This window comes from Candidatus Krumholzibacteriia bacterium, from assembly GCA_029865265.1.
Classification (GTDB): domain Bacteria; phylum Krumholzibacteriota; class Krumholzibacteriia; order WVZY01; family JAKEHA01; genus JAKEHA01.
In genome coordinates this window covers 1-44,430 of the sequence record JAOUHG010000026.1, presented here as the reverse complement: position 1 = coordinate 44,430, position 44,430 = coordinate 1, and the positions used below count along the sequence as shown (strand labels likewise).

Annotated in this window: 42 protein-coding genes; 27 read left to right on the top strand and 15 right to left on the bottom strand. The window is 66.3% G+C overall.

Going from position 1 to position 44,430, the window contains the following annotated elements:
• The 5 genes from OEX18_11445 to OEX18_11425 form a co-directional block, all read left to right on the top strand.
• Window positions 1-1,861: amidohydrolase family protein (locus OEX18_11445; protein MDH4337875.1), on the top strand; the 1,861-nt coding region annotated here is incomplete at its 5' end.
• 9 nt (window positions 1,862-1,870) lie between these two features.
• Window positions 1,871-2,131: a GIY-YIG nuclease family protein gene (locus tag OEX18_11440; protein MDH4337874.1), complete on the top strand. Its 261-nt coding sequence runs from the start codon at window positions 1,871-1,873 to the stop codon at window positions 2,129-2,131.
• Window positions 2,128-2,499, top strand: a complete 372-nt coding sequence (locus OEX18_11435) for a YccF domain-containing protein (protein ID MDH4337873.1) — start codon at window positions 2,128-2,130, stop codon at window positions 2,497-2,499. The genes OEX18_11440 and OEX18_11435 overlap by 4 nt, the downstream gene beginning before the upstream one ends.
• Before the next feature lie 102 nt (window positions 2,500-2,601).
• Window positions 2,602-3,990 carry a DEAD/DEAH box helicase gene (locus OEX18_11430; GenBank protein ID MDH4337872.1) on the top strand — a complete coding sequence of 463 codons (1,389 nt, stop codon included), beginning with the start codon at window positions 2,602-2,604 and terminating at the stop codon, window positions 3,988-3,990.
• Between the two features lie 90 nt (window positions 3,991-4,080).
• Window positions 4,081-4,917: a methyltransferase domain-containing protein gene (locus tag OEX18_11425; protein ID MDH4337871.1), complete on the top strand. Its 837-nt coding sequence runs from the start codon at window positions 4,081-4,083 to the stop codon at window positions 4,915-4,917.
• Here OEX18_11425 and OEX18_11420 read toward each other — a convergent pair.
• Window positions 4,914-5,369 carry a hypothetical protein gene (locus tag OEX18_11420; GenBank protein MDH4337870.1) on the bottom strand — a complete coding sequence of 152 codons (456 nt, stop codon included), beginning with the start codon at window positions 5,367-5,369 and terminating at the stop codon, window positions 4,914-4,916. The two genes, OEX18_11425 and OEX18_11420, sit on opposite strands and share 4 nt — an antisense overlap.
• Window positions 5,370-5,547: 178 nt before the next feature.
• Here OEX18_11420 and OEX18_11415 point away from each other — a divergent pair, with 178 nt between their 5' ends.
• The 4 genes from OEX18_11415 (at window position 5,548) to OEX18_11400 (ending at window position 7,879) form a co-directional block, all read left to right on the top strand.
• Window positions 5,548-6,075 carry a GNAT family N-acetyltransferase gene (locus OEX18_11415; protein MDH4337869.1) on the top strand — a complete coding sequence of 176 codons (528 nt, stop codon included), beginning with the start codon at window positions 5,548-5,550 and terminating at the stop codon, window positions 6,073-6,075.
• 4 nt (window positions 6,076-6,079) lie between these two features.
• Window positions 6,080-6,649: a DUF4126 domain-containing protein gene (locus tag OEX18_11410; GenBank protein MDH4337868.1), complete on the top strand. Its 570-nt coding sequence runs from the start codon at window positions 6,080-6,082 to the stop codon at window positions 6,647-6,649.
• Between the two features lie 14 nt (window positions 6,650-6,663).
• Window positions 6,664-6,858: a PspC domain-containing protein gene (locus tag OEX18_11405; GenBank protein MDH4337867.1), complete on the top strand. Its 195-nt coding sequence runs from the start codon at window positions 6,664-6,666 to the stop codon at window positions 6,856-6,858.
• Window positions 6,859-6,991: 133 nt separating this feature from the next.
• Entirely contained in the window at window positions 6,992-7,879 is an 888-nt protein-coding gene (locus tag OEX18_11400; GenBank protein ID MDH4337866.1) for a VOC family protein, read from the top strand.
• 97 nt (window positions 7,880-7,976) lie between these two features.
• Here OEX18_11400 and OEX18_11395 read toward each other — a convergent pair whose 3' ends face one another.
• The gene (locus tag OEX18_11395; protein MDH4337865.1) at window positions 7,977-9,005 is read right to left on the bottom strand and encodes a hypothetical protein; all 1,029 of its coding nucleotides are present in this window, start codon (window positions 9,003-9,005) and stop codon (window positions 7,977-7,979) included.
• A 200-nt stretch (window positions 9,006-9,205) separates the two neighbouring features.
• Here OEX18_11395 and OEX18_11390 point away from each other — a divergent pair, with 200 nt between their 5' ends.
• The 6 genes from OEX18_11390 to OEX18_11365 are packed head-to-tail and all read left to right on the top strand — an operon-like array spanning window position 9,206 to window position 14,099.
• A complete protein-coding gene (locus OEX18_11390) occupies window positions 9,206-11,311 on the top strand; it encodes a S9 family peptidase (GenBank protein MDH4337864.1) in 2,106 nt (701 codons plus the stop codon).
• Window positions 11,312-11,320: 9 nt separating this feature from the next.
• The gene (locus tag OEX18_11385) at window positions 11,321-12,130 is read left to right on the top strand and encodes a histidinol-phosphatase (GenBank protein ID MDH4337863.1); all 810 of its coding nucleotides are present in this window, start codon (window positions 11,321-11,323) and stop codon (window positions 12,128-12,130) included.
• Window positions 12,131-12,137: 7 nt separating this feature from the next.
• A complete protein-coding gene (locus tag OEX18_11380; GenBank protein ID MDH4337862.1) occupies window positions 12,138-12,593 on the top strand; it encodes a phosphatidylethanolamine N-methyltransferase family protein in 456 nt (151 codons plus the stop codon).
• Window positions 12,594-12,631: 38 nt separating this feature from the next.
• Window positions 12,632-13,069, top strand: a complete 438-nt coding sequence (locus OEX18_11375) for a hypothetical protein (GenBank protein ID MDH4337861.1) — start codon at window positions 12,632-12,634, stop codon at window positions 13,067-13,069.
• Window positions 13,070-13,109: 40 nt separating this feature from the next.
• Window positions 13,110-13,427 (top strand): multidrug efflux SMR transporter, encoded by a 318-nt coding sequence (locus OEX18_11370; protein MDH4337860.1) that lies wholly within the window; start codon window positions 13,110-13,112, stop codon window positions 13,425-13,427.
• An 18-nt stretch (window positions 13,428-13,445) separates the two neighbouring features.
• On the top strand, window positions 13,446-14,099 hold the full coding sequence (locus OEX18_11365) for a hypothetical protein (protein ID MDH4337859.1): 654 nt from the start codon (window positions 13,446-13,448) through the stop codon (window positions 14,097-14,099).
• An 11-nt stretch (window positions 14,100-14,110) separates the two neighbouring features.
• On the opposite strand, the gene typA is transcribed toward OEX18_11365, so the two are convergent.
• Window positions 14,111-15,946, bottom strand: coding sequence for a translational GTPase TypA (gene typA, locus OEX18_11360; GenBank protein MDH4337858.1), 1,836 nt, complete (start codon window positions 15,944-15,946; stop codon window positions 14,111-14,113).
• A gap of 241 nt (window positions 15,947-16,187) precedes the next feature.
• On the opposite strand from typA, the gene OEX18_11355 reads away from it, so the two are divergent.
• From OEX18_11355 to OEX18_11345, 3 genes are read left to right on the top strand one after another with little or no spacing between them, the layout of a single operon-like run.
• Complete coding sequence (locus OEX18_11355) at window positions 16,188-17,039, top strand: FkbM family methyltransferase (GenBank protein MDH4337857.1); 852 nt, start codon at window positions 16,188-16,190, stop codon at window positions 17,037-17,039.
• A 20-nt stretch (window positions 17,040-17,059) separates the two neighbouring features.
• Window positions 17,060-17,785, top strand: a complete 726-nt coding sequence (gene mtgA / locus OEX18_11350) for a monofunctional biosynthetic peptidoglycan transglycosylase (GenBank protein ID MDH4337856.1) — start codon at window positions 17,060-17,062, stop codon at window positions 17,783-17,785.
• Complete coding sequence (locus OEX18_11345; GenBank protein ID MDH4337855.1) at window positions 17,782-18,204, top strand: hypothetical protein; 423 nt, start codon at window positions 17,782-17,784, stop codon at window positions 18,202-18,204. Before mtgA ends, OEX18_11345 begins: the two co-directional genes overlap by 4 nt.
• Here OEX18_11345 and OEX18_11340 read toward each other — a convergent pair.
• The 3 genes from OEX18_11340 to OEX18_11330 form a co-directional block, all read right to left on the bottom strand.
• Complete coding sequence (locus OEX18_11340) at window positions 18,190-19,440, bottom strand: ATP-grasp domain-containing protein (GenBank protein ID MDH4337854.1); 1,251 nt, start codon at window positions 19,438-19,440, stop codon at window positions 18,190-18,192. The genes OEX18_11345 and OEX18_11340 overlap by 15 nt on opposite strands.
• Window positions 19,441-19,450: 10 nt before the next feature.
• On the bottom strand, window positions 19,451-20,086 hold the full coding sequence (locus tag OEX18_11335) for a NifU family protein (protein MDH4337853.1): 636 nt from the start codon (window positions 20,084-20,086) through the stop codon (window positions 19,451-19,453).
• Window positions 20,087-20,317: 231 nt separating this feature from the next.
• On the bottom strand, window positions 20,318-21,712 hold the full coding sequence (locus OEX18_11330) for a CUAEP/CCAEP-tail radical SAM protein (GenBank protein ID MDH4337852.1): 1,395 nt from the start codon (window positions 21,710-21,712) through the stop codon (window positions 20,318-20,320).
• Between the two features lie 126 nt (window positions 21,713-21,838).
• On the opposite strand from OEX18_11330, the gene OEX18_11325 reads away from it, so the two are divergent.
• Window positions 21,839-23,866, top strand: coding sequence for an aconitase family protein (locus OEX18_11325; protein MDH4337851.1), 2,028 nt, complete (start codon window positions 21,839-21,841; stop codon window positions 23,864-23,866).
• A 10-nt stretch (window positions 23,867-23,876) separates the two neighbouring features.
• Here the strand turns inward: OEX18_11325 and OEX18_11320 are convergent, their stop codons facing one another.
• On the bottom strand, window positions 23,877-24,458 hold the full coding sequence (locus OEX18_11320) for an NAD(P)H-dependent oxidoreductase (GenBank protein MDH4337850.1): 582 nt from the start codon (window positions 24,456-24,458) through the stop codon (window positions 23,877-23,879).
• A gap of 97 nt (window positions 24,459-24,555) precedes the next feature.
• Between OEX18_11320 and OEX18_11315 the strand changes: the two genes are divergently transcribed.
• The 3 genes from OEX18_11315 (at window position 24,556) to OEX18_11305 (ending at window position 30,250) form a co-directional block, all read left to right on the top strand.
• Window positions 24,556-25,521 carry an aldo/keto reductase gene (locus OEX18_11315; GenBank protein MDH4337849.1) on the top strand — a complete coding sequence of 322 codons (966 nt, stop codon included), beginning with the start codon at window positions 24,556-24,558 and terminating at the stop codon, window positions 25,519-25,521.
• 392 nt (window positions 25,522-25,913) lie between these two features.
• The gene (locus OEX18_11310; GenBank protein ID MDH4337848.1) at window positions 25,914-28,403 is read left to right on the top strand and encodes a 2-oxoglutarate dehydrogenase E1 component; all 2,490 of its coding nucleotides are present in this window, start codon (window positions 25,914-25,916) and stop codon (window positions 28,401-28,403) included.
• A gap of 173 nt (window positions 28,404-28,576) precedes the next feature.
• Complete coding sequence (locus OEX18_11305) at window positions 28,577-30,250, top strand: diguanylate cyclase (protein ID MDH4337847.1); 1,674 nt, start codon at window positions 28,577-28,579, stop codon at window positions 30,248-30,250.
• A gap of 92 nt (window positions 30,251-30,342) precedes the next feature.
• Here OEX18_11305 and OEX18_11300 read toward each other — a convergent pair whose 3' ends face one another.
• The 3 genes from OEX18_11300 to OEX18_11290 all read right to left on the bottom strand — a co-directional run bounded on the left by OEX18_11300 (window position 30,343) and on the right by OEX18_11290 (window position 32,924).
• The gene (locus tag OEX18_11300) at window positions 30,343-31,062 is read right to left on the bottom strand and encodes an SH3 domain-containing protein (protein MDH4337846.1); all 720 of its coding nucleotides are present in this window, start codon (window positions 31,060-31,062) and stop codon (window positions 30,343-30,345) included.
• A 55-nt stretch (window positions 31,063-31,117) separates the two neighbouring features.
• Window positions 31,118-31,729, bottom strand: a complete 612-nt coding sequence (locus tag OEX18_11295; protein ID MDH4337845.1) for a biotin transporter BioY — start codon at window positions 31,727-31,729, stop codon at window positions 31,118-31,120.
• A 64-nt stretch (window positions 31,730-31,793) separates the two neighbouring features.
• Window positions 31,794-32,924 carry an HAD hydrolase-like protein gene (locus OEX18_11290; protein MDH4337844.1) on the bottom strand — a complete coding sequence of 377 codons (1,131 nt, stop codon included), beginning with the start codon at window positions 32,922-32,924 and terminating at the stop codon, window positions 31,794-31,796.
• Window positions 32,925-33,234: 310 nt separating this feature from the next.
• On the opposite strand from OEX18_11290, the gene OEX18_11285 reads away from it, so the two are divergent.
• Window positions 33,235-33,660 (top strand): DUF2203 domain-containing protein, encoded by a 426-nt coding sequence (locus OEX18_11285; protein MDH4337843.1) that lies wholly within the window; start codon window positions 33,235-33,237, stop codon window positions 33,658-33,660.
• A gap of 65 nt (window positions 33,661-33,725) precedes the next feature.
• On the opposite strand, the gene OEX18_11280 is transcribed toward OEX18_11285, so the two are convergent.
• Window positions 33,726-35,765 carry a (Fe-S)-binding protein gene (locus tag OEX18_11280; protein MDH4337842.1) on the bottom strand — a complete coding sequence of 680 codons (2,040 nt, stop codon included), beginning with the start codon at window positions 35,763-35,765 and terminating at the stop codon, window positions 33,726-33,728.
• A gap of 161 nt (window positions 35,766-35,926) precedes the next feature.
• Between OEX18_11280 and OEX18_11275 the strand changes: the two genes are divergently transcribed.
• Window positions 35,927-36,460 carry an NADH-quinone oxidoreductase subunit I gene (locus OEX18_11275; protein ID MDH4337841.1) on the top strand — a complete coding sequence of 178 codons (534 nt, stop codon included), beginning with the start codon at window positions 35,927-35,929 and terminating at the stop codon, window positions 36,458-36,460.
• Here the strand turns inward: OEX18_11275 and OEX18_11270 are convergent.
• Complete coding sequence (locus OEX18_11270) at window positions 36,457-37,881, bottom strand: FAD-binding protein (protein MDH4337840.1); 1,425 nt, start codon at window positions 37,879-37,881, stop codon at window positions 36,457-36,459. The genes OEX18_11275 and OEX18_11270 overlap by 4 nt on opposite strands.
• A 184-nt stretch (window positions 37,882-38,065) precedes the next feature.
• Here OEX18_11270 and OEX18_11265 point away from each other — a divergent pair, with 184 nt between their 5' ends.
• Window positions 38,066-39,754, top strand: a complete 1,689-nt coding sequence (locus tag OEX18_11265; protein MDH4337839.1) for a T9SS type A sorting domain-containing protein — start codon at window positions 38,066-38,068, stop codon at window positions 39,752-39,754.
• Window positions 39,755-39,844: 90 nt separating this feature from the next.
• Here OEX18_11265 and OEX18_11260 read toward each other — a convergent pair whose 3' ends face one another.
• From OEX18_11260 to OEX18_11250, 3 genes are all read right to left on the bottom strand, one after another.
• A complete protein-coding gene (locus OEX18_11260; protein ID MDH4337838.1) occupies window positions 39,845-41,095 on the bottom strand; it encodes a hypothetical protein in 1,251 nt (416 codons plus the stop codon).
• Window positions 41,096-41,104: 9 nt separating this feature from the next.
• Window positions 41,105-42,334 carry a hypothetical protein gene (locus OEX18_11255; protein MDH4337837.1) on the bottom strand — a complete coding sequence of 410 codons (1,230 nt, stop codon included), beginning with the start codon at window positions 42,332-42,334 and terminating at the stop codon, window positions 41,105-41,107.
• Window positions 42,335-42,509: 175 nt separating this feature from the next.
• Window positions 42,510-42,890, bottom strand: coding sequence for a plastocyanin/azurin family copper-binding protein (locus tag OEX18_11250; GenBank protein MDH4337836.1), 381 nt, complete (start codon window positions 42,888-42,890; stop codon window positions 42,510-42,512).
• 230 nt (window positions 42,891-43,120) lie between these two features.
• On the opposite strand from OEX18_11250, the gene mdh reads away from it, so the two are divergent.
• Window positions 43,121-44,050 carry a malate dehydrogenase gene (mdh, locus tag OEX18_11245; protein MDH4337835.1) on the top strand — a complete coding sequence of 310 codons (930 nt, stop codon included), beginning with the start codon at window positions 43,121-43,123 and terminating at the stop codon, window positions 44,048-44,050.
• Between the two features lie 33 nt (window positions 44,051-44,083).
• The coding region (locus OEX18_11240; protein MDH4337834.1) for a hypothetical protein at window positions 44,084-44,430 on the top strand (347 nt) is incomplete at its 3' end.

Sequence of the window (44,430 nt, the reverse complement as noted above, 5' to 3'; positions counted from 1 at the left end):
GCGCGGCAACGCAATCCTCGGCTTCACCCACGGCACCGACCCGGGGTTGTACTGGATGCCCGCCGAGGGCGGCGAGGCCACCCTGATCCGCGAGAGCGGCGAGAGCCCCCGCTTCAGCCGTGACGGCAAGCGCGTGTACTTCATGGAAGGCATCGAGGACAACAAGAGCGCGTACAAGAGCGTGCGCCTGGACGGTGGTGACGAGCGCACCCTGTTCTCGTCCAAGTACGCCAACCAGTACGTGCCAAGTCCGGACGAGGAGTGGCTGGCGTTCACCGAACTCTTCCAGGCCTACATCATCCCCTTCCCGAAGACCGGCAAGGAGGTGGACCTCTCCGGCAAGGAGAAGGCGATCCCCATCAAGCGGGTCACCCGCGACGCGGGGAGTTTCCTGCACTGGTCGTCCGACAGCAGCAAGCTGCACTGGACCATCGGGCCGCAGTACTTCACCCGCGCCATCGCCGAGAGCTTCGAGTTCGTGCCCGGGGCGCCGGATTCCATTGCGCCGCCCGACACCACCGGTATCGGGGTCGGCCTGGTGCTCGACGCCGACGTGCCCACCGGGGTGGTTGCGCTGACCAACGCGCGCATCATCACCATGAAGGGCGACGAGGTGATCGAGAAGGGAACCATCGTGGTGGACAGGAACCGCATCACGGCTGTGGGTGCGTCGGTGGAGGTGCCGAAGGGCGCGAAGGTCATCGACTGCTCCGGCAAGACCATCATGCCCGGCCTCATAGACGTGCACGCGCACATGTGGCACTCCGACATCACCCCCGCGCAGAGCTGGCTGTACCTGGCCAACCTCGCCTTCGGCGTCACCACCACCCACGACCCCTCCAACCCGACCGAGACGGTGTTTACCAACGCCGAGATGGTGCGCATGGGCGAACTGGTGGGCCCGCGCGTCTTCTCCACCGGGACCATCCTGTACGGCGCCGACGGTGACTTCAAGGCGGTCGTCAATTCGCTCGACGACGCACGTTCGCACCTGCGGCGCATGAAGGCGGTGGGCGCCTTCTCGGTGAAGAGCTACAACCAGCCGCGCCGCAATCAGCGCCAGCAGGTCATCAAGGCCGCGCGCGAACTGGAGATGATGGTGGTGCCGGAGGGCGGGTCGTTCTTCTTCCACAACATGACCATGATCCTCGACGGACACACCGGCATCGAGCACACCATTCCGGTGGCACCCATCTACAAGGATGTGACCACGCTGTGGGGCGCGAGCAAGACCGGTTCGACGCCGACGCTGGTCGTGGGGTACGGCGGGCTGTGGGGCGAGAACTACTGGTACCAGAAGAGCAACGTGTGGGAGAACGAGCGCCTGCTCACCTTCACGCCGCGGCCGGTGGTGGACGAACGTTCGCGCCGGCGCACCATGGTGCCCGACGACGAGTTCAACCACGTGGCGCTGGCCCGAAACTGCAAGGACCTGATCGACGCGGGTGCCAGCGTGCAACTGGGTGCGCACGGGCAGCTGCAGGGCCTGGGCGCGCACTGGGAGCTGTGGATGTTCACCCAGGGCGGCATGAGCAACATGGAGGCGCTGCACTGCGCCACCTCGCGCGGCGCGTGGTACATCGGCATGGACCACGACCTCGGCTCGCTGGAGACGGGCAAGCTGGCGGACCTCATCGTGCTGGACAAGAACCCGCTGGATGACATCCACAACAGCGAGACCGTGCGCTACACCATGATCAACGGCCGCATCTACGACGCCCACACCATGAACGAGATCGGCAATCATGCCAGAGAGCGTCTGCCGTTCTACTGGGAGATGCCGGGGGCCAGCGACGCGTTCGTGTGGCAGGGCGACGCGCACGGCTACATGCACGTCGAGTGCGGGTGCTTCGCGCGCTAGCGTGATGCGATGCCGGGGCCGTGGTTCGTCTACATTCTGCGCTGTTCTGACCGCACGCTCTACACCGGTGTGACCAACGACACCGACAAGCGGGTGGCCGACCATAACGCGGGGCGCGGTGCCCGCTACACCCGCGCCCGGCTTCCGGTACGCCTGGTGTACGTGGAGCAGGTTGAGGATCGCGGCGCGGCACTGCGGCGCGAGAACGAGATCAAACGACTGCGCGCGGCGGACAAGCGCGCGCTGGTCGGCAGGGAGAAGCGACGATGAGCGTGTTCGGCAACATCCTCTGGATCTTCCTCGGCGGAGGGCTGCTGCTCTTCATCGAGTACATCATCGGTGGCGTGCTCCTGTGCCTGACCATCATCGGCATCCCGTTTGGCATCCAGTGCTTCAAGCTCGGGATGCTGGCGCTCTTGCCGTTTGGGCGACGCGTGGAGGACGGGCCCGCCGCCTCCGGGTGCCTGACCGTCATCATGAACGTGCTGTGGTTTCTGTGCGGCGGAGTGGAGGTGGTCCTGACGCACCTGCTGTTCGGGCTCCTGTGCGCCATCACCATCGTGGGCATCCCTTTCGCGAAGCAGCACGGCAAGCTGGCCGCCCTGGCCCTGACCCCCTTCGGGCACACCATTCGCTAGTTCCTGAGCGGGGGCGTCGCGTGGGCCTGCCCCGCGGATGTGCTACTATGGTCCCGACCTCAACAGACTCTTCTCCATTACCACACGTGAAAGGCGGGCACCGTGCCCTTTTCCGGTTTCAAGTTGCATGCGAATCTCCTCCGTGGCGTAAAGGAACTCGGTTTCCAGCGCCCCACCCCCATCCAGGCGGACGCCATTCCGCCCGCGCTCGAAGGGCGCGATGTGCTGGCGTGCGCGATGACGGGCAGCGGCAAGACGGTGGCCTTCCTGCTGCCGATCCTGAACGATCTCATCGAGAAGCCGCGCGGCACCACGCGCGCGCTCATTCTCACCCCCACGCGCGAACTCGCCGCGCAGATCCTCGAGGACTTGAACGACCTCGCGGTGCATACCCCCATCACCGGGGCGACGGTCTACGGCGGCGTGGGCATGGGCCCCCAGGAACACGCGTTCCGCAGCGGCGCGGACGTCATCATCGCCACCCCGGGGCGGCTGCTGGATCACTTCGACTACCCGTACGCGAAGCTGCGCGGGCTGGAACTGATCGTCCTGGATGAGGCGGACCGCATGCTCGACATGGGGTTTTTGCCCGACATCCAGCGCGTGTTGCGCCACGTGCCCAAGCCCCGGCAGACGCTGTTCTTCAGCGCGACCATGCCGGCGCCCATCGGCAACCTCGCGCAGCGCATGCTCAAGAATCCGGTGGAGATCAACCTGGCGCGGCAGAGCGCACCCGCCGTGGGGATCACCCAGGCGGTGTACCCGGTGGCGCAGGAGCTCAAGGCGCACCTGTTGCTCGCGCTGCTGCAGCGCGGCGACCTCGAAGACGCGCTGGTCTTTACCCGCACCAAACACCGCGCGGATCGCGTGGCCGACTTCCTGATCAAGAAGGGCGTGTCCGCCGAACGCATACACGGCAACCGCTCGCAGAACCAGCGCACGCAGGCGCTGGCCGGTTTCAAGAGCGGCCGGCACCAGGTGCTGGTTGCCACCGACATCGCGGCGCGCGGTATCGACGTGGAGGAACTCGGGCACGTGATCAACTTCGACGTACCCAAGATGGCCGAGGACTACATCCACCGCGTGGGCCGCACCGCCCGGGCCGAGATGACGGGCGACGCGTTCACCTTCGTGTCCCCGCAGGAGGAGGCGGACCTGCGGCGCATCGAACGGGAGCTGGGCAAGAGACTGCCGCGCGTCATCGTACCGGACTTCGACTACACCGCCCGGCCGGAGCGCAAACTCGAGCTGTCCAACAGCGAGCGTCGCGCCGAGCGGAGCGCGCGCCCGAGTTCACGGCGGCCATCGCGCGGCACCGGTTCCGGCTCGGGACGTGGGGGCTCCGGATCCGGCTCGGGGTCGGGCTCCGGATCGCGCAAGCGCAAGACGCCGTCGCGGCCCTCCGCCCCGGCGTCGGGCCCGTCGCGTTCCGGTGGCTCCAGGCCGCCCGCGCGCAGCGGCCGCTCGAAACGCAGGGGCCGCAGCTGGTAGCCGGGACGCGCGCGTGAGCCAGGAAGACAACCGCTCCACCGAGTTTGATCCGCGGTGGCGGTCGCGTGTCCCCACGCATAGAGTAATTGCATGACCCAATCCAACGAATACGTTCTTGGCACCAACGACGCGGAACTCGTGCGCCTGGGTCTTCAGCACCGTCTGTGGAGCCGTGAGGCGTTCGATCTGTGGGAACGCGCGGGCATAGGCCCGGGTGCGCGCGTGCTTGATGTGGGCTGCGGTCCCGGTCACGCGACGTTCGACCTCGCCCAGCTCGTCACCCACGCCGGCCGGGTGGTTGCGGTGGACGAGTCCGACCGCTTCATTCGCTATCTCACCGCGCAGGCCGAGGTGCGGGGCGTGATCAACGTCGAGGCGAGTGTGCAGGACGTGCAGGGGTTGCAGGTTCCCGAGCGAAGCGTGGATTTTGCCTATGCGCGCTGGTTGCTGTGCTTCACACCGCGGCCGGACGACGTGGTTGCGGGTGTGGCGCGCGCGCTCAAGCCGGGGGGGCGCTTCCTGGTGCAGGACTACACCCACTGGCAGGCGCTGTTTCTGTCGCCGCCGGGCGAGGCCTTCCATGAGGTCATGCGCGCAACCGACCGCGCGTGGCGTGAGTCGGGGGGCGACTCGGAAATCGGCCGGCGTCTGCCGGCGATGTTCGAGAGAAACGGCCTGCGCGTGGAGTCCATCCGCCCGTTGCAGCGTATCGCTCGCCCCGACGAGCCACTGTGGCAGTGGCCGACGTCTTTCTTTTCCAACTGGGTGCCGGCGCTGGTGGCACGCGGGCTGTTGACACCCGGCGTGCACGAGGCCTTCATGAAGGAGTGGGACGTGCGGTCGCGCGACGAGAACGCGTTCTTCTGGACGCCGTCGATGCTGGAGATCATCGGCCGCCGCGAAACCGGCGACCCGCACGCGGCCTAACGCCCGTCGTCTTCGCCCACCGACCACTGCAGCCTCACCTTCGGCTGCGGTTCGTATTTCACGCCTGCGTACGCGGCGCCGACCGCCGCCAGCGAGCCCGTCATCCACCACGTCGTCTCCTCGTCGAACCATCCCAGCGTGTTGCCGACGGCACCGAGGAACATTCCCAGCGTGGCGGCGGTGCCGGCACCGTGGAGGACCGCATCGAAGCGGGTGGGCGGTTCGTACCACGCCATCGCCGACATGCTGAGGGATAGATTGAGGTGCCCGCTCGACGTGGGGTCCATGCCGTCGCGCAACGGATAGCCGGGGCGCGTCAGTCCGTCGAACGAGGGGGCGGGGATGGAGATCGGTTGCGCGGCCGCGCTGTCGGCGCTGGCCTCGCCGGCGGGCGACGCCTGGGGGAGGAGGGTGGCGATGGCCGCCGTGGCGATGATTCGGGCGAGCTTCACGAGACGATCTCCCATTCGGGGTGGAATTGTACCACAGGACGCGCCGGGTGACACCCCGCCTGGGCCGGAAGCGCTGGACGGCACGGTGCGTGATTGGCTACCGTCTGTTCGAATAGTCCACGGCACACCCGGGTAACGGGTGGAGCGACGTTCAGATGACATACCAGCGGGGGATACCGTGAAGAAGAAGAAAGCCAGTGCCGCCGGCGGCAAGAAGAAAGCGTCTCCGGCGTTCAAGCTGCAGCCGGCCACCGCGAAAGATCGCGTGGTGTGGAAGGCCATGCGTGCCGATATGTATGCGGGGCTCGACGATTCCTTCCACGACCGTGAGATCAAGCTGATTCTCGCGTCGCGGGACCGCAAGTGCCTCTTCGTGCGCGCGCCCAACCGCGACATCGTGGGCTTCCTGGAGGTGTCCCTGCGCAATCTCGTGGATGGGTGCCTGGGCGGCCCGGTCGGCTACATCGAGGGCGTCTACCTGGTGCCGGAGTACCGTGGTCTCGGACTGGGCGGGGCCCTCACCGACGCGGCCGCGGCGTGGTTCGCCTCCAGGGGCTGCCGCGACATGGCCACCGACACCGAAATCGACAACGAGGACGCCCAGAAGTTCTGGAGCGAGCTGGGCTTCGAGGAGACCTGGCGCGTGGTTCAGTACCGCAAACCGATCGCGGCGGCGCCAGGGAAGAAGTCGCGCCCGAGGCGCTGATCGCGTGCCGGACACCATCGTCAGCATCATGATCGGGGCGGGCCTCGCGGCGGCGTGCGGATTCCGTGTTTTCGTTCCCTTCCTCGTGCTCAGCATTGCCGCCCGGTTCGGACACGTACCGCTATCGTCGGGTTTCGAGTGGATCGCGTCCACGCCGGCACTGGTGGCCTTCGCCAGCGCGACCGTGCTCGAGGTGGGCGCGTACTACGTCCCCTGGCTGGACAATGCGCTCGACACCCTCGCCACGCCGGCCGCGATTCTGGCCGGGGTCGCGGTGACCGCCGCGGTGGTCACGGATCTACCCCCCGTCGTGCGCTGGGGGGTGGCGATCATCGCCGGCGCGGGGATGGCGGGAACGGTGCAGAGCGCCACCGTGCTCACCCGCCTCAAGTCCAGCGTCGTCACCGGTGGCGTTGCGAATCCGGCCGTTTCCACCGGCGAAACGGCAGGGTCCGTCACCGCGTCGGTGCTCGCGGTGCTGGTGCCGGTGATCGGTTTCATCCTGATCACCGGTTTGCTGGTGTTTCTGTTCTCGGCGGCGCGGCGCATGGCACGCGCGCGTCTGGATCGGTGATGAAAGGAGCCGTCATGCCCCAGGGAACCCTCCGCAAATCGAACGACCGCGTCATCGCCGGGGTGTGCGGCGGCCTCGCCGAGTGGCTCGGCTGGCCCGCCAACCGAACGCGTCTCGCGTACGTGGTTCTCTCCGTTTTGAGCGCGGCGTTTCCCGGCGCGCTGGTCTACGTGATCCTCTGGATCGCGATGCCCGACGCCGACGCGTAGGCGCTGTGCCGGCCGTCTCTGGCACGGACGTTGCGGTGTTGCTTCGGGTGCTTCCGGGCCGGGCCGTGCGCCCGGTGCTGGACTCCAGCGCAATCTCAGACAAACGTTGTAATATATTGTGTTATAGTTAGTTATGGATATTGCCAACGACCCTTCCGAATTCCGGCTGGCGACAAGCGCGAGCGTCGGGTACGTGCACCTTCGCGTGAGTGATCTGGACCGATCGCTGGCGTTCTACCTGGACGTGCTGGGCCTGCGCATGGTGAGCGGGGGGCCGAGCACCGCGACGCTGTCTGCCAATGGGCGCGGGCCGGGGTTGATCGTGCTCACCGAAAAGAAGGACGCTCCGCCGCGGGAGCCGCACAGCACCGGTCTCTACCACGTGGCCATCCGGGTGCCGTCGCGGCGTTCTCTCGCCATGGTGATCCGCCACCTCGGCGATGTGAAGTGGCGCATCGACGGATTCGCGGACCACGACGTCAGCGAGGCGGTCTACCTGGCCGACCCGGACGGGAATGGTCTCGAGGTCTACGCCGATCGGCCCGCGGAGTTGTGGCCGTTTCGCAACGGCCAGGTGGAGATGATCACGGTTCCGCTGGATCTCGATTCGGTGCTGGCCGAGCTCTCGGACTGGCCGGGCGATTGGGGTGGAATCGATAGCGCCGCGCGCATCGGCCACGTCCACCTGCGGGTATCGGATCTTGCCCGGACGGAGGCGTTCTATCACGCGGTTCTGGGCATGAGCGTCACCCAGCGCTCCATCGAGGGCGCGCTCTTCCTGGCGGCCGGTGGTTACCATCACCACGTGGGCGCCAACGTGTGGTCGAGCAGCGGGGGCCCGCGCCCGCCGGCCGACGCGCTGGGATTGATCTCCTACAGTATCCTACTGCCCGACGCCGCGTCACTGGACCTGCTCGCGGCCCGTCTGGCCGCGGCCGCCGCGCCTGCCCGCTCGCAGGACTCCGGCCGCATCCGCACCGCGGATCCGGACGGAAACTTCGTGGAACTCGTCATCGCCTGAGCGCGCTGCGCACCACCGCCCGCGGTTTCCTTTTGGTTGTGGCTGGGAGATTGTCCCTAGACGGGGCACGATCATGCCCGACTGCCCGGAGCCGTCGTTAGAAGGCGTAGGTCAGTTCGTGGGCCCGGTTGACCCGCAGCGCCCGGGTCTCAACGTGTCGTCGATAGTACTGTTGCCAGCGCTCCGACAACGCCACCTTCTCAAAGAACAACCGCTCTCTCAGCAGATCCCGAAGCCGCCACGGCCGGCTCGCCAGCCCCACAAGCATCGCCGAGGTCACCCGGCCTCCCTTCTCACGCCGCCGCTTCACGTAGTTGCGCCACACCTGGAAGATCGAGAGCTTCTCGATCGACGCCTGCCGCCGCTTCGCCCACGCAATCGTCTCCCGCTTGTGCGCCGCCGTGCTGTGCCGGATCAAGAGGTCGAGCACGTTGATCTCCCAGAGCGGATTGCGTTCGTCCCTGCGCTGCCTTGATGAAGTGACCTGGTGATCGATCTTCCGGACAACGGCGGCAATGGCGCGAGGATAGGCCCGGTGATCGTCGCTGCGGATCGTTACCGCGTGTCCCCCGCGCACGACGCCTGCCAGCAACTCCCGAACACCCGTCTCCACAGCCCGGGGATGCGCCCGCCCCAGCTCGGCCTCGAGAACCGCACGGTGCGCCCGCTGGTGCGCCGTCATGCGCCCCTTGCGGCGTAACGGACTGTCCGTGTGGTAGAGGAAGTAGCCTGAGGCAACGTCCACCGCCACGTTATGGTGAAACGGAAAGTACTGGCTCCACTCGAAACTCTCGAACCCGTCGATCGCGATCTCGTCAAGGTGCTCGATCCGCGCGAGCTCGTCCGCTTGCAGGAGCAGACAGTGCCGCCCCAGGCGGGCAATGTGATGGGCGATGCTGGTGGGGCTGACACCCAGTGCGCGGGCCATCTGGCGGTTGCCCATGCAGCCGACTACCATCATGACGATACGGGCGATGAGATCAGGGCGCTTCTGCCAGTAGGACGTCGAGAAGGTCTGGGTACTGAAGTGACGCTTGCAGCAGAGACATGTAAACCGCTGGATACGCTGGGGGGAGGTCTGACGCAGGTAGTAGCCCTTGCGCTTGAAGGGCCAGTCATCCGTCAAGGTGTTGAAGTATGTGCAGTTGGGGTTGGGGCAATGGGGAGGAGCCCATCCCGCCGATCCCGGTCCCATGTCCCGGCACTGGCATTCCCCGTGCCAGGGACATTCTCGTGGCCACAACCTTTCCTTTTGAACACGCGGCGCGCGGGGTGTAGCATCCCGGGGTCTGAACGGCCGATACACCTGTCACCCCCGGAGCATCCATGACCACGCACAGGATTCCCGCCGCAGGCGTTCTTCTCCTCCTGGTTCTACTCCCCTCCATTGTGGCGACTGCCGCGGAGCCGCCGGTTGCGGCGCGCCGGCCGCACGAAACCGTCACCCATGGCGATACTCTTCGCGACAACTACTATTGGTTGCGCGAGAAGGAGAGTCCCGAGGTGCGCGCGTACCTCGAGGCGGAGAATGGCTATGCGGCGGAGAAGATGGCGCCTACCGCGGCACTGCAGGCGGAGCTGTACGACGAGATGCTCGCGCGGCTACAGGAGACGGACGTCGACGTGCCCTACCGTTTCGGAGATTTCCTGTACTACTCCCGCACCGAGGAGGGGAAGCAGTACCCCATCCACTGCCGCAGGGGCAGCCGCGCGAATTCGCCGGAAGAGGTCCTGCTGGACGTCAACACGATGGCGGAGGGGCTGGCGTTCTTCCGCATTGGCGACCGCGAAGCCACCGACGACGGCGCCCTGCTCGCGTACACCACCGACACCACCGGCTTTCGCCAGTACGTGCTGCACATCAAGGACCTCCGCACCGGCGAACTGATTGCCGACATCGCCCAGCGTGTATCCGCGGTGGTATGGGCGGCGGACAACCAGACGCTGTTCTTCATCCAGGAGGATCCCCAGACCAAGCGCTGGCACAAGCTCTACCGTTACGTGGCCGGGTCCGCGCCGCCGGAACTCGTCTATGAGGAGACCGACGAACTCTACGACCTCTACCTGCAGCGCTCGCGCAGCGGCGCGTATGTTTTTCTGGTCGCGGCCAGCTCGACCACCAGCGAGGTCTGGTACATGGCGGCGTCGGCGCCCGACGCGGCTCCGATGTCCCTCGCCGGCCGCCGCGAGGGGCACGAGTATTACGTGGACCATTCCGGCGAGCGATTCTTCATCCGCACCAACGACAGCGGACCGAACTTCCGCCTGGTCACGGCACGGGTGTCATCGCCGGACGAGGCCGGATGGGAGCAGGTGTGGGGGGAGCGCGAGGACGTGATGATCGAAGACGTGGACTGCTTCGACCGCTACTACGTGATCACCGAGCGCGCGGACGGCCTGCCTAGGATCCGGGTGGCGGACATCCGGTCGGGGCGTTCCTACGATGTGGCGTTTCCAGAGCCGGTCTACTACGTGGAACTCGGTGACAACCGGGTGTTCAAGACCGAGAAGCTGCGTCTGGTGTACGAGTCCTTCGTTACGCCGGCGTCGGTGTATGACTACGACATGAAGGCACGCAGCTTCGAGCTGCTCAAGGAGAAGCCGGTGCTCGGTTACGACCGCGACAAGTACCGGTCGGAGCGGGTCCACGCGCGCGCCCCCGACGGCACCCTTGTTCCGGTGTCCCTGGTGTACCGGAGCGACAGGAAGCCCCGCAACCGCCCCCTGTTGCTGCTGGGGTACGGGTCGTACGGCTATTCGCTGGACATCTGGTTTTCCTCGGACCGGCTGAGCCTGCTGGACCGCGGCGTCATCTTCGCGATCGCACATGTACGCGGCGGTGGCGAAATGGGGAAGCGCTGGCACGAGGAAGGCCGGCTGATGAGCAAGCACAACACGTTCACGGATTTCATCGCGTGTGCCGAGTACCTGATCGAGAAGGGGTACACGTCGCCTGAGCAACTGGCGATAACAGGCCGCAGCGCGGGCGGGCTGCTGGTGGGTGCGGTGGTCAACATGCGGCCGGAACTCTTCAAGGTGGTTCTTACCGCCGTGCCCTTCGTGGACGTGATGAACACCATGCTGGATCCCACGCTCCCGCTGACCACCGGGGAGTACCTGGAATGGGGCAACCCCAATGAGAAGGCCGCTTACGACTACATGAAGAGCTACTCGCCCTACGACAACGTGGGTCGTCACCCATATCCGGTCATGATGGTGCGCACCTCGTTCAACGACAGCCAGGTGATGTACTGGGAACCGGCCAAGTGGGTGGCGAAGCTGCGCGCCAGCAAGACGGGCGGGAATCTGCTGCTGTTTCGCACCAAGCTGGAGCCCGGCGGCCACGGTGGAGCGTCGGGGCGCTACGATCGCCTGCACGACACCGCCTACGAGTATGCATTCATACTCAGCCAACTGGGCATACCCAACTGAGGAGGACCGATGTCCAAGGTACCTGACACCGATATCGCCCGCTGGGCCGGGTTGCTGGACGATCTGGCCGACCGCGCGGACGCGATTGCGTTGCGCTGGTTCGGTGAGCCGCGCCTGCAGGTGGACGACAAGTCCGACGGTTCGCCGGTGAGTGAGGCCGACCGCGCCATCGAGGCCATGGCGCGCGACGTGGTCGCGTCCGGCTGGCCGGGGCTCGGCGTGCTGGGCGAGGAGCAGGAAGACACCCCCTCGACCAGCGGTGCGCGCCTGATCATCGATCCCATCGACGGCACGCGCAACTTCGTGCGCGGCATTCCGGTGTTTGCGTCGCTGCTCGCCGTGGAACAGGACGGCACGGTGGTCGCGGGCGTGGTTTCGGCGCCGGCACTGGGCGCGCGCTGGCGGGCAGCCCGGGGCGTGGGCGCGTTTCGTGACGGGAAGCGTCTGCACGTCTCTGCGATCAAGGACCTGTCCCGCGCACACCTCTTTCACGCGGATCTGAGTGGCCGCGCCGAGGCGGCGCCGCCGGAACGCCTGCAACCGATCTTCCGGCGCGTGTTGCGCACGCGCGGTTTCGGCGATTTCTACCAGCACATGCTGGTGGCGGAGGGAGCGGGCGAGATCGCCATCGATCCCAAGATGCAACCCTGGGACATCGCCGCGGTGAAGATCATCGTGGAGGAGGCGGGCGGGCGCTCCACCTCCTTCCGGGGTGAGGACACCCTTCATGGCGGGGCGTTGCTCTCGAGTAACGGCCTCCTGCACGACGCCGTCATCGCCGCGCTGTCCGAAGAGGGTGTGCGGGCGGGCCGGGCGTAGGGGGGCCATGCGACCACGGCCGACCCGTCTGGTTCCCCCGGTGTACTTTGCCATTGCCCTCTGTCTCATCGTGCTCGTGGAGCGTCTCGTTCCGGACGTGGTGCGGCTGCCGGCGTTCGCCCGCGTTCTGGGCTGGGCGTCCATGGGGGCGGGACTGGTTCTGTTTGTAACCACCGTGACCGCGTTTCACCGCACCGGAACGCCGCTCAAGCCGTTCAAGGGACCTGGAACCCTGATGACCGGCGGGATGTTCCGCGTCAGCCGCAATCCGATCTACCTGGGTATGACGCTCATGCTGCTGGGTGTGGGCCTGCGCGGGGGCGAGGCGTTGCCGCTCGTGGTGCCGTTCCTGTTTGCGGCGATCATCGAGAAGCGCTTCATCCTGTCGGAGGAGGAGTTCCTCACCGACCACTTCGGCGACGCGTACCGGTCCTACCGTTCCCGGGTTCGCCGCTGGCTCTAGCGGGTGTATGATAGGCGCAGGGTGACAAGGAGGTCGTCATGGGCAGGATCATCGGCGGCGTTGTTCTGGGTTACGCCGTGATGGCGGTGGCCGTCATGGCCACATTCACGGTTGCATACTTTGCGATGGGTGCAGAGCGCGCGTTTCAGGCCGGTTCCTACAACGTATCCGGCGTCTGGCTGGTGGTGAGCACCGTGCTGAGCGCGGTCGCGGCGATGGCGGGGGGTTGGGTGGCGGTTGCATTCGGCCGTTCGCGGCGCGCGCCGTTCATCCTGGCCATCGTGGTGGTCGTGGCCGGCGTGGTGCTGGCGCTCCCCACCCTGAACGCACCCCCGTCGGACGAGGTGCGCACGGGCGAGGTCGGCAACACCGAGGCCATGATGAAGGCGCAGCAACCGCCGGTCGTGACCATTCTCAACCCGATCATCGGCGGAATCGGCGTCATGCTGGGCGCGCGCCTGCGCAAGCCCGATTGACCGTCCCGACTACCCGCAGGTTTCCTGCAAGGAGTGCCGCATGGCCTGGGTGTATCTCGTGATTGCCGGAGTCATGGAGTGGGGATGGCCCATGGGACTCAAGCTCGCCGCCAATCCCGCGCACCGGGTGTGGGCCATCGTGCTGGCGGTGGTGTGCATCCTCCTGAGCGGCTGGTTTCTGTTCCTGGCGCAGCGGGTGCTGCCCATCGGGACGGCGTACGCGGTGTGGACGGGCATCGGGGCGGTGGGGACGTTCGTGCTGGGAATCCTGGTGTTTGGCGAACCCGCGCAACTGGCGCGCTTCCTCTTCGTGGGACTCATCCTCGCCGGCATCCTCGGGTTGAAACTGGCCTCCTGAAAACGAAAGGGGATTCTGATGAAACGCGTGCTTCAGGCCATCGTGGTCGCGCTGGCCGTGGTCGCGCTGGCTGTCAGCGGTGCCGCCGCCCAGCGCGCCAACTCACTCGAGGACGGCGCCTGGGCGCTGCAGTTTGGCATCGAGGGGCAGTTCATCTCGGTGAATTCCTACTCTGGAGGCGTGTCGCTGAAGCGGCACTTCAGCCAGAAGTCCGCCTTCAGAGCGGGGATCAGTGCCAGCGCCGGGGATAGCGAGCGGGACCACAGCGATATTGACCAGGTGGATGGCGCCAACAGCTGGAGTACGGGACTGATCCTCGCCTACCAGCGCTACATCAATCCGCATGCCGACGCCGTGCTTTACTGGGGTATTGGACCGGCGTTCAACTACTCCCACTCCTCCTACAACACAAGCCGGGGGGACAGCCTGTCATCGGAGATAACCAGCAAGCGGTGGAGTGTGGGCGCCGATGCCATGCTGGGTGCAGAGTGGTTTGCGACCCGCGTCATCAGTCTGCATGCCGAGTACTTTGCGGGCTTCGACTACTTCTCGGAGACGGAGAGCATGGAGTCAAACGTCAACGGGTCCCTCGTCTCACGTCAATCCAACCGCGAGGGCTGGTCGACCAGTCTGACCTCGGCGGTGCGATTCGGTCTGAGCGTCTACTTCTGACGGCCGCCGGCTCACACCGTGGCCGGCCGTTTGGACGCGACCTTGCGCACCTGCTCGTTGAGGATCTTCTTGCGCAGGCGGATGGACTTGGGTGTGATCTCCACCAGCTCGTCGTCGGCAATGAACTCCAGCGCGAACTCCAGCGTCATCTCGCGCGGCGGGGTGAGCTGGATGGCGTCGTCTGCACCCGATGAGCGCATGTTGGAGAGCTTCTTCTCCTTGATGGCGTTGACCACCAGGTCGGAACCCTTGTTGTTGGCGCCGATGATCATTCCCTCGTAGACGGTGTCGCCGGGGTGGATGAAGATCTCACCGCGCTCCTCCAGGCTCCACAGCGCAAACGCGACCGCTTTGCCCGGATGCAGCGCGATCTGCACGCCGTTGTTGCGGTGCGGCATCTCACCCTTGTACTCCTGGTACTCGCGGAAGTTCTGGTACATGACGCCGGTGCCGCGCGTCATGGTGAGGAACTCGTTGCGGAAACCGATGAGCGCGCGCGTGGCCACGATGAACTCCATGCGGATGGTGCCCACCGCGCTGTTGATCATCGAGCGCATCTCCGCCTTGCGGCGCCCGAGTGCGTCGATGACGGACCCCTCGTAGCCGGGGTCCACCTCCACCACGACCTCCTCCACCGGTTCCAGCAGCCCCGCGTCGGTCTCCTTGAGGATCACGCGCGGGCGCGAGACCTCCATTTCGTAGCCTTCGCGGCGCATGGTCTCGATGAGAATGGCGAGGTGAAGCTCGCCGCGGCCCGCCACCCGGAAGCGCTCGCCGCCGTCGGCGTCCTCCACCTTGATACCCACGTTGATCATGGCCTCGTGCGCCAGGCGCTCGCGGATGTGGCGCGAGGTGAGGAAACGCCCGCCGTCCTGGCCCGACAGCGGGCTGGTGTTGTGCGAGAAGAACATGGAGATGGTGGGCTCGTCGATCTTGATGAGAGGCAGCGCCTCGGGGCGCTCCGGCGAGGCGAGCGTCTCGCCCACGTGGACGTCGTCGATGCCCGCGATGGAGACGATGTCACCCGCCAGTGCCTCCTTGACCTCGATGCGGTGCAGGCCCTGGTAGCGCAGGATGCGCGTCACCTTGGAGCGTACGATGGTGCCGTCGCGCTTGATGAGCGCGATGGGCGCGCCCATCTTGATCATGCCGTGGGCGATGCGCCCGTTGGCGATACGCCCCACGTACGAATCGTAGTCGAGCATGGTGACCAGCATCTGGAAGGGCTGGTCGAAGTCGGCCACCGGCGGCAGCACGCGGTGCACGATGGTCTCGAGCAGCGGCTTCATGTCGCTGGACGGCTCGTCCAGGTCGAGGGTGGCGTATCCCTGGCGCCCCGACGCGTACACGATGGGGAAGTCGAGCTGCTCGTCGGTGGCGTTCAGTTCGCAGAACAGGTCGAAGGTGAGGCTCGCGACCTCGTCCGGGCGCGCGTGGGGCCGGTCGAGCTTGTTGATGACCACGATGGGCTTGAGGTGCAGCTCCAGCGACTTCTTGAGCACGAACTTGGTCTGCGGCATGGGGCCTTCGAAGGCATCCACCAGCAGGAGCACGCCGTCCACCATGCGCAGGATGCGCTCCACCTCGCTGCCGAAATCGGCGTGCCCCGGGGTGTCGACGATGTTGATGGTGAGGTCCTTGTACTTGAAGGACGCGTTCTTCGAGAAGATGGTGATGCCGCGCTCCTTCTCGAGCGGATTGGAGTCCAGGATGGTGACCTCGCCCTCCTTGAAAAGGTGCGCGCCGCTCTGCCTGAGGAGCGCGTCGACCAGCGTCGTCTTGCCGTGATCGACGTGGGCGATGATGGCGATGTTGCGGACGTCCTTGCGACGCTTCTGGTTGACCATGGTCCTGGTTCCGATCCGCCCCTGGGGGCGCGTGCCGTTCGCCGGCGTTGGCGAGCGCGGGTTGTGGAGTATTGTACTAAAAAGAAGGGCCGACCGACGGCCCTGATTGCACCCCGGGCGGGGAGCACCGTAATATAGGCCAAAGGTGGACCGGTGGCAACGCCGGAAACGAGGCAAAACGCGGGCCCGGGTACGGGGTTGCGCCGGCCGTTGCAGGACGGACAGGAGGGTGATCGGCGGAATGCTGGGATACGTCGCAAGGCGCCTGAAGCGGCACCGCGACCGGCGGACGTTTCGCGAGTACGGGTTCGAGGTCCGGGGGTTCGACCTGGGCCGCTACGGGACCGTGGAATACGCCCAGTGGCTCCACCCCTTCGAGCGACCCAAGTCGTTCGCGCCCGCCGACGTGGACGGGCTCAGGCGCTTCATCCGCGAGGGGGACACCGCCATCGATGTGGGGGCCCACACCGGCGACACCGCGCTGCCCATGGCGCTCGCCTGCGGCGCCGGCGGCCTGGTGATCGCGTGCGAGCCCAACCCGTACGTCTTCAAGGTGCTGGAGGCGAACGCGGCCCTCAACCCGGGCCGCACCCGCATCGCCCCGCTCAATTTTGCGGCCACCGAGTCCGACGGCCGCTATGTGTTCCACTACTGGGACGCGTCGTTCGGCAACGGCGGCAACCTCTCGCGGCTGCACAACCAGCGCCACGGGCATCGCTACCCGCTGGAAGTCGAAGGGCGCGACATGGAGCGCTACCTGCGCGCGCACTTCGCGGAGCGCCTGCCGAGGCTGTCCTTCATCAAGACCGACGCCGAGGGCTACGACAAGGACGTGCTGCGTTCCATGCGCGGGCTGCTGGCGGAATTCCGCCCGGTGGTGGTGTGTGAGGTTCACAAGAAGCTCGACGCCGCAGAGCGAGGGGAACTCTACGACGTGCTGGCCGGCGCCGGCTACGTGATGCGCCGATTTCTCGGCGGAGCGGACCCGGTGGGGGAGGCGGTGGCGGCCGCGGATGTGTCGCGCCGGGCCGGTTTCGACATGCTGGCGCTGCCGTCGGAGCGCGCGGCCGACCTCGTGGACGACACGCCGTGAGCAGCGGCCGCCGGCGCTGGATCCCGCGCGTGAATGCGAGACGTGTTGTGCGGCTTGTCGCCGTCGCCGCCGTGGTGTTCGTGGCGGCCACGCTGCTGCCGGTCGTCATGCTGCGCTGGGTCGACCCGCCGACCAGCGCGTTCATGCTGGAGCGGCGCGCGGCCGGTGTGATGTTTCCGTCGCGCCGCGTTCCCATTGTCTACCAGTGGACGGACTGGAACGCGATTGCGCCGAGCATGGGGCTCGCCGCCATCGCCGCCGAGGATCAGAACTTCCTCGCGCACGCCGGTTTCGACTACGAATCCATTCGCAAGGCCATGGAGCAGAAGCGGCGTCGCGGCGGCATGCGCGGGGCCAGCACCATCACCCAGCAGGTGGCCAAGAACCTGTTCCTGTGGCCGGGCCGGAACTTCGCGCGCAAGGGATTGGAGGCGTGGTTCACGGTTCTCATCGAACTGGCCTGGCCCAAGCAGCGCATTCTCGAGGTGTATCTCAACGTGGCCGAGTTCGGTGACGGTGTGTACGGGGTGGGGGCGGCGTCGCGCCGCTACTTCGACAAGAAGCCGTCGCGGCTGACCCGGCACGAGTCGGCGCTGCTGGCCGCGGTGCTTCCCAGCCCGCGCCGCTTCCATGTCGATCGTCCCACCACGTACGTGCAGCGCCGCTCCTGGTGGATCGAGCGCCAGATGGCGCACCTCGGCAGCGGCCACCTGGCGGTGCTGGATACCCGGGGACGCGGGCGATGAGGGCCTGGCACGTAGCGGGACGCGCCGGCGCCTATCTGTGGGCGCTGCCGGTGACGCTCGCCGGCCTGCTGCTCACCACCCTCGCCCTGCTCAGCGGCGGGCGCGCGCGGGGGGTGGCGGGCGTGATCGAAGCGCACGGCGGCGCGGCCACACTCATTCTCAAGTACATGGTGCCCCTGCGCGGCGGCGCCGCGGCCATGACGCTGGGTCACGTGGTGCTGGGGCGGGATCCGGGCTGCCTGGAGCGAACGCGCGCGCACGAGCGCGCCCACGTGCGCCAATGCGAACGCTGGGGGCTGTTCTTCATTCCGGCGTATGCAATCGCGTCGCTCGCCGCGGCGTCACGCGGACGCCACTACTACCGGGAGAACGTGTTCGAGCGGGACGCGGTGGCCGCGGCGCGCTCAGACCGCCACTGATTCGGCGTCGTCGACGAGGGGATCGAGGCGGGCGTGGGCCGCGCGCAGGGCGGATTCCACCGCGTGTGGATCTGCCGCGCGCGCAAAAATGAAACCCATGTAGAGGAAGCCTTCGGGGAGGGGCTCGAGGCGCTGGCCGGGCCGTACGCTCACGACGATCTCTTCGATGCCGGGGATCTCGGACGCGGCGGCGGTCCCGCGCATGTCGACGAAGACGCCCCGCCGCGGCGACTGCATCATCCACACGCCAGCGGCGTGGCCGGGCGGGGGCGGCGGCGTGCCGAGGATGCCGATTGCGTGCTGCAGGATCACGTCCTCCAGCGTGCGCCCGTCGTCGAAGCGCAGCACACGCGAGCACAGCCCGCCGATGGAACGCGCGTGCACTTCGATGGGAACCACCGTGTCGCCGTGGCCGCGCAGTTCGACGTGTACGGGCCCGTGGGTGATTCCGATGGCGGCCACCGCGCGTTGCGTCATCTCCACGATACCTGCCTGGACCGCTTGCGGGTGACGCGACGGCGTCACGTACATCGTCTCCGGAAAGAACGGCCCCTCCAGGGGATCGGGCTTGTCGAAGATCGCCATCACGTGAACCACACCGTCGGTGACGAGGGCTTCCACCGCAACCTCCCATCCCGGCACAAACGATTCCACCAGCAGGTTCTCGCGCGCCACCGCGTCGTACGCGGGCGACTCTGCCGCCACCATGGGTGCCAGGCGGCGGCACGTGTCCAGCAACGCGGCCGGGTGGTCCACCCGAACCACGCCCCGGCTCGCCGCCATGGCCAGCGGCTTCAGCACCGACGGAAAGGTGAGTCCCGGCAGCGCGTCCTCCGGTGACGCGACCGGAACCAGGCGGAAGTCCGGCACCGGCAACCCGGCCGCGCGCATGCGCAGGCGTCCCAGGTGCTTGTTGAGCGCGGCACGGACCGCGTCGGGCGTGTTGTGCGGGAGCCCCAGGGCCTCGGCGATCACCGCCGCCGCCAGGGTGGCGCGGTCGTCCACCGCCACCACCGCGTCCACCGGGTGCGCGGCGGCAAACGCGCGCGCGTGATAGGCGGCCCGGGACGGATTGGCAAAGTCGAGCACCGGGAGGCTCACCGGGTCGAGGTGCTCAAGCGAACTGGGCGTTTCCGACGCGATGCTGAGTTCGACGGGAAGGCGCTTTGCCGCGCGCACGAAGGCCTCGGCGCGGTAGGTCGAGGTCGGGACCAGCAGCAGCAGACGGGGTTTCATTGCGCGTCGTTCACTTGGACGACGGCGCGTAGTACGGATTGCGTCCCGACGCGTGATCGGTGGTGTCGAGGATCTCGCCCACTTCGGGAACCTCGTCGCGGATGGCGCGCTCCACGCCATATTTGAGGGTGACGCTCACCATGCCGCAGCCCTGACAGCCGCCGCCAAATTCTAGAAACACGGTGTTGTTGTTGACGTCGAGAAGCGATACCACCCCGCCGTGAGACGCCACCGCGGGATTGATCATGGTGTCGAGAACCTGTTGCACACGCCGGCGCAGTTCCTCTGGAGCCAGCTGTCCCGCGCGGACCTCCTCGGCGATGAGCGGCGCCCCGGAGGCGAGCACGTCGCGGATGGCCATGCCGACCTCGGGGATGCGCGTGTCCCAGTCGGCGTCTCCCACCAGCGACAGGCGCACGACGTCGTTGTTGACCAGGATCTCGTTGACCCCCTCGATGTCGAACAGGCGGTCGACGAGCGCGGAGCCGCGGGAATGCTCGCGTTCGCCGAAGAACGCCGACGCGTCGGGGTAGAGGGGCTCACTCGCGCGAAAGGTGCACTGCTCGGGGTGCATGGCGGACTGCGATGCGTCGATGCGCAGGGTACGGCCGCCGGGGAGCTCGAAGTTCAAACTGATGTCTTCCATGGTGGGCTCATGATAGGCAATGGGGCGCGATCCGGCAAGGGCGCACGTTGTGGGCCGGGGAGGCACGGGCGATGCCGGTCCGACGCGATTTCCGCAGCGCGATTGCAAATGTTTCGCGCGAGGACCATGAGCGGAGGACCGGCGTCGCCCGTGCCAGTTGCACCGCGCGCCCCGCAAAGGCGTCCAGAGTCAGAACGGCAGGGAGTCCAACTGACCCCCGGTGGGCTCCGCTCAGCAGAACCAGTCCTCGGTGAGGCGCGGCGCCGGACCGGCGGCGTGGACCATCACCGCCCCCGCGCCGGGTGTGATCAGGTCGCGGATCAGGCGGAAGGTGTCCGCTATGGGCGCGCCGGTGCGCGACGCCTCCTCGGCCAGGCGCGCGATTTCGCGCTGCAGCGCGTCCATGGCCGCGTCGGGGTGGCGCCAGCGCCACGCCGGAATCGCGGGGTCGAAGCCGTCGATACAGGCGGACATGCTCTCGTCGTCGAGCAGCAGCGACCCCTCCGGCAGCAGCAGACGGATGGCGTACTGCACCGGATCAATGTTGGCCACCATGTCCTCGGCGTCCACCATGTCCATCAGGTCGGCCAGGGAGGCGCGTGTTTCCCACGGCGTAAACGGAACCAGCGAGGGGCGCAGGGTAAGCCGGCGGGAGCGGAAGCGGCGAATCACAGCGAGCGCGTCGTCGCGCGTGTGACCCTTGCGCAGGTGCGCGAGGACCGTGTCGTTCAATGATTCGAGCGCCGACACCACGAACATGCAACCCAGCTCCTGCAGTTCGTCGACCACGCGCTCGTGGTTGAGCAGGTGCTCGATCTTGGCGGTGTAGTCGAAGGTCACGCCCGGGAAGCGCCCGGCCATGGCGCGCGCGATGCGCAGCGCGTGGCCGGGACCATTGAGAAAGTCCGGGTCGGCGAAGGTGATGTGGCGCGCACCGCGCGCAACCAGCGCGCCGATATCCGCCAGCACGTCGTCGGGCGGGAGCGCGTAGAACGAACCGCCGTAGGCCGGGGGCAGCGGACAGTGGCGGCACAGGTGCTTGCAACCGCGGGTGGTCTGCGTGTATCCCACCTCGTACCGGTCCTCGCCCACGGCGAGTCGCGCGTAGTGATCGCGGTGGGCGATGGCGTCGCGCGCCGGGCGCTGCACGAGGGTGCGCCCGGGGGAGCGCATGCCGGCATCCGCGTCAGGCACAGGTTCTACCGCGCGCGGGTTCGCGGCCGGCACAATGGCGAGTGCGAGTTCGCACAGGGACGCCTCGTACTCCGCGCCGAGACAGCTGTCGGCAAGGTCCGGCACCAGGTGGCGGCGGTTCAGGCCGGCGTAGAGTCCGTAGAAGCAGATGTGGACGTCCGGGTTGAGGGCGCGCACGCGCCTGGCGACGCGCACACCCAGACGCAGCGCGGTGTGCATGGGCACCGATATCGCCACCAGCCGTGCGCCCGCGAAGGCCGACTCATCGAATGGCTGCACGGCGAGATCCACCAGGCGGGCCTCGATTCCCGCGCGCGCAAGGACCGCGCCCGGCACCACCAGGCCGAGAGGCTCATGACCGAGCTCGTAACACGAGACCAGGACCACGCCTCCGGCGCCAGGCGGGCGAATGTCGGCGGGAGCGCGAGTCATGCGTCGGAGTATAATGACAGCGACGCCGCGGCTCAATGGCGGCAATACCAATTTGACGGGTGTTTGTGTATACTGCGGGCGGGCCGTAACGCGGGAGGGATGATGGCCACACAGGATGTTCACCGCATGCGGCCGGCGAAACTGAAGCCCGGGGTTTCGCTGGACCAGATTCCATCGGTCGATTCGACCGCTCCGGGCAACGATACCGAACGCCACACCATCCGTGGCAAGGCGCTCATCTTATGGGATCCGCGCCGTCCCGGCCAGAAACTCGACGCCATAGACACCGACCAGATCACACCGGCCAAGGACTGCGTGTCCGAGAGCCTGGATGCCCTCGACAAGAACTGGAAGGAAGGCACGTTCCGTTTCCTCATGCCGGACTTTCGCGCGCGGGTACACCGCGGCGAGACGTTCGTTGTCGCGGGAGACCGCTTCGCCATCGGGTCATCGCGCGAGATGAGCCCGGCGGGGCTGCGTGCCATCGCCGACGAAGCCGGCCTGGAGATGGTGATCGTCTGTGGCGAGAACATGGGCGACATCTTCCGCCGCAATTCCTTCAACCTGGGTCTCGAAGTCGTGCAATCGCCCGAGGCGGTGCGCGACGCGCAGGACGGCGACGAATTTTCCTACGACACCCAGACCCGCGCGCTGGTCAACGAAACCCAGTGCAAGGCCTACACGCCGGTGGCATTGGCGGCCAAGGAGGACGAGATCCGGCGCACGGGGGGGATCTTTGCGATCGGCCGCCGCGAGTTCGCCGAATCGGCCCGCAACACACCGGCCATCGAGTGGCCCGACGAGGCGACCGCCCGCCGGCTCACCACGACCGAGCAAATCGCCTGGGCGCACCGTGTGGACAAGTCGGCGCGGGTTGAGCCCGGCAGGACGCTGCGCGTGTACGCAGACCTGCTGCCCTCGTCCGATGGCACCGCGCCGTTCGCGATCCATACCTTCAACGAGATTACCGGCGGCAACACCATCTATCCGCGCCAGGCGGCGATTGCCAACGACCACTTCGTGTTCACCGGTGTCGAGTCCGATCAGAAGCAGACCAACATCGGCCGCGAGTTCGCACGCAAGCACAGCATCGAGAAGCCCTACTACGCAACGCCCGGCGACGGCATCTTTCACTTTTACTTTCCGGAGCAGGGGCTGGTGTACCCGGGGATGTTCATCCCCGGCGCCGACTCGCACAGCCGCGCCTACGGCGCCTATGGTGCGCTGGGCATCGGTGTGGGGTCGACCACGCTCGGCTTCGGCTGGTCCACCGGATACATATTCTTCACGCCGGCGAAGGCGCGGCGCGTGGTGTTCACGGGCCGGCTGCAGCCCTGGGTGAGCGGCAAGGACGTGGTGCTCAAGTTGCTGGAGCGCTGGGGCGCGAAGCAATCGCAGGGCATGTCGGTGGAGCTCGTGGATGCCAACGGCCAGTTGCCCATTGCGTACCGCAACACCATCGCCAACATGATGGCGGAGGCGGAGGCGCTCAACGGCATTTTTGCAGCCGACGATATCACCGAGGCCTGGTTCGCAACCAGGGGCGTGGCGCAACTGCCGTATCCGCGCGTGCGCCCCGGGGAGGATGCGCACTACGAAATCGATGAGACGCTCGACCTCTCCGACGTGGTGCCCATGGTGGCGCGCCCGTTCAGCCCCGGCAACGCGATTCCCGCCGAGGAGATCGCCGTCGACCGCATCAAGTTCGACAAGGCGTTCATCGGTTCCTGCACGAACGGAAGCTACGACGACCTGCTGCAGGCAGCACTGGTTGTGCGGCTCGCACGCGAGGCGGGATACGAACGGTCGCTGGTTCCGCTTATCGTGTTTCCCGGTTCGGGCGGCGTGAAGCGGCTCATCGAGGCGGGCGACCGGCGACTGGGTGGAGAGTCGGTGGCCGATGTGCTGCGTTCGGTGGGAGCGGAGATCCGCGAATCGTGGTGCGGACCGTGCTTCGGTCAGGGTCCGGATGCGCTCAAGCGCGGCGAGCGCGCCATCACGTCCTTCAACCGGAACTGGCAGAACCGCATGGGTGTGGGGGGCGAGGGCTACCTCGCCAGTCCAACGGTGGTGGCGTCATCCGCGCTGGTTGGTTACATGGCACCGCCCAGCGAACTGGGCATCGCCTGGAGCGCCGAGTCGTTCGCGGTCTGACGCGCCCGCGTCAGCTGGAAAGCCGGCGCGCGATATCCACCAGCGGGGCGACGACCGCCAGGACGCCCTCGCGTTCCTTCACATCCACCAGCGCGCCGTCTGCGTCGAAAGCCGTCGCGGCGCGTGCGAGCGCCTTCTGGCCGGGAAGGACGATCATTCCGATGGTTTGCAGAACCCAGCGCGCGTGATACAACCCGCGCAGCCCGCCCAGGGCGCCGTTGGAGGCGGACAGCAGCGCCACCGGCCTTCCCCTGGCCCAGCCCAGGCCCGGCTTTCCGTCCACCGGCCGCGATGCCCAGTCGATGGTGTTCTTGAACAACGGCGTGACGCTGCCGTTGTATTCGGGCAGCGAGAAGAGGAAGCCGTCGTGTGCGGCAAGGATCTCCTTGAGGCGCAGCGCGTTTTCCGGCAGGCCCTCGCGCTTCTCGAGGTCGCCGTCGTAGATGGGGAGCGGGAACTCCCGCAGGTCCAGCAGTGTTACGCTGCTTCCGGATTCGCGCGCCGCGTCGGCGGCAACGGCGATCAGGCTGCGGTTGAACGATCCCGTTCGCAGGCTGCCTGCGAAGGCGGCAATTGAAGGTGTTTCTGGCATGCGGGTTTTTCCTTCCGGTTCGCATTTCGTATAATACCCCCGCTATAATGCTTCCATCCGCGGCCGCGGTCAAATTTCAGGAGGATGTTTCGTGGACATGGAGTATCGAAAACTCGGCCGCTCGGGCCTTAGGATTTCCGCGATCTCGCTGGGTGCGTGGGTCACCTACGGGTCGCAGGTGGGGGAGGACGTGGCCTGGGAGTGCATGACTGCCGCCTACGATGCCGGCGTGAACTTCTTCGACAACGCCGAAGCATACGCCTCCGGAAAGGCCGAAACCGTCATGGGCAACGTGCTGGGCCGCGCCGGCTGGAAGCGTTCCGACCTGGTCATCTCCACCAAGATCTTCTGGGGCGGGCAGGGTCCCAACGATCGCGGCCTTTCGCGCAAGCACATCATCGAGGGAACCGATGCCAGCCTAGGCCGGCTGCAGCTCGACTACGTCGACCTGCTCTTCTGCCACCGGCCGGACCCCGACACGCCCATCGAGGAAACCGTGCGCGCGATGAATCACGTGATCAACCAGGGCAAGGCGTTGTACTGGGGTACCAGCGAGTGGAGTGCCGCCGATATCGAGGCGGCGGTGAAGATCGCTCGGCAGGAGCGCCTCGCCGCGCCGGCGATGGAGCAGCCGCAGTACAACCTGCTGCACCGCGAGCGCGTCGAGAAGGAATACGCGCCGCTCTACGACGACCCGGGTATCGGCACCACCATATGGAGCCCGCTCGCAAGCGGACTGCTGACCGGCAAGTACGACGCGGGCGAACCGGCCGGAACGCGCACCAGTCATCCGGGGATGGAATGGCTCAGGGAAGAAATCCTGGGAGCGGCGGCGCGGCCGAAGATCGAGAAGGTGAAGCGCCTCAAGCGGGTGGCCGACGAAATCGGGTGTACACGCGCGCAGCTCTCCATTGCGTGGTGTCTGAAGAATCCAAACGTGAGCAGCGTGATCACCGGCGCGACACGGCGATCGCAAATGATTGAAAACCTGGGCGCGCTCGAGGTGGTTCCCAGGCTGACGCCGGATGTGATGCGCGGGATCGAAGAGGTATTTGCGTCCTGACGTTGGGAGTGCGACAAAAAAAGATCCCGGGCGAAACCCGGGATCTCTTTCAAGCGCTCAAGAATTGAACGCCATAGTGCAGGGAGATGAACTTTAGCACCCGGCCCCGGGCCGATCAAGCGGGAAAATGGTTCGGCGAGTTATCCCGTTGTGCTAAAACAGGTTGCGCGTTTGTTTTTCTTCCGGTGGCGACGGTATGCGTACTTCCCCCCGCGACGCCCCGGCAGGGTTTGACAGGCGGGAAAGCACTGTGTTAATTGTATGCGCTGCCAGCGGTTAGCAACCGCGGCCCCGGCTGTCGGCGCCGTTGCGCCGCCAGCCCGTTTTGTGTCCGCCGAGAGTCGCAGCGTGCGTCGCCGGCGGGTCACGAACTCCCGAAGCAGGTTTTTTCGATGAGCAATCCCCGCACTGTGAACGTGTCGCGTGTGCCAGTCACCGCTCCCGATCCCGTTGCCGATGCATTCCGCCGCTGGGGCTATCTCCTGGCCTCAATAGATCCGCTGGGCCGCATGCAGACCATTGAGCATCCAGACATCACCGACGCGCGTTCCCTGGGTGATCCGGGAGAGGTGGAGCGACTGGCCGGCGTCTACTGCGGCACGGTGGGTTTCGAGTTCATGCACATGGTGGACCGTGAGCGCGTCGAGTGGATGCGCGAGACCATCGAGGCCGGGCAGCCGGATGTGGATTCGCGCTGGGTGCTGGGACGGCTGATGGAAACGGAACTGTTCGAGAAGTTCCTGCACCTGAAGTACGTCGGCAGCAAGCGGTTCTCGTGTGAAGGCGTTGCGGGGATGATCCCGCTGCTGGACAGCATTCTGGACGCGTCCGGCGGGCTGGGTGCCGAGTATCTCTACATCGCCATGAGCCACCGTGGGCGACTGAACGTGATGAAGAGCATCGTCAATATACCCATGGAGGACATATTTGCGGGTATCGAAGATGTCGATCCGCGCAGCGTACTCGGCAGTGGCGACGTGAAGTATCACATCGGCGCCACCGGCCGCTACAAAACGCGTTCCGGCCACGCCATCGAAGTGCACCTGTCCACCAATCCATCGCACCTGGAAGCGGTGGACGCGGTAATCATGGGCCGAACCTATGCGCGCCAGGAACGCTGGGGGGCCAGCGGCGTGGATCGTATCCTGCCGGTGACGCTGCACGGTGACGCGGCCTTCGCGGGGCAGGGAATCACCGCGGAGACGCTGAACTTCGCGGACATTCCCCACTACACGGTGGGAGGGACGATCCACGTGTTGGTGAACAACCTCATTGGATTTACCGCGGAGCCGAAGGAGCTGCAGAGCACGCGCTTCTCATCGGATGCGGCCAAGCGCCTGTCCATTCCCATCCTGCACGTCAACGCCGAAGATCCGGTGGCGATCTGGTGGGCGGGGCGTGTCGCCGCGGAGTACCGGCATCGATTCAAGAGCGACGTGGTGGTGGACATCATCGGTTTCCGCCGCTACGGCCATAGCGAAATCGAGGACCCGACCATCACGCAGCCGCTCCTGTACGAGAAGATCGCAAAGCACCCTCTGGCGTGGGAAGTGTGCGCGCAGCGCCTGGGGCTCGACGAAGCCACCATCGAGCAGATGAAGGGACAGGCCACGCGCGGCCTGAGCGAGGGGCAGGAGAAGGGGCGGGCCTACGAGAAGCGCCCCGTGTTCTGGAAGTTGCCCGAGTTCTGGGGCCGGTACCACGGCGGACGCTACGACGCGCGCTTCGAGGTAGAGACGGCGATTCCCCGCGAGCGGATCCGCCTCCTTGGAGAGGCGATCACCAGTGTCCCCGCGGATTTCACCCCGCATCACAAGATCGCCAAGGTGCTGAGGCAGCGCGTGGAGATGTTCGAGGGCAAGCGCAGAGTCGACTGGGGAATGGGGGAGGCGCTGGCGTTTGGCTCCATCGTCACCGAGGGTGTTCGCGTGCGCCTCACCGGACAGGACTCGCGGCGCGGAACCTTCAACCACCGGCACGCGGCGCTGATCGACGTGAAGACCGGCGCCGACTACCTGCCCGTGGCCCACATTGCGCCCGACCAGGCGCCCTTCGTGGCGGTGGACAGCCCCCTGTCCGAGGCGGCGGCGATGGGTTTTGAGTACGGTTACAGCCGTGAGTTTCCTGATGCACTTGTGCTGTGGGAGGCCCAGTTCGGCGATTTCGCCAATGGCGCACAGGTCATCATCGACCAGTTTGTGAGCGCCGGTGAAGACAAGTGGAACCTGCTGTCCGGCCTGGTGCTGCTGCTTCCACACGGGCACGAAGGCCAGGGGCCGGAACACTCCAGCGCGCGTATCGAGCGTTTCCTGCAGCTCGCCGCGCAGGACAACATGCAGGTCTGCCAGCCCTCGACGTCCGCGCAGTATTTTCACCTGCTGCGCCGCCAGGTGCTTCGTTCCTGGCGAAAGCCCCTGGTGCTGTTCATGCCCAAGAGCGTTCTGCGCGTCGAGTCGGCATGTTCGCCGCTGGAAGAGTTCAGCGACGGCGCGTTCCGGCCGGTGCTGGGCGATACGGAGGCCAGCGACGTGCGCGTCGTCCTGTTGTGTTCCGGCAAGATAGCGCACGAACTGCGCGCGGAACGCGCCTCACGCGGGGCAATGGATCGCGCCATCGTTACCATCGAACAGTTCTACCCGTTCCCGGAGGAGGCGCTGGCCGCGGAGTTGAAGCGATACCCGGAGGACGCAAAGATCGTATGGGTGCAGGAGGAAGCGGCCAACATGGGCCCGCTGTCCTACCTGCGGCCCTGGTTCAAGCGGATCGTCAAGAACCGCCACGTGACCAGCATCAAGCGCTACGAGAGTGCGAGCCCGGCCACGGGCTCAGCGAAGGCGCACGCGCTGGAGCAAAAAGCCCTCATCCGACTCGCCTTCGCCTGACCGCATCGGTCCCGGCGGAGATTCAGAAGGCGCGGGAACGTCCTGGACGTCCCCGCGCTTTCCGTTTGTTTCCGGTGGTGCCGGAACATTTTTCCGCCGGCGTGAATCCTTGCAAAATCAGGAGTTGTGTACTCTTCTTGCTCTACCGGTGAGGCCCCTGCGGGCTCATCGAAATGGTCCGTGCACTCAGAAGAATTCAAGAGAGCTTCTCCGCGAAGATCACGGTGCTCGTGGCGAGCAGCGTGTTACTCACGTCGGTCGTGGTGGGCCTCGCCACCACCCACAGCACCGGCGAGTTCCTCACCGACCGGATGAAGGACCGCTTCCCGTCCACCCTGACCACCACCGTGACCCGGCTGCGTCTGTGGCACGGTCGCCAGCTCGCGGAGCTGGCGCAGATCGGGGACTCCGAGACCCTGCAGGGTGGCGTGGGGCTCGCGTCCGCGGGCGGCACCCGAGCCGCGGAATCGCAGGTGGCCTACTTTCTGCGGCTGGTCAAGCCCAACTACAGCGCGTACCGCGACCTGCTGGTTCTCGGGCCCAACGGGCGCCTGGTGGCCGCCACGGCTGGCACCCCGGACGAAGCGGCCCGGGAGGCGGAGGCCGTCTGGATAGAGATCGGGGAGAGGGGCTTCGAAAGCGGTGCCTCACGGCCCCTCTTCGGCGAGAGCCGCGTTCACCAGTGGCTCTTCGTTGCCATCGGGGACAGCACGGCCGCGGCGGTACAGCAGTCGTGGCTGGTGGCCCTGGTTGATCTGCGCGAGATGACGGGGACGCTGAACGAGGTGAAACTCGGGACCGGCGGCGACATGTATCTGCTCGACGACCAGGGCCGCTTTATCACGCAACCGCGTAATGCGAAGACCCTGCTGGTCGGTCAGTTTGCCATGCAGGTGCCCACGCGCCAGGACGGCCCGGTGCTGGTGGAACGCCGCAGCAATTTCCAGGGCGAATCGGTATTCCACAGCAAGGTGCGCCTGGAGGAGCTGGGCTGGTGGCTGGTCTACGAGGAGGACTACAAGTTTGCGATGACGCCGGTACTGGAGGCGCAGCGTCGCATCTGGCTCGCCGTGCTCGTGGTCGGGGCCATCGCCATCCTGGCGGCGTTGCGCATCGCGCACTCCATTCTCAAACCAATTCATGCGCTGGCGTTGGGCGCACACCGCATCAACGAGGGGCTCGTCGGGGTCAAGATCCCCAAAGGGGCGCCCGACGAGATCGGCATGATGATCGACACGTTCAACGAAATGGCCATGAAGATCTCGTTGTCACAGGCGGAGCTGCAGTACAAGAACAAGAAACTCAACAGCCAGAACGACACCCTGCAGGAGATGAACGACCGTCTGGAGAAGCTCTCGGTGACCGACGGACTCACCGGGCTGTTCAACCACCGCCACTTCTGGAATCTGCTCAATACCGAACTTACCCGCGTCAACCTGCACGGCGCCAATCTGGCCCTGGTGCTCCTCGACCTGGACGACTTCAAGCGCGTGAACGACAAGTTCGGCCACGCCATCGGAGACCAGCTGCTGGTAACGGTGGCGAACGTGTTGCGCGAGACCATTCGCGACACCGACATCGTGGCGCGCTACGGCGGCGAGGAGTTTGCCGTGCTCCTGCCCGACACCGACGAGAGTGGTGTGCAGCAGGTGGCGGAGAAGTTGCGCGTGGCCATCGAGGCAATCCGTTTCAGCGTCGCCGAAACCGACATCATCCTCAAGGTCACGGTGAGCGTGGGCGTTTCCGTCTTCCGTGGTAATCGCCGCGAGTTCTTCAACGCGGCCGACCGCGCGCTCTACCAGTCCAAGGCCGCCGGGAAGAACTGCGTTCACTACGCGCTAACCTGAGGCGATCCCACCGCCAACGGCGGTGCCTTTCTCATGATTCTGTTGTGGCTATGAAATGTCCCTGGCACGGGTGTGCCCGTGCCGGGACGCGGTTACTGCAGCAGGGAGGCGTGAATCCACCCGCTGGCGCCGCTCACGGTTACCACGTGGCACCAGTTGCGCGAGAGGTCCAGGCAGGAAACGCGTTCACCCTTGCGAAGCGTGGCGCGCACTTCGTACTGCTGGCCCGGGCCCTCGCGAACGTTGGCGGTCGAGGCGATGACGGTCATGGTGGTGGCCTGGACGTTGAGGCTGGCGCGCCGTTCGGCACCCTGGAGCGTGTGGTTGGCGCGCTCGGCGAAGAAGAGCGCCGCGGGATAATTGCCGGTGCGGATGAGCTGCTCGGCCGTTTCCAGGAGCGAGGTGATGTGCTTGATGGACGAATCCGGCAGCGCGACCGTCTGCCTTGCGTTCTGCAGGTGGATGCGCGCCTCGGCGCTGGCGGCGACGGCGGCCGCCTTGCCGAAGTCCTCGGTGAGGCGGTGCTCGAACTCGGAGAACTGGCGCTCGACGAGTTTCAGGTCGTCGTGCGCCCAGCGCAGTTCGTCTTCCAGTACGACGTTGGTCTGCGCCAGGCGATCGCGCTCGGCCTGCAAGCGCGCGATCTCGTCCTCCAGGTAGGCGACCCGCTCCGGGCCCCGGGGCCCGCGGCTCTTCACCGTGGTGCCGTCCCCGGCGGCACCGCCGCCGCCGGAGCTCGCGCAGGCGACGGCGGTCGCGAGAATTGCCAGCGCCGACAGGGCGCTCACGGTCTTGCGGGCGAGGTAATCCATACGGTGCGGACCACGCAATATGCGTGCCGCTTCGGTGTGGCGGGCGGAGGGGGAGCTAGTTGCGGCCGCGGCGGTAGTGCCGCACGAGTGCCTGCGACGAGCGGTGGATGGACGTCGCCGCCGCAATCTTGAAGACCGCGCCGGGCAGGAACGGCACCAGACCGACCATCAACGCCTGGCGGATATCGTGCGTGTAGGTAAGCGACAGGAACGCGACGCCGAAGGCAAAAATTACCACCGTGCCCACGGTGAAGGCCGCAATCTGCCACGCGAGGCCGGACGATCGCCGCAGCATGGCGCCGACGACCAGCGGTGCAACCAGAAACGACGCCAGGTACCCGCCGGTGGGACCGGCGAGGATGGCCGGGCCCGCAGCGCCGCCCGCAAAGACGGGCAGGCCCAGCGCACCGAGGCCTACATAGAACGCCTGGCTCAGGGACCCCCATCCGCGCCCGATGGCCGCACCGGCCAGCAGCACGAAGAGCGTCTGCAGCGTAATGGGAACCGGACGCATCGGGATGACGATGTTGGCCCCGACGACCGTCAGCCCGGTGAAGAGCAGCGCGAGCCCCGCGCCGAGCGCGACACACTGGGTGCGCGTCCTCGCGGTCATCAGGCCGGACAGGGTCCACGCGGCGGAACGGCTCAATTCGGGCTGTGCATGCATCGTCTCACTCCGTCACAAGGGGTTGGAAAACTGGACAGTATGTTCGCGGGGAAAGCGCTCCATGTCAAGGGGTTTCGGCCCCGGCCGGGTTGTCCTCGCGCCGTACGAGCGGGGTCTCCGGGTCGATCGCGAGCAGACGCATCACGCCGTCGCACGCGATGTCGGCCTCGCGGAGCAACTGTGCCAGCCACGTTGGGCGGCCCCCGTGGGTGAGGGGTGCGCCCCATTCGTCGGCAACGGTGCGGTCGTCGAAGGCGAGTTCCGGCGCCACATGCGCGGTGTGCCATCCATGCGCACGCGCCGAACGGATGTCGCTGCGCACGTTGTCACCGACAAACAGCACGCGGCCGGACCGGAGTCCCAGCATCTCCTCCAGCGTGGCCGCGCTGCCGCCTTCCATAACGAGCGCGTGACCGGTCCTGCGCATCTCGCCGGCTCCCTGTGACGCAGCCGGGGCCTCGAAGAAGCCCGGCTTGCGCGCGCTGGCCACCACCACATCGAACAGATCCGGCCATGAAGTTCCAATAACCCGTTCGAGTACCCCGGCCGCGAAGTCGGGCTCGCTGTTGGTCACCACGAAGAGACGTTTGCCGGCCGACACCCACCGCCCGAGCGCAACGGCCAGGCCCGGGGACGCGGCGACGAAACGCGGGAGGTCTTCGCGCAGGCGGTTCTTGAGCAGACCACCGGTGTGGGCGGCGTCGAGCATGCGGCGGATGTCTTCGCAACGCGACCCGCGCGCGCCGGTGAGCGGGGCGGCCGCCTCGAGTTCCTCCAACAGCCACAGCACGGGAAGCTCGAAGGGTGAGTACACGGAGTAGATACCGCCGGCTCGGTCATCGAGTGTGCCGGCGAATCGCGTCTCGATTTCGCCGGGCTCGAGCCAGCGCCGTGCGTGACGCGCATGAAGCACACGGCGATCGGCGCCCAGCTTGATCACCGCGCCATGGGTGAGATCGGCGGCCAGAGTGCGTGCCGCGGGCGGCGTCTCCATGGAGTCCGCCGGATTCAGGATGGCCCGCGGGTAGGAGAGTCGCTCGACCAGCAAACCGCGGGCGGCAGAGGCCGCAATCTCGTTGACGGCCGCGTCGTCGTAGATCGCGAGGGTGTGGTCGAGATCGAAGCCCACGGCGTCGATGGCGCCCAGGTCGAACGGACGGTGGACGCGCAGGATGGGAGAGGAATGTGCCTGCATGAGCGCTTGAGGGTAGCGACCGGCGGCGCGTGCGTCAATCCAAGTCCTTACCTTGAATGAACGTTGCGGTGCATGGTTAAGGTGACTTCAGAAACAGATCGCGCAACCCGTTGAGCGTGAAAGAATGCACAAAGCACAACGGGCGATTACGCTTGCTTTTTGGATACGATGAGGCTACGTATAGCAGTGTAAGGGCGTCAGGCGCCCGATAAGAAGCGTTAAGGGCTGGAAAGGCATTGGCAACCACGTGAGAGGTCGCGGCATCCACCCCCCCGGGGTCGCGTCGCCGGTCGCGTCGAAGGAGTTCGACATGAACCCCAAGTTCTTCACCGTCGAAGAGGCGAACGCACTCATCGGTTTCCTGGAGAACACGCTGGAGAGAATCCGCAGGAACCGCCAGCGGTACCTCTGGCTGCTCGAGGAAATCGCCATTCTCAAGCTGATCGTCGAATGCGGCGCGCAGAAAGCGAGCCGCGATTCGGTCGAGCTGGAAGAAAAGACCCAGGAACTCAAGGCCGTCGAGGCCGAAATCGAGAAAGCCCGCGCCACCGTGCGCGACACCGGCTGCATCCTCAAGGACGAGGAACGCGGCATGGTGGACTTCTTCTCCATCCAGAACAATACCGTCGTCTACCTGTCGTGGAAGAAGGGCGAGGACAACGTCAAGTTCTGGCGCTCCATCCGCGACGCCGACTCCAACGTACGCCGCCCGCTGGAAGGGTCTCCTTCTACCTAGCGGAGGGCTTCGACGAGGTTGTGACTGCGCCGCCGGGCATGGGCCCGACGGCGCTTTCTTTTGCGCTAAGACGAGGCCGTGTCGCGGCGCAACCGCTCACGAACGATCTCGGCCACGTCCTTCACCACCACGTCCGCGTTCGCCTCGTCGGCCTTCACACCGTCGGTGAGCATGGTGGTGCAGAAGGGGCAGTTGGCCGCGATGGTCTTTGCGCCCGTGGCGAGCAGTTCCCGCGTGCGCACGATGTTCACCCGGTCGCCAACCTTCTCCTCCATGAACATGCGGCCGCCACCCGCACCGCAGCAGAAGCCGCGGTCGCCGGCGCGTGCCGGTTCCCGTACCGAAAGGCCGGGGATGTCGGAGAGGTCCCCGCGTGGCGACGCGTACTCGTCGTTGTAGCGGCCCAGGTAGCACGAGTCATGGTAGGCAATCGTCTCCGGCGTGGCCCCGTCGAGCTTGAGGCGGCCCTCGGCCATCAACTCGCGGATGAACTGGGTGTGATGGACCACCTCCGCGGTGAAGCCGTAGGCCGGGTAGTCGTTGCGCAGCGTGTTGAAGCAGTGGGGGCAGGTGGCGACGATCCTCTTTACGCTATAGCGCTGAAATGTCTCCACGTTGGTTTTTGTCAACATGTCCGCCAGGTACTCGTTGCCGGTGCGGCGCGCCACGTCGCCCGTGCAGTTCTCCTCTGTGCCGAGGATGCGGAACTTCACGCCGGCAATCTGCATCAGCTCGGCGAACGCGCGCGTGATCTTGCGCGCCCGCTCGTCATAGGAGCCGGCACATCCCACCCAGAACAGCACGTCCATATCGGGGTCCTCGGCCGCGGTCTTGACACCGGTGCCCTCCGCCCACGCGGCCCGGTCCGCCTGCGAGAAACCGCCCCACGGCACCGAGTTTGTCTCCATGTTGCCGTACACGGCGGGAAGGAAGGAAGACTCTTCGTTGAACGACGAGTCCATCATCACCATCGATCGGCGCATGCCCACGATGGCGGGCACGTGCTCGATGTTGACCGGGCACTCCTGCATGCACGCGCCGCAGGTGGTGCACTGCCACAGCGCGTCCGGAGAAACGTAGTCGCCGATGAGTTTGCGGTCCCACACCGACTGCTCCTCGGCGGTGAGTTCCTGTCCGCGCTTCTTCTTGAGCACCAGCGGTGCCTTGTCCATGGTGCGCTCGCGGATCTGCATGATGATGGCACGCGGGTCGAGCACCTTGCCGGTGGTGTTGGCCGGACACACGCTGGTGCAGCGGCCGCAATGGGTGCAGGTGTAGCCGTCGAGCAGCGACTTCCACGAGAGGTCTTCGATGTCCACCACACCGAACGACTCCGCGCCCTCGGCCTCGAAATCGATCTTCTCCAGGTGGTTGACCGGTCCCACCGGGGAGAAGAACACGTTGGGGATGGAGGTGAGCACGTGCAGGTGCTTCGAGTACGGCAGGTAGTTGAGGAAACCGAGGATGAGCACCGCGTGCGTCCACCACGCGATCTTGAACAAGACCTTCACCAGCCCCGGCTCCGCCAACGCAAACACAGCCGTCCCGAAGGGCCCCGACAGCGGGCGCAGGGCGTGTGAGAAGTCGGTTCCGGTGGCGTATAACCGCGCGGCGTTCTGCACGAACAGCGCGGTAACGATGATGAAGATGGTGAGCAGGATGAGCCCCGCCTCCGTCGTTTCTCCGGATACCTCGAGCCGGCGGACCTTCGAGATGTAGCGGCGCCACAGCGCGAACACACACCCGGCCATCACCACCACGCAGAACACGTCGGTCAGGGCGGTGAGCAGGGAGTAGATGGGTCCCAGGAAGTTCAGCGACCAGCCGTGGTGCAGACCCTCGAGGATCATCTCGGCCGCGGAGGCGAGCAGGATCAAAAAGCCCCAGAAGATGGCGGCGTGAATCGGCCCCGCCACGCGGTCGCGCAGGATCTTCGACTGCCCGAATCCGACCACGAGCGTCTGAGCGACGCGGCCTCCGATATCGTCGGTCCGGTTGTCCGCGCGCGCGACCCGCAGGTAGGAGATCAGCAGCATGGACCGGCTGACGATGAGGTAGCCCGCCGTGGCGAGCACGAGGATGAAAATTATGTTCTCGGGGGTCATGGTTCCTCCGTGGGGAGAAGCGGCGCAACCGGCCCATCATACGGGCAACCGGCGGGTTGGGTCAAAGCGTAACCTGGGAAATGCCTTGACATTGGTGGCGGGTGGGTTAAATTGAACAGCGCGTGAAACTTTGAACAAGCCCGCAGGAACGGGCCCGCACCATGGCCACACGAGTCGTCTCCACACCCCTCGATCAGCCCCGCTCCTGGTGGGAGAGAACCTACCTCGGCGAGGTTTTGCGCGGCATGACCATCACCATCGCGCACTTCGTCAAGAACATGGCGGACCTGCGGCTGAACCGGGTGGGGAACACCTACCAGTGGCCGGAGCAGAAGAAACCGCTGCCGGCCAACTTCCGGGGTGAGCATCGGCTGATGCAGCGTCCGGACGGAACGCCGCGCTGTGTGGCGTGCAATTGCTGCGCGACCGCGTGTCCGGCGTATTGTATCGAGATCACCGGCGCCGACACCGGACACGACGGGGTCGAGAAGTACCCGGTCAAGTTCGACATCGATATCCTGCAGTGCGTATTCTGTGGCCTGTGCGTGGAAGCGTGCCCGTGCGACGCGATTCGCATGGACACCGGCAAGTTCACGGCGGCTTATTTCGAGGGCCCCGTGAAGATTCTCGACATCGACTATCTCCTCCACAATCACCCCGAGAGCAAGAGCCCCGTCAGCGACGCGATCTACTAGCCGTCGCCGTCGGGCAGAAGCTTGCCCGGATTCAGTATTCCCTCCGGATCGAAGGCCCGCTTGATGGCGCGCATCAGGGCGATTTCCTCGCTCGAGACCGCGATGGGCAGGTAGCCCTTCTGCACCCAGCCGATACCGTGCTCTCCCGAAATCAGGCCGCCCAGCCCCACGGTCAATTCGAAGATTTCGCGGATGGCCGGCTCGAGGATGCGGCGCCAGTGCTCGTCGGGGAGATCCATCTTGAGGATGTTCACGTGCAAATTGCCATCGCCGGCGTGTCCGTAGCACACCGTGCGGATGCCGTGGCGCGTGGAGATCTCCTTCACCCCCATCAGAAGCGCAACCAGGTTGCCGCGTGGCACCACCGTGTCTTCTTCCTTGTAAACCGAGATCGACTTGACCGCGGTGCCCACAGCGCGCCGCATGGTCCACATCTCGTTCATCTTCGCGTCACCCGCCGCGGCCAGGACGTCGCGCGCCCCCTCGGCCAGCACGATCTCGGCGACACGTTCCGCATCGCTCTGGATTGCGGTCTCGTCGTTGCCGTCCAGTTCGATGAGCAGGTGCGCGGCGGCATCCGCGTGAGGAAAGGACTTGCCCAGGTGCTCCTGCGTGATCTCGATGGCGTCGCGCTCGAGAAACTCGAGTGCCGAGGGAACGATGCCGGCGTGCATGATGGCGGGAACCGCGCGCGCACACGACTCCAGCTCGCCGAAGGGTACGAGCAGCATGGTGCGGTGACGGGGCAGCGGCAGCAGCCGGAAGTAGATCTTCGTGATCACGGCCAGGGTGCCCTCGGACCCGATGATCAACTGGGTGAGGTTGTAGCCGGTCACGTTCTTGAGCAGCTTGCCACCGTGGCGCACGATGTTGCCGTTGGGGAGCACGGCCTCGATGCCGGTCACGAAGTCCCTGGTGACGCCGTACTTCACCGCGCGCGGGCCACCGGAGCATTCGGCCAGGTTGCCGCCCAGAAAGCAACTGCCCCGGCTGGCGGGATCCGGTGGATAGAAGAGCCCCTCCGCCTCGACGGCTTCCTGAAACACCTGGGTGATGACACCGGGCTCCACCACCGCCATCAGGTTGCGGCGGTCGATCTCGACGATGCGGTTGAGGCGGTGGGTTGCCAGCACGATGCCGCCCTGCACGGGAAGTGCGCCCCCGGACAGGCCTGTTCCGGCGCCGCGCGGGGTTACGGGGACGCGGTGCGCGGTGGCGATGCGCATCACTGCTGCCACCTCCGCAGTGGATGCCGGCGCCACGACGACCTCCGGCAGAAAGACCAGGTCCTCGGTCTCGTCGGACCCGGCGAGGGCAAGGGCCTCGCCGTCGGTGGACACATGGCCGGGCCCCAGGGCGGAACCCAGCGCTTCAAGAACGGCCGGGGTCACCCGGTTGAGTGTGGTTGGCGGGGGCTGCATGGGCGCTCGGGGGCACTCTAGCACCCCGGCCGCATGCGGGCAACGGAAGGCTGGCAGGGCGATTCCGGGCTTGATGCCTGGGTGGGGTGCAATGGTATAATTCACATGCCTTGGTGCGATTTCAGCTGGTTATTCCTGCCCGGCGACCGGCGGGCGGGAACGATGTTTGCGGAGGAGGGACGCAATGCCGCCTCGCCCACACGTCGCCGTTTTCTTTTCGATCATCCTGATCGCTGCCGCCGGTGCCTCCTTCGCGCAGCCCCACCCCGACGACGTCTACTGGGTCGATCCCTTCAAGTCGGCCGGCGCTCCCAACGAATACACCGACGCCATCGTCCCCTACCAGGACGGGCTCCTGCTGGGCGGCCTGTTCAACGCCGTTTCGGATGTCACCGTGCTGCGCATCGTGCGATGGGACGGCACCACCTGGCACCCGCTGTCGACGGGTGTCGGCACGGACAACATGGGGTTGGTGCATGTCATCAGGAAGGTGCCCGGAACCATTTACGCCGGCGGCATGTTCGACCAGCTGGGACCCTGGGGTGCGAGCAGCTATCCGCGCTGGGGGAACATTGCGCGCTTCGACGAACCCACCGAAACCTGGCTTCCGCTCGGTGACGGCACCGATCGCGCCGTGCGCGGCATCAGCGTGGCGCCCAACGGCGACGTGTACTGCGTGGGAGAGTTCACCTCCGCCGGCGCGGTGCACGCGCAGGGCATCGCGCGCTGGGACGGGAGCGAGTGGCACGATGTAGGCGGCAGCCTGGGCGCGCGCGCGCGCGCACTCGCAATTCTCGCCACGGACCACGGTGTGTACGTGGGTGGATTCTTCGACAGCGCGGGCGGCGTTCCGGTGAGCTACATCGCGCGCTGGGACGGCACCACGTGGCAGGGGCTGGGCAGCGGTGTGGACAATCTGGTGACCACCATCGTAGAGCACGACGGCAAGCTCTACGTGGGCGGCGCCTTCACCCGCGCGGGTGGCAAGCCCGCCAACCGCATCGCGGTGTGGGATGGGCGCAACTGGAGCGCGCTGGGCGAGGGACTGGGCGGTCCCGACCTGTCGCACGTGCGCTGCATCGAGATCGACATCGACCAGCTCTACGTCACCGGGACGTTCACCCATGCGGGTGGCCAGCCGGTCGGGTTCATCACCACCTGGGATGGAAGCGCGTGGCGTTCTCTGGGCTGCGGCGCCAACGACCAGACCAAGGTGGCGCTGCTGCACGATGGCGTGCTGTGGGTGGGGGGCAACTTCACCCAGGTGGGTGGCAAGGAGATCCCTTACGTGGCGCAGTGGACCAAGCCCGGCAAGAACACCATCACCTTCGAGCGGCTGAACGCGCGGCGCATGGACGGCGGCGTGAACCTGGACTGGGCGTTCACCGCCTACGGGCCGTGGGTGGAGTCGCGCGTGGTACGACGTGGCGCGGGTGCGGGCGATGAGGTCGTGGTGGGCGTGTCCGCGTCGCAGAGCGGTGAACTGCTGGATGCGGCCGCGGCGCCGGATCGCAGCTACGACTACACGCTCATCGTTCGCCGCGAGAACGGCACCGAGGCGCGATCCGAGCCGGTGCGGGTGGATGCGGTGCAGCCGTCGCTGTGGCTGGGCCAGAATCAGCCGAACCCGTTCAACCCGTCCACCAGCATCCGTTTCGCGGTGCCGGTTGCCTCGCGCGTGAGCCTGCGCGTCTACGACGTGGCGGGACGCCTGGTGCGCACACTCGCCGACCAGGACTACGCGGCCGGCGAGCACGGCGTCACCTGGGACGGCCGCGATGGGCGTGGTGAGGCGGTGTCGGCCGGCGTGTACTTCTACCGGCTGGCCGCGCTCGACGAAACGCGCACGCGCAAGATGATCCTGCTCAAGTAGCGTGCCCGCACGGCGGGACGAGGAAAAACGAAAGCGCTCTCTCCCGTCGGGGAGAGAGCGCTTTTTCGTTTGCGTAACGCGCGGTGCGCGTCAGTTCGGATAGTAGATGCGGATCACGTGGTTGCCGGTGTCGGAAATCAGCAGGCGTCCCCTGGAATCGATTTCGACCCCGTACGGACCCGTGAGGGTGACGTTGCGCGCGGACTTGCCGTTCTCGGCGCTCACCTGGTCGGGTGTGATCGGGGCCACCGATGCACCGCCGGCACGATAGGTTCCCACCACCGTAGTGATGATGCCCGACGGGTCCACCCTGCGGATCACGTGGTTGCCGGTATCGGCGATGTAAAGATTGCCGTCGGCGTCGATGGCGATGTCGCGCGGTTCACGCAGCTGGGCCAGCAGGGCGTCGCCGCCATCGCCGGCGTAGCCCGGGGCGCTGGGGCCGCTGCCCGCAAAACGGTTGATGATGCCGTTGGTATCCACCACGCGGATGCAGTGGTTTTGGCTGTCGGCGATGAACATGTTGCCGGTGCCGTCGAAGCAGATGCGCCCGCTCGGGTCGGCAACTTGGCCCGCCTCGAAGAACAGCTTGGCCGAGGTCGCCGGGCCGCCGTCGCCCTCGAATCCGGGCTGGCGGATGGGGCTGGGGCCGCCGAGAATCGGTGGTGTTCCGGCGATGGTGTGGACGACGCCATTCTCGTCGATCTGGCGCACACACATGTTGGCCTGATCGGCGAAACACAGCCGGCCCTGGGCGTCGAATGCCACGCTGACCGGAAGGTCGGTGATCGCCTGGGACGCGGGTTGCTCGTCTCCGTTGTAGCCGCGGCTGCCGTCGCCGCAGATCAGATCCATGAGATTCGTCGACAAATTGAGCCGGAAGATCTCCGAGTTGTGCCACGCCGCGAGGATCATCTCGCCGGTGGCCGGGTCGAAGGCGACGCTGGTGGGATGGTTGAGCTTGGCGTTGAGCGCGTCCACATCCTCGCACACGGTGTAGCCCTCGCACGGGTCGCCGAAGTCGCCGTTGGTCACGCCCACGATCAGCTTGAAGGTTCCGTTGACCAGCGCGATCACACGGTGGTTGTTCCAGTCGAGCACGTACGGGGTCCCATCGGGCGCCACGGTCACGTCCTGCGGCCAGTAGAGGCGCGTTTTCGTGGGCGCGTTGCCCACGGCACCGTAGCCGGCCTGGCCGTTGCCGGCCCAGGTGTAGACGTGCCCCGGCTGGGGCGTGGTGTCAGCGGGTTCGACCGGCGAATCGCCGCTGGAACCGCAGGACAACGACAGGGCGGCGCCGACCGCCAGACAAAAACCAAGGAGTCTACGGGTGCTGCTCATGTCGTCTCCTCAATCGTGCATCTTCACGCGACGAATGCGATGGTTGTAGGTGTCGGTGATGAAGAGGTGTCCCTCCGCGTTGAAGGCCACGCCGTAGGGAAGTGCCAGTTTCGCGCTGGTGGCGGGACCCCCGTCGCCGGAAAAGCCGCGCACCCCGGTGCCCGCAACCGTCACGATGACGTTGGCGTCGAAGTCCACGGCGCGCACCGCGTGGTTGTACGTGTCGGCGATGTAGAGGCGGCCGTCGGGGCCGAAGCAGATGTCGAGCGGAACGTTCAGCGACGCCTGCAGGGGATCGCCGCCGTCGCCCGCGTACGCCGCCGTCCCATTGCCCACCACGGTGTTGATGACATCGGCGTTGAAATCGATGCGGCGGATGCGATGGTTCATGGTGTCCGCTACGTAGAGGCGTCCCTGATCGTCCAGCGTCAGGCCGCCGCCGGGCGGGTTGGGGTTGGGACCGCTGGGCTGGTGCAGGCGCGCCAGCGCCGGCGGGCCGCCGTCACCGGAGAAACCGCCGGGGAAGAAGTTGTTTGGATCCTGCGGATCGCACTGCGGCGTGGAAACAACCGTGCTCATCACCCCCGAGGGGTCGATCTTGCGGATGCAATGGTTGCGCTGGTCGTTGATGTAGAGGGAGCCGTCGGGCGCTTCCACCACGTGCGGTGGCTGGCTCATCAGCACGTTGGGGGAGGAGACGGTCTCGCCGTCGCCCGTGCAGCCGGCGCCACGGCCCACGAGGACCGTTTCGCGTCCCGTGATCGGATCCCACTCGCGCAGCTTGTGGTTGTGCCAGCACACCACGAGCAGCTTGCCGTTCTGTCTCTCGAGTACCTGGGTGGGATGGTTGAGGTCGCACTCCCGGCCCGGCCATCCCGGAGGACTCACGTCGTCACCCACGTTGGGGGGTGGGGGACCGTCGCCGATACTGTTGGTGCCGAGCACTGTGTTGACGCGCCCGCTGGCATCAACCCGGCGGATGCGGTGGTTGTTCCAGTCCACGATGAAGGTGCCCAGCGTGGGCGTGAACTCGATATCGTTGGGCCAGTACATCTGGATCTGCTGGCGGGCGATGTTCTCGCCGTTGAAGCCCGCGCTGCCGGTTCCGGCCCACGTGGTGATGGTTCCGACCGGATCGGGCCCATCGTCCGCAGGGGGTGCGGTGCTGTTACCGCCACACGAGGTCAAGGCCAGCGCCAGTACCAGAGCGCCCAGCAAACGATGTCGGGTCGTCACCATGGGAGGGTTCCTGATCTTTCCGGGCCGGGATGGTCAAAGCTGCGGAGCCGGGGGCGGACGCTCCGCGTCTGGATTTAGATGGTTATAAGCTTACCAACCATTGGGACTTGACGTCAACCGCGCGGGAGACATCGTCAGGCGATTGTGGGTTTCTCCCGCGGGGCCCCTGGACCGCCTACTGGACAGTGACCACACCCGTCATGCCGGCGGCGAAGTGCGGGCGGCAGAAATAGGGATAGGTACCGGCGGTGGTGAAACGATATCCAAACGTTCCACTGGTCTTGTTGCCGGAGTCGAACAAGGGGGTGGGGTTGGTGAGCGAGGTGCCTTCCTCGACCGAGTGGGCATTGGACCCGTCCCAGCGCCAGGTGACGCTGTCGCCGACCGCGATGGTGACGTTTGCGGGTGAGAATCGGTTATCGAGCACGCGAATGGTCCCGGTGAACGGCCCGTCGGCAGGCGGCGCCGCGGGATCGTCGTCGCCGCACGACACGAGCGCGGCCCCCAGCAGAACGGATGCGGACACTGCGGCGAGGAAACGAATGGAATGCTTCACGGGGAACCCCCTGGGTGTGGGTGAAATGGGGGCATGCGAAGAGTATAGCCGCGCCGGGGGCACACCGCCAGCGTCAAAACACGCTGGTCCGGCCCGCGCCGGAGCATGTATACTCGGCGGACCGCGACGCACCCGGCCCCGGGGTTCGTCCCGAAGGCGTAGATGCGCATGGCCGCCCGGGGCTCTCGATCATCCCCAATAACACAAGAAATCCAAGGAGGATTCCCCCCATGGCACGGCGAAAAATTGCGTTGATCGGCGGCGGCCAGATCGGCGGCACGCTCGCGCTCCTGTGCGCGCAGCGGGAACTGGGCGACATTGTGATCTTCGACGTGGTGGAAGGCATGCCCCAGGGCAAGGCGCTGGACCTCATGGAGTCGCGGCCCGTCGACGGCTACGACGTCAACCTCACTGGCACCAACGACTACAAGGATATCAACGGCGCGGATGTGGTCATCGTAACCGCCGGCTTCCCGCGCAAGCCCGGCATGAGCCGCGACGACCTCCTCAACCGCAACCTCGAGGTCATGAAGACGGTGTCGACCAACGTTCGCGAGCACTGTCCGAAAGCGTTCGTAATCGTCATTTCGAATCCGCTCGACATCATGGTCTACACCATGAAGAAGATCACCGGCTTCCCGCGCTCACACGTGGTCGGGATGGCGGGCGTGCTGGACTCCGCGCGGTTTCGCACCTTTGTGGCCATGGAGCTCGGCGTGAGCGTCGAAGACGTGACCGCGTTCGTGCTGGGCGGCCACGGCGACGAAATGGTGCCCCTGCCGCGGTACTGCACCGTGGCCGGCATTCCACTGCCGGTTCTGATGAAGAAGGACGTGATCGACCGCATCGTCAAGCGCACGCGCTTTGCGGGCGGCGAGATCGTCGAACTGCTCAAGACCGGCAGCGCATTCTACTCGCCGGCGGCCGCGGCCGTCGCCATGGCGGAGTCCTACCTCAAGGACAAGAAGCGCGTGCTGGCGTGCGCCGCTCACCTGGAAGGTGAGTACGGCGTGGATGGCCTCTACGTGGGCGTGCCCGTGGTCATCGGCGCCGGCGGCGTCGAACGCGTCATCGAGATTCCCCTGGAGCCGGAGGAGCGGCGCCTGCTGGACGTGTCGGTGGAACACGTGGGTGCCCTCGTCAAGGAGATCAAACTCTAGCGGGAGCCGCTGGCAACCGCGGAAGGAGCGGACATGAGTCGTGTCGTCATCGCTGCCTGTTTTATGGCGGTCTCGCTCGCATGCGGGTCTGGCCACGCCGTAACGGTCACGGACATCGAGGCGTTCTCCCGTATCGCGGACCGCTACGTGCTCGCCGTGGAGGTGGGCACGCCCGGTCAGGATGATTACCAGTTCATCTACTCGGACAAGAGCGGGCACGTGCACGTGTATGCGATGGACGATGGCGCTCTGAAGATGACCTGGGAGGTCACCACGCTCGGCTCCCGCGCCAGCAGCATCATCGTCGCAGATCTCTACGGCGACGGGAAGCTCCAACTGCTGATCTGTTCGGTTGCCGGCCGGGTGCTCATCTACGATCT

What these genes read in the sequence shown, in the direction of transcription:
- OEX18_11440 (MDH4337874.1), top strand. Translation starts at nt 1,871, where the DNA reads ATGCCGGGGCCGTGGTTCGTCTACATTCTGCGCTGTTCTGACCGCACG.
- OEX18_11435 (MDH4337873.1), top strand. Translation starts at nt 2,128, where the DNA reads ATGAGCGTGTTCGGCAACATCCTCTGGATCTTCCTCGGCGGAGGGCTG.
- OEX18_11425 (MDH4337871.1), top strand. Translation starts at nt 4,081, where the DNA reads ATGACCCAATCCAACGAATACGTTCTTGGCACCAACGACGCGGAACTC.
- OEX18_11405 (MDH4337867.1), top strand. Translation starts at nt 6,664, where the DNA reads ATGCCCCAGGGAACCCTCCGCAAATCGAACGACCGCGTCATCGCCGGG.
- OEX18_11400 (MDH4337866.1), top strand. Translation starts at nt 6,992, where the DNA reads ATGGATATTGCCAACGACCCTTCCGAATTCCGGCTGGCGACAAGCGCG.
- OEX18_11390 (MDH4337864.1), top strand. Translation starts at nt 9,206, where the DNA reads ATGACCACGCACAGGATTCCCGCCGCAGGCGTTCTTCTCCTCCTGGTT.
- OEX18_11385 (MDH4337863.1), top strand. Translation starts at nt 11,321, where the DNA reads ATGTCCAAGGTACCTGACACCGATATCGCCCGCTGGGCCGGGTTGCTG.
- OEX18_11380 (MDH4337862.1), top strand. Translation starts at nt 12,138, where the DNA reads ATGCGACCACGGCCGACCCGTCTGGTTCCCCCGGTGTACTTTGCCATT.
- OEX18_11375 (MDH4337861.1), top strand. Translation starts at nt 12,632, where the DNA reads ATGGGCAGGATCATCGGCGGCGTTGTTCTGGGTTACGCCGTGATGGCG.
- OEX18_11370 (MDH4337860.1), top strand. Translation starts at nt 13,110, where the DNA reads ATGGCCTGGGTGTATCTCGTGATTGCCGGAGTCATGGAGTGGGGATGG.
- OEX18_11365 (MDH4337859.1), top strand. Translation starts at nt 13,446, where the DNA reads ATGAAACGCGTGCTTCAGGCCATCGTGGTCGCGCTGGCCGTGGTCGCG.
- typA (MDH4337858.1), bottom strand. Translation starts at nt 15,946, where the DNA reads ATGGTCAACCAGAAGCGTCGCAAGGACGTCCGCAACATCGCCATCATC.
- OEX18_11355 (MDH4337857.1), top strand. Translation starts at nt 16,188, where the DNA reads ATGCTGGGATACGTCGCAAGGCGCCTGAAGCGGCACCGCGACCGGCGG.
- OEX18_11345 (MDH4337855.1), top strand. Translation starts at nt 17,782, where the DNA reads ATGAGGGCCTGGCACGTAGCGGGACGCGCCGGCGCCTATCTGTGGGCG.
- OEX18_11340 (MDH4337854.1), bottom strand. Translation starts at nt 19,440, where the DNA reads ATGAAACCCCGTCTGCTGCTGCTGGTCCCGACCTCGACCTACCGCGCC.
- OEX18_11335 (MDH4337853.1), bottom strand. Translation starts at nt 20,086, where the DNA reads ATGGAAGACATCAGTTTGAACTTCGAGCTCCCCGGCGGCCGTACCCTG.
- OEX18_11330 (MDH4337852.1), bottom strand. Translation starts at nt 21,712, where the DNA reads ATGACTCGCGCTCCCGCCGACATTCGCCCGCCTGGCGCCGGAGGCGTG.
- OEX18_11325 (MDH4337851.1), top strand. Translation starts at nt 21,839, where the DNA reads ATGCGGCCGGCGAAACTGAAGCCCGGGGTTTCGCTGGACCAGATTCCA.
- OEX18_11320 (MDH4337850.1), bottom strand. Translation starts at nt 24,458, where the DNA reads ATGCCAGAAACACCTTCAATTGCCGCCTTCGCAGGCAGCCTGCGAACG.
- OEX18_11315 (MDH4337849.1), top strand. Translation starts at nt 24,556, where the DNA reads ATGGAGTATCGAAAACTCGGCCGCTCGGGCCTTAGGATTTCCGCGATC.
- OEX18_11310 (MDH4337848.1), top strand. Translation starts at nt 25,914, where the DNA reads ATGAGCAATCCCCGCACTGTGAACGTGTCGCGTGTGCCAGTCACCGCT.
- OEX18_11305 (MDH4337847.1), top strand. Translation starts at nt 28,577, where the DNA reads ATGGTCCGTGCACTCAGAAGAATTCAAGAGAGCTTCTCCGCGAAGATC.
- OEX18_11300 (MDH4337846.1), bottom strand. Translation starts at nt 31,062, where the DNA reads ATGGATTACCTCGCCCGCAAGACCGTGAGCGCCCTGTCGGCGCTGGCA.
- OEX18_11295 (MDH4337845.1), bottom strand. Translation starts at nt 31,729, where the DNA reads ATGCATGCACAGCCCGAATTGAGCCGTTCCGCCGCGTGGACCCTGTCC.
- OEX18_11290 (MDH4337844.1), bottom strand. Translation starts at nt 32,924, where the DNA reads ATGCAGGCACATTCCTCTCCCATCCTGCGCGTCCACCGTCCGTTCGAC.
- OEX18_11285 (MDH4337843.1), top strand. Translation starts at nt 33,235, where the DNA reads ATGAACCCCAAGTTCTTCACCGTCGAAGAGGCGAACGCACTCATCGGT.
- OEX18_11280 (MDH4337842.1), bottom strand. Translation starts at nt 35,765, where the DNA reads ATGACCCCCGAGAACATAATTTTCATCCTCGTGCTCGCCACGGCGGGC.
- OEX18_11275 (MDH4337841.1), top strand. Translation starts at nt 35,927, where the DNA reads ATGGCCACACGAGTCGTCTCCACACCCCTCGATCAGCCCCGCTCCTGG.
- OEX18_11270 (MDH4337840.1), bottom strand. Translation starts at nt 37,881, where the DNA reads ATGCAGCCCCCGCCAACCACACTCAACCGGGTGACCCCGGCCGTTCTT.
- OEX18_11265 (MDH4337839.1), top strand. Translation starts at nt 38,066, where the DNA reads ATGCCGCCTCGCCCACACGTCGCCGTTTTCTTTTCGATCATCCTGATC.
- OEX18_11260 (MDH4337838.1), bottom strand. Translation starts at nt 41,095, where the DNA reads ATGAGCAGCACCCGTAGACTCCTTGGTTTTTGTCTGGCGGTCGGCGCC.
- OEX18_11255 (MDH4337837.1), bottom strand. Translation starts at nt 42,334, where the DNA reads ATGGTGACGACCCGACATCGTTTGCTGGGCGCTCTGGTACTGGCGCTG.
- mdh (MDH4337835.1), top strand. Translation starts at nt 43,121, where the DNA reads ATGGCACGGCGAAAAATTGCGTTGATCGGCGGCGGCCAGATCGGCGGC.